Annotated in this window: 50 protein-coding genes, 1 tRNA gene, 5 pseudogenes and 2 other annotated features (2 of these 58 only partly in view); of the genes and pseudogenes, 33 read left to right on the top strand and 23 right to left on the bottom strand. The window is 67.8% G+C overall.

Annotated features, from left to right (window positions below; genetic code table 11):
• Positions 1-2,448: the 3' portion of a multidrug efflux RND transporter permease subunit gene (locus DA075_RS29215; RefSeq protein WP_099956174.1), read on the top strand. 696 nt of this gene lie to the left of the window's left edge; the window shows 2,448 of its 3,144 coding nt (coding positions 697-3,144); its start codon lies off the left edge, out of view; its stop codon occupies positions 2,446-2,448.
• 189 nt (positions 2,449-2,637) lie between these two features.
• Positions 2,638-3,549, top strand: coding sequence for a LysR substrate-binding domain-containing protein (locus tag DA075_RS29210; RefSeq protein ID WP_164712513.1), 912 nt, complete (start codon positions 2,638-2,640; stop codon positions 3,547-3,549).
• Positions 3,550-4,380: 831 nt separating this feature from the next.
• Here the strand turns inward: DA075_RS29210 and DA075_RS29205 are convergent.
• Positions 4,381-5,609 (bottom strand): IS3 family transposase gene (locus tag DA075_RS29205; RefSeq protein ID WP_099952597.1). Its coding sequence is split into 2 segments (ribosomal slippage): positions 4,381-5,315 and positions 5,315-5,609, totalling 1,230 coding nucleotides; the frame shifts between segments, so codons are not numbered across the junction.
• Positions 5,212-5,328, bottom strand: a sequence feature (AL1L pseudoknot). Its footprint overlaps the gene before it by 117 nt.
• A 642-nt stretch (positions 5,610-6,251) precedes the next feature.
• Between DA075_RS29205 and DA075_RS29200 the strand changes: the two genes are divergently transcribed.
• The 7 genes from DA075_RS29200 to DA075_RS29175 all read left to right on the top strand — a co-directional run bounded on the left by DA075_RS29200 (position 6,252) and on the right by DA075_RS29175 (position 13,540).
• A tRNA-Ile gene (locus tag DA075_RS29200) sits at positions 6,252-6,327 on the top strand.
• Between the two features lie 404 nt (positions 6,328-6,731).
• On the top strand, positions 6,732-7,382 hold the full coding sequence (locus DA075_RS29195; protein ID WP_123834482.1) for a DEAD/DEAH box helicase: 651 nt from the start codon (positions 6,732-6,734) through the stop codon (positions 7,380-7,382).
• A 51-nt stretch (positions 7,383-7,433) separates the two neighbouring features.
• Positions 7,434-7,583, top strand: a complete 150-nt coding sequence (locus tag DA075_RS36830) for a hypothetical protein (RefSeq protein ID WP_164712512.1) — start codon at positions 7,434-7,436, stop codon at positions 7,581-7,583.
• A gap of 47 nt (positions 7,584-7,630) precedes the next feature.
• Positions 7,631-8,859 (top strand): IS3 family transposase gene (locus tag DA075_RS29190; protein WP_099952597.1). Its coding sequence is split into 2 segments (ribosomal slippage): positions 7,631-7,925 and positions 7,925-8,859, totalling 1,230 coding nucleotides; the frame shifts between segments, so codons are not numbered across the junction.
• Positions 7,912-8,028 (top strand) — a sequence feature (AL1L pseudoknot). (Overlaps the previous gene by 117 nt.)
• A protein-coding gene (locus tag DA075_RS29185) for an IS630 family transposase (protein ID WP_099956875.1) occupies positions 8,856-9,856 on the top strand; the annotation gives its coding sequence in 2 pieces (ribosomal slippage) (positions 8,856-9,240 and positions 9,240-9,856; 1,002 coding nt in all). Before DA075_RS29190 ends, DA075_RS29185 begins: the two co-directional genes overlap by 4 nt.
• A gap of 148 nt (positions 9,857-10,004) precedes the next feature.
• Positions 10,005-11,012 (top strand): formylglycine-generating enzyme family protein, encoded by a 1,008-nt coding sequence (locus DA075_RS29180; protein WP_099956171.1) that lies wholly within the window; start codon positions 10,005-10,007, stop codon positions 11,010-11,012.
• Positions 11,013-11,128: 116 nt separating this feature from the next.
• Positions 11,129-13,540: an arylsulfatase gene (locus DA075_RS29175; protein WP_099956170.1), complete on the top strand. Its 2,412-nt coding sequence runs from the start codon at positions 11,129-11,131 to the stop codon at positions 13,538-13,540.
• A 296-nt stretch (positions 13,541-13,836) separates the two neighbouring features.
• Here DA075_RS29175 and DA075_RS29170 read toward each other — a convergent pair.
• Positions 13,837-14,340, bottom strand: a pseudogene (locus DA075_RS29170) (IS630 family transposase); the annotation flags it as partial.
• Positions 14,341-14,492: 152 nt separating this feature from the next.
• Between DA075_RS29170 and istA the strand changes: the two are divergent.
• Both istA and istB read left to right on the top strand, forming a co-directional pair.
• The gene (gene istA / locus DA075_RS29165) at positions 14,493-15,758 is read left to right on the top strand and encodes an IS21-like element ISMex13 family transposase (RefSeq protein ID WP_200602002.1); all 1,266 of its coding nucleotides are present in this window, start codon (positions 14,493-14,495) and stop codon (positions 15,756-15,758) included.
• Entirely contained in the window at positions 15,755-16,621 is an 867-nt protein-coding gene (gene istB, locus DA075_RS29160; RefSeq protein WP_099952836.1) for an IS21-like element ISMex13 family helper ATPase IstB, read from the top strand. Before istA ends, istB begins: the two co-directional genes overlap by 4 nt.
• Before the next feature lie 59 nt (positions 16,622-16,680).
• On the opposite strand, the pseudogene DA075_RS29155 reads toward istB, so the two are convergent.
• The 3 genes and pseudogenes from DA075_RS29155 to DA075_RS29145 all read right to left on the bottom strand — a co-directional run.
• A pseudogene (locus tag DA075_RS29155) lies at positions 16,681-17,262 on the bottom strand (IS630 family transposase); the annotation flags it as partial.
• Positions 17,263-17,333: 71 nt separating this feature from the next.
• A protein-coding gene (locus DA075_RS29150; RefSeq protein WP_099951479.1) for an IS630 family transposase occupies positions 17,334-18,295 on the bottom strand; the annotation gives its coding sequence in 2 pieces (ribosomal slippage) (positions 17,334-17,950 and positions 17,950-18,295; 963 coding nt in all).
• Positions 18,296-18,728: 433 nt separating this feature from the next.
• Positions 18,729-19,742 carry a SphA family protein gene (locus tag DA075_RS29145; protein WP_099956169.1) on the bottom strand — a complete coding sequence of 338 codons (1,014 nt, stop codon included), beginning with the start codon at positions 19,740-19,742 and terminating at the stop codon, positions 18,729-18,731.
• 489 nt (positions 19,743-20,231) lie between these two features.
• Between DA075_RS29145 and DA075_RS29140 the strand changes: the two genes are divergently transcribed.
• Positions 20,232-21,215, top strand: coding sequence for a formylglycine-generating enzyme family protein (locus tag DA075_RS29140; RefSeq protein ID WP_244936430.1), 984 nt, complete (start codon positions 20,232-20,234; stop codon positions 21,213-21,215).
• Positions 21,212-22,915: an arylsulfatase gene (locus tag DA075_RS29135; protein WP_099956168.1), complete on the top strand. Its 1,704-nt coding sequence runs from the start codon at positions 21,212-21,214 to the stop codon at positions 22,913-22,915. Before DA075_RS29140 ends, DA075_RS29135 begins: the two co-directional genes overlap by 4 nt.
• Positions 22,916-23,327: 412 nt before the next feature.
• Here DA075_RS29135 and DA075_RS29130 read toward each other — a convergent pair.
• Positions 23,328-23,890, bottom strand: a pseudogene (locus tag DA075_RS29130) (IS5 family transposase); the annotation flags it as partial.
• Positions 23,891-23,942: 52 nt separating this feature from the next.
• Between DA075_RS29130 and DA075_RS29125 the strand changes: the two are divergent.
• The 8 genes and pseudogenes from DA075_RS29125 to DA075_RS29105 all read left to right on the top strand — a co-directional run bounded on the left by DA075_RS29125 (position 23,943) and on the right by DA075_RS29105 (position 29,125).
• A pseudogene (locus DA075_RS29125) lies at positions 23,943-24,910 on the top strand (IS481 family transposase).
• A 64-nt stretch (positions 24,911-24,974) separates the two neighbouring features.
• Positions 24,975-25,106: a hypothetical protein gene (locus tag DA075_RS38270; RefSeq protein WP_276330920.1), complete on the top strand. Its 132-nt coding sequence runs from the start codon at positions 24,975-24,977 to the stop codon at positions 25,104-25,106.
• Between the two features lie 2 nt (positions 25,107-25,108).
• A complete protein-coding gene (locus DA075_RS29120; RefSeq protein WP_099956167.1) occupies positions 25,109-25,627 on the top strand; it encodes a hypothetical protein in 519 nt (172 codons plus the stop codon).
• 125 nt (positions 25,628-25,752) lie between these two features.
• Complete coding sequence (locus DA075_RS36825) at positions 25,753-26,034, top strand: HNH endonuclease (RefSeq protein ID WP_164712511.1); 282 nt, start codon at positions 25,753-25,755, stop codon at positions 26,032-26,034.
• Positions 26,034-26,756: a hypothetical protein gene (locus DA075_RS36145; RefSeq protein WP_123834480.1), complete on the top strand. Its 723-nt coding sequence runs from the start codon at positions 26,034-26,036 to the stop codon at positions 26,754-26,756. The genes DA075_RS36825 and DA075_RS36145 overlap by 1 nt, the downstream gene beginning before the upstream one ends.
• Before the next feature lie 803 nt (positions 26,757-27,559).
• Positions 27,560-27,844 carry a hypothetical protein gene (locus DA075_RS36820; protein ID WP_164712510.1) on the top strand — a complete coding sequence of 95 codons (285 nt, stop codon included), beginning with the start codon at positions 27,560-27,562 and terminating at the stop codon, positions 27,842-27,844.
• Between the two features lie 84 nt (positions 27,845-27,928).
• Positions 27,929-28,300 (top strand): hypothetical protein, encoded by a 372-nt coding sequence (locus DA075_RS36815; RefSeq protein WP_164712509.1) that lies wholly within the window; start codon positions 27,929-27,931, stop codon positions 28,298-28,300.
• 105 nt (positions 28,301-28,405) lie between these two features.
• Positions 28,406-29,125: a site-specific integrase gene (locus tag DA075_RS29105; protein ID WP_174800131.1), complete on the top strand. Its 720-nt coding sequence runs from the start codon at positions 28,406-28,408 to the stop codon at positions 29,123-29,125.
• Between the two features lie 296 nt (positions 29,126-29,421).
• On the opposite strand, the gene DA075_RS29100 is transcribed toward DA075_RS29105, so the two are convergent.
• The 5 genes from DA075_RS29100 to DA075_RS29080 form a co-directional block, all read right to left on the bottom strand.
• The gene (locus DA075_RS29100; protein ID WP_099956165.1) at positions 29,422-29,706 is read right to left on the bottom strand and encodes a hypothetical protein; all 285 of its coding nucleotides are present in this window, start codon (positions 29,704-29,706) and stop codon (positions 29,422-29,424) included.
• A 351-nt stretch (positions 29,707-30,057) separates the two neighbouring features.
• Entirely contained in the window at positions 30,058-30,813 is a 756-nt protein-coding gene (locus DA075_RS29095) for an ABC transporter ATP-binding protein (protein ID WP_099956164.1), read from the bottom strand.
• Complete coding sequence (locus DA075_RS29090; RefSeq protein ID WP_099956163.1) at positions 30,810-32,573, bottom strand: branched-chain amino acid ABC transporter ATP-binding protein/permease; 1,764 nt, start codon at positions 32,571-32,573, stop codon at positions 30,810-30,812. The genes DA075_RS29095 and DA075_RS29090 overlap by 4 nt, the downstream gene beginning before the upstream one ends.
• A 1-nt stretch (position 32,574) precedes the next feature.
• The gene (locus DA075_RS29085; RefSeq protein WP_099956162.1) at positions 32,575-33,612 is read right to left on the bottom strand and encodes a branched-chain amino acid ABC transporter permease; all 1,038 of its coding nucleotides are present in this window, start codon (positions 33,610-33,612) and stop codon (positions 32,575-32,577) included.
• A 241-nt stretch (positions 33,613-33,853) separates the two neighbouring features.
• Complete coding sequence (locus DA075_RS29080; protein ID WP_099956161.1) at positions 33,854-35,011, bottom strand: ABC transporter substrate-binding protein; 1,158 nt, start codon at positions 35,009-35,011, stop codon at positions 33,854-33,856.
• A 235-nt stretch (positions 35,012-35,246) separates the two neighbouring features.
• Between DA075_RS29080 and paaG the strand changes: the two genes are divergently transcribed.
• The 4 genes from paaG to DA075_RS29060 all read left to right on the top strand — a co-directional run bounded on the left by paaG (position 35,247) and on the right by DA075_RS29060 (position 38,617).
• Complete coding sequence (gene paaG, locus DA075_RS29075; protein WP_099956160.1) at positions 35,247-36,062, top strand: 2-(1,2-epoxy-1,2-dihydrophenyl)acetyl-CoA isomerase PaaG; 816 nt, start codon at positions 35,247-35,249, stop codon at positions 36,060-36,062.
• Positions 36,059-36,520, top strand: a complete 462-nt coding sequence (gene paaI, locus DA075_RS29070) for a hydroxyphenylacetyl-CoA thioesterase PaaI (protein WP_099956159.1) — start codon at positions 36,059-36,061, stop codon at positions 36,518-36,520. Before paaG ends, paaI begins: the two co-directional genes overlap by 4 nt.
• Positions 36,521-36,631: 111 nt before the next feature.
• Entirely contained in the window at positions 36,632-37,966 is a 1,335-nt protein-coding gene (paaK, locus tag DA075_RS29065) for a phenylacetate--CoA ligase PaaK (RefSeq protein ID WP_099956158.1), read from the top strand.
• A 21-nt stretch (positions 37,967-37,987) separates the two neighbouring features.
• Positions 37,988-38,617, top strand: coding sequence for a TetR/AcrR family transcriptional regulator (locus DA075_RS29060; RefSeq protein ID WP_099956157.1), 630 nt, complete (start codon positions 37,988-37,990; stop codon positions 38,615-38,617).
• 185 nt (positions 38,618-38,802) lie between these two features.
• Here DA075_RS29060 and DA075_RS29055 read toward each other — a convergent pair whose 3' ends face one another.
• A complete protein-coding gene (locus DA075_RS29055; protein WP_099956156.1) occupies positions 38,803-39,339 on the bottom strand; it encodes a GNAT family N-acetyltransferase in 537 nt (178 codons plus the stop codon).
• Between the two features lie 179 nt (positions 39,340-39,518).
• Positions 39,519-40,685, bottom strand: coding sequence for a type III PLP-dependent enzyme (locus DA075_RS29050; protein WP_099956873.1), 1,167 nt, complete (start codon positions 40,683-40,685; stop codon positions 39,519-39,521).
• Between the two features lie 679 nt (positions 40,686-41,364).
• On the opposite strand from DA075_RS29050, the gene DA075_RS29045 reads away from it, so the two are divergent.
• The 6 genes from DA075_RS29045 to DA075_RS29020 all read left to right on the top strand — a co-directional run bounded on the left by DA075_RS29045 (position 41,365) and on the right by DA075_RS29020 (position 48,499).
• Positions 41,365-42,999, top strand: a complete 1,635-nt coding sequence (locus tag DA075_RS29045; protein WP_420813090.1) for an OpgD/OpgG family glucan biosynthesis protein — start codon at positions 41,365-41,367, stop codon at positions 42,997-42,999.
• Entirely contained in the window at positions 42,996-43,484 is a 489-nt protein-coding gene (locus DA075_RS29040) for a GNAT family N-acetyltransferase (protein ID WP_244936428.1), read from the top strand. Before DA075_RS29045 ends, DA075_RS29040 begins: the two co-directional genes overlap by 4 nt.
• Before the next feature lie 200 nt (positions 43,485-43,684).
• Positions 43,685-44,104 (top strand): hypothetical protein, encoded by a 420-nt coding sequence (locus DA075_RS29035; RefSeq protein ID WP_099956155.1) that lies wholly within the window; start codon positions 43,685-43,687, stop codon positions 44,102-44,104.
• Positions 44,105-44,594: 490 nt separating this feature from the next.
• Complete coding sequence (locus DA075_RS29030; RefSeq protein WP_099956154.1) at positions 44,595-45,272, top strand: 2Fe-2S iron-sulfur cluster-binding protein; 678 nt, start codon at positions 44,595-44,597, stop codon at positions 45,270-45,272.
• A gap of 10 nt (positions 45,273-45,282) precedes the next feature.
• A complete protein-coding gene (locus DA075_RS29025) occupies positions 45,283-46,251 on the top strand; it encodes an FAD binding domain-containing protein (RefSeq protein WP_099956153.1) in 969 nt (322 codons plus the stop codon).
• A gap of 22 nt (positions 46,252-46,273) precedes the next feature.
• Complete coding sequence (locus DA075_RS29020; RefSeq protein WP_099956152.1) at positions 46,274-48,499, top strand: xanthine dehydrogenase family protein molybdopterin-binding subunit; 2,226 nt, start codon at positions 46,274-46,276, stop codon at positions 48,497-48,499.
• A gap of 549 nt (positions 48,500-49,048) precedes the next feature.
• Here DA075_RS29020 and DA075_RS29015 read toward each other — a convergent pair.
• From DA075_RS29015 to DA075_RS28980, 9 genes and pseudogenes are all read right to left on the bottom strand, one after another.
• The gene (locus DA075_RS29015; protein WP_244936426.1) at positions 49,049-49,777 is read right to left on the bottom strand and encodes an urease accessory protein UreF; all 729 of its coding nucleotides are present in this window, start codon (positions 49,775-49,777) and stop codon (positions 49,049-49,051) included.
• Positions 49,728-50,243, bottom strand: coding sequence for an urease accessory protein UreE (locus tag DA075_RS29010; RefSeq protein ID WP_099956150.1), 516 nt, complete (start codon positions 50,241-50,243; stop codon positions 49,728-49,730). The genes DA075_RS29015 and DA075_RS29010 overlap by 50 nt, the downstream gene beginning before the upstream one ends.
• Positions 50,244-50,272: 29 nt before the next feature.
• Positions 50,273-50,482 carry a DUF29 family protein gene (locus DA075_RS38265; protein ID WP_276330919.1) on the bottom strand — a complete coding sequence of 70 codons (210 nt, stop codon included), beginning with the start codon at positions 50,480-50,482 and terminating at the stop codon, positions 50,273-50,275.
• A gap of 103 nt (positions 50,483-50,585) precedes the next feature.
• A pseudogene (locus DA075_RS38665) lies at positions 50,586-50,756 on the bottom strand (DUF29 family protein); the annotation flags it as partial.
• A gap of 43 nt (positions 50,757-50,799) precedes the next feature.
• Complete coding sequence (gene ureC / locus DA075_RS29000) at positions 50,800-52,542, bottom strand: urease subunit alpha (protein ID WP_099956149.1); 1,743 nt, start codon at positions 52,540-52,542, stop codon at positions 50,800-50,802.
• Positions 52,543-52,559: 17 nt separating this feature from the next.
• On the bottom strand, positions 52,560-52,961 hold the full coding sequence (locus tag DA075_RS28995; RefSeq protein WP_099956148.1) for a PIN domain-containing protein: 402 nt from the start codon (positions 52,959-52,961) through the stop codon (positions 52,560-52,562).
• On the bottom strand, positions 52,958-53,314 hold the full coding sequence (locus DA075_RS28990) for an AbrB/MazE/SpoVT family DNA-binding domain-containing protein (RefSeq protein ID WP_099956147.1): 357 nt from the start codon (positions 53,312-53,314) through the stop codon (positions 52,958-52,960). Before DA075_RS28990 ends, DA075_RS28995 begins: the two co-directional genes overlap by 4 nt.
• Positions 53,311-53,931 carry an urease subunit gamma gene (locus tag DA075_RS28985; protein ID WP_099956146.1) on the bottom strand — a complete coding sequence of 207 codons (621 nt, stop codon included), beginning with the start codon at positions 53,929-53,931 and terminating at the stop codon, positions 53,311-53,313. The genes DA075_RS28990 and DA075_RS28985 overlap by 4 nt, the downstream gene beginning before the upstream one ends.
• 90 nt (positions 53,932-54,021) lie before the next feature.
• Positions 54,022-54,870 carry an urease accessory protein UreD gene (locus DA075_RS28980; RefSeq protein WP_099956145.1) on the bottom strand — a complete coding sequence of 283 codons (849 nt, stop codon included), beginning with the start codon at positions 54,868-54,870 and terminating at the stop codon, positions 54,022-54,024.
• A 201-nt stretch (positions 54,871-55,071) separates the two neighbouring features.
• Between DA075_RS28980 and DA075_RS28975 the strand changes: the two genes are divergently transcribed.
• Positions 55,072-56,400 carry an NAD(P)/FAD-dependent oxidoreductase gene (locus tag DA075_RS28975; protein WP_099956144.1) on the top strand — a complete coding sequence of 443 codons (1,329 nt, stop codon included), beginning with the start codon at positions 55,072-55,074 and terminating at the stop codon, positions 56,398-56,400.
• 49 nt (positions 56,401-56,449) lie between these two features.
• The gene (locus DA075_RS28970) at positions 56,450-56,887 is read left to right on the top strand and encodes a cupin domain-containing protein (RefSeq protein WP_099956143.1); all 438 of its coding nucleotides are present in this window, start codon (positions 56,450-56,452) and stop codon (positions 56,885-56,887) included.
• 160 nt (positions 56,888-57,047) lie between these two features.
• Here the strand turns inward: DA075_RS28970 and DA075_RS28965 are convergent, their stop codons facing one another.
• Positions 57,048-57,158, bottom strand: the final stretch of a protein-coding gene (locus DA075_RS28965) for a YgiQ family radical SAM protein (protein ID WP_099956142.1). 1,932 nt of this gene lie beyond the right edge of the window; only the last 111 of its 2,043 coding nucleotides appear in the window; its start codon lies beyond the right edge, outside the window; the stop codon is at positions 57,048-57,050.

Here is a 57,158-nt window from a genome sequence, read left to right as displayed (position 1 = left end):
ATGGTTCTGGTCAAGGGCCAGCTCGAAGCACCGGAGGAGTTCGGCGCCATCGTGCTGCGCGCCAATCCGGACGGCTCGACGGTGCGCCTCGACGACGTGGCGCGCATCGAGGTCGGAGGATTGTCCTACGCCTTCTCGACGCGGCTGAATGGAAAGCCCGCCGCGGCCGTGGCGGTGCAGCTCGCACCGCGCGGCAACGCGCTCGCGACGGCCGAAGCCGTAAGGACCAGGATGGGCCAGCTCGCGGCCTTCTTCCCGCCCGGCGTCGCCTACGAGGTGTCCTACGATGTCACGCCGGTGATCCGGGCCTCGGTCAAGAAGGTGCTGCTGACGCTCGCCGAGGCGGTGGTGCTCGTCTTTCTCGTGATGTTCCTGTTCCTACAGAACATCCGCTACACGCTGATCCCGACGATCGTGGTGCCGATCGCGCTACTGGGCACCTGCGTGGCGCTGCTCTGGCTCGGTTTCTCGATCAACGTGCTGACGATGTTCGGGATGGTGCTGGCGATCGGCATCCTCGTCGACGACGCCATCGTGGTTGTCGAGAACGTCGAGCGGATCATGGCCGAGGAGGGCCTATCCCCGAGGGAGGCGACCGAGAAGGCGATGGGTCAGATCACCGGGGCGGTGATCGGCATCACGCTGGTGCTGATGGCGGTGTTCGTGCCGATGGCGTTCTTCCCCGGCTCGGTCGGCATCATGTACCAGCAGTTCTCCGCCTCCATGGTGGTGTCGATCGGCTTCTCGGCCTTCTTGGCGCTGTCGCTCACCCCCGCGCTGTGCGCGACGCTGCTCAAGCCGGTCGAGAAAGGACACGGCCACGCCAAACGCGGGTTCTTCGGCTGGTTCAACCACCGGCTGGACCGGCTCACGCGGGGCTACGGCCGTGCCACGGGCTGGATGGTGGCGCGGGCCGGACGCTTCATGCTGCTCTACCTTGCCCTGCTCGCCGGCCTCGGCACCGCGATGTGGCGGCTTCCCTCCGGCTTCGTGCCGGTCGACGACCAGGGCTTCGTCATGGCCGACCTCCTCGCTCCTTCGGATGCGAGCGCGAGCCGCACGCTCGACGTCGTCAGGGCGGTGGAGGACCGGATGGCCCGCACTCCGGGCGTCGACAAGGTGACGTTCATCACAGGCTTCAGCTTCTACGGCCAGGGCGCGATGACGGGGCAGGCCTTCGTCACCCTCAAGGACTGGTCGGAGCGCGGCGCCGACCAGAGCGCCGAGGCGATCATCGCGGACAGCAACGCCGCCTTCGCCCGGCTGCGCGACGCCGAGGTCTCGGCTCTGGCGCCGCCGCCAATCGCCAATCTCGGCACGACGAGCGGCTTCAGCTTCCGCCTCCAGGACCGCTCGCAGCGCGGCTACGACGCGTTGATGGTGGCCAAGGACCAGCTGCTGGCCGCGGCCGCCCGCTCGCCGGTACTCCGGAAGGTGGTGGTCGAGGGCCTGCCGCCCGCGCCGCAGATCCGGCTCGACATCGACCGCGAGAAGGCGGCGGCCCTCGGCGTCACCTTCGCGGACATCAACGCCACCTTGTCCGCCCAGCTCGGCTCGACCTACGTCAACGACTTCCTCAACCGCGGGCGCATGCAACGCGTCATCGTCCAGGCCGAGGAAGCAAAGCGGGTGCGCCCGGAGGACCTGCTGACCTACAGCGCGCGCAACAGCGCGGGCGCGATGGTGCCGTTCTCCTCGTTCGCGCGCGTGGCCTGGGTGACGGGACCGACGCAGGTGGTCGGTTTCAACGGCTATCCGGCCGTGCGGCTCACCGGCGAGCCTGCCCCCTGCTACACCTCGGGCGACGCGCTCGCCGAGATGGAGCGCCTCATGGGCACGCTGCCGGCCGGATTCGGCTACGAGTGGGCCGGCCAGTCGCTTCAGGAGAAGCTCGCGGGCTCGCAGGCGGCCTTCCTGCTCGGGTTGTCGATCCTGTTCGTGTTCCTGTGCCTCGCGGCCCTCTACGAGAGCTGGACGATTCCCCTCGCGGTGATGCTGGTGGTGCCGCTCGGCATTGTCGGCTCGGTGGCAGCGGCCTACCTGCGGGGCCTGCCCAACGACGTCTACTTCACGGTCGGGCTTATCACGATCATCGGCCTGTCGGCCAAGAACGCGATCCTGATCATCGAGTTCGCCAAGGACCTGCGGGCGCAGGGCAAGCCCCTGGTGGAGGCGACGCTCGAAGCGGCCGAGCTGCGGTTCCGACCGATCCTGATGACCTCGCTCGCCTTCATCCTGGGCGTGGTGCCGCTGGTGATCGCCTCGGGCGCGAGCGCGATGAGCCAGCAGGCGCTCGGCACCGGCGTGCTCGGCGGCATGATCACCGCGACGGTGCTCGCCGTGTTCTGGGTGCCGATTTTCTTCGTGGTGGTGATGCGCACGCTCGGGCGGGACCGCGCGGCAGCGAAGCCGGCGCTCGCCGAGGCGGGCCGAGCGGAGGTCGCCTGAGCGGAGACCGGGCGCCGGCGATCGGTTTCGCCAATGACCGTCATTGCCGGCGCCGGGCTTGAAGCGAAGGTGCAGCCCCTCGACATCGGGCGGGCACCCTGGTCCGGGCCCCTCTGGCGAGTATCCTCCGGCATGCTCGCGATGTCGGACCGCGTTCGATATCCCGACGCCGGCCCGACCGAGTATCGCATGCCCGACTCGCCCCTCGACTTCGATCTGCTGCGCGCCTTCCTCCGCATCGTTGAGAGCGGGAGTTTCACCCGTGCGGCCGAGCGCATCGGGCGCACCCAGTCGACAGTCTCCCTGCAGATCAAGCGGCTGGAGGACGGCCTCGGCCGGCGCGTCTTCGACCGTGACGGTCACGACCTCCAGCTCACGCCGGAGGGCGAGATCCTGCTCGGCTACGCGCGGCAGATCCTGAGTCTTGGCGACGAGGCCTGCGCCCGCATCATGGAACCGGAGGTTGAGGGCGTCGTGCGCCTCGGCACCCCGGAGGATTTCGCGACGGCGCACCTGCCGGACGTGCTGGCGCGCTTCGCCCGCGCCCATCCGCGCGTATCGCTGGAAGTCCATTGCGACTTCACGGTGCATCTGCTCGACGGCTTCTCCCGTGGCCTCTACGACCTCGTGCTCCTCAAGCGCGAGCCGCAGGGGCCTGGTGGCGGCGTCGGCATCTGGTGCGAGGTGCTGGAATGGGTCGCGTCACCCGGCCTCGCGCTCGGTCCGGGACCGATCCCGCTGGTGCTCGCGCCGGTCCCCGACGTCTACCGGAAGAGGGCGCTGCAAGCGCTCGAGGCGGCGCGCCTGCCCTGGCGCATCGTCTATACCAGCCAGAGCCTGCTGGGCCTGCAAGCCGCCGTTCGCGCCGGGTTGGGCGTGACGGTGCTGCCCAAGGGCATGATCCAGTCCGGCTTGATCCGCGTGTCGGGCACGCACGGCCTTCCTGCACTGCCGGCGACGGAGGTGGTGCTGTATCGCGCACCGGGCTCCCTGCCGCGGGCCGCCGATCTCCTGGCCGAGCACATCGTGCACGCGCTCGAAGCGGAAGCGGGCTACCCCGCTGAAACGGGGGCTTGCGCTGAATTTCACATGGTCCCCTAACTCACGGCATGCAGCCGAGCTGAACCGCCGCTATCCACCGAGGCTGTGTGAAAACGCAGAGGTCGTAGAAGGATCTTCCCCTCGTCCACCCTGGGCAGCGGCTGCATAGGCATCCCGACGGCACTCGGCCACCACCTCGGTTCCTCCGATGGCGGCAGCGCAGAAGATCGTTCTACAAATTCGGGGCGCGCCTGAGTTTTCACACACCGTCCACCCCTTGCGGTCCTTCGGCGGGCGCCGCTCGAAGGTCTGCTTGGGGTCGGCAGCATGGATTGCGCGAGCGTCGCTGGAATGCCCGAGTGGGATCGCAAGCAGCCCCTCGCATGGTCAAGCTGATTGGGTTCTGCCCCTCAACCCGGAACCCACCCGTTGTCCGTTCGTTAGCCGGCGGATCTTCAAGACCCGAGACCCCGCCTTCAGTCCCGCCGGCAACCGCCGAGCGGGGCTTTTTCATGCGGGCGTCACTTCAACATTTGCGGAATTGACTCTCTGCTTGAGCCCTGTTCCAATCCAGAAGCAACCGGCATGGACGTAGTACCGCAGCACGTCCTCGTGCACGGTCTTCAGACCGGCGATCCTGTCCAGTTCCGCGGTTGGTATGTCCGCTGCGCGCTCGACGCCGTATGAAGCCCGTGTCCGTTCGCCTCCGGATATAATCCAGGCCGTGGCCCGACGGGGATTGTGCACGGCCTGCAGCAGAGCCGACTCTCGGTTGCCCATGAGACAGGTGATCGCACAGGGGGCCTCCTCCTCAATTGCCGGACGATGGCAACGATGCGGGCGCTCTCAAAGTGAACCGCTCCGGGTTTTTCGGAGGCTTGTTGGCTTGGGTCAGGCGGCCGAGGCCTGGTCGCCGACGTGAGCATAGTAGCGCGCTTCGGCCTCGGCGGGAGGGACGTTGCCGATTGGCGCGAGGAGGCGACGGTGGTTGTACCAGTCGACCCACTCCAGGGTGGCGTACTCGACGGCCTCGAAGGAGCGCCAGGGTCCGCGTCGGTGGATGACCTCTGCCTTGAACAGGCCGTTGATCGTCTCCGCCAAGGCATTGTCGTAGCTGTCGCCGACGCTGCCGACCGACGGCTCGATGCCTGCTCCAGCCAGGCGCTCGGTATAGCGTAGAGCCAAGTATTGCGAGCCGCGGTCCGAGTGATGCACCAGCCCGCTGCCCTGACCAGGGCGACGCTCGTGCAGCGCCTGTTCCAGAGCATCCAGGACGAAGCACGCGTGAGCGCTGCGTGAGGCCCGCCAACCGACGATGCGCCGGGCGAACACATCGATGACGAAGGCCACATAGACGAAGCCCGACCACGTCGGCACGTAGGTGAAGTCGCTGACCCACAAGGCATTCGGCCGGGGAGCCTTGAAGTGGCGGTTGACGCGGTCGAGAGCGCAGGCAGCGGCCGGGTCGGGGATCGTGGTGCGTACGGTCCTGCCACGCACCACCCCCGCCAAGCCCAATCGGCGCATCAGCCGCGCCACCGTGCATCGCGCGGTCACGATCCCCTCCCGGGCCAGTTGCCGCCAGACCTTCCTCACGCCGTAGACGCAGAAGTTGGCCTCGAACACGCGCTGGATCTCGATCATCAACGCGGCGTCGCTGCGCGCACGAACCGGCTGCTTCTCGGGATCGGCACGTCGGGCCGCATGCAGGTAGTAGGTCGACGGGGCGATCGGCAGCACCCTGCAGATCGGCTCGACCCCGTAGACCTCCCGGTGATCGTCGATGAAGCTGATCATGGCCGTGACCGGCGGTCGAGCTCCGCCATGGCGAAATACGCCGACGCTTTGCGCAGGATCTCGTTGGCCTGGCGCAGCTCGCGGTTCTCTCGCTCCAGCGCCTTGATCCGCTCGCGCTCGTCCGTCGTCTGCCCGGGTCGCACGCCCTGATCCCGCTCGGACTGGCGCACCCAGTTCCTCAGCGTCTCGCCCGAGCAGCCGATCTTGGCGGCAATCGACTGGATTGCCGACCACTGCGAGCCGTGCTCGCCCTCGTGCTCGCGCACCATCCGCACGGCACGTTCACGCACCTCAGGGGAAAACGGGGCTGTTCGTTTCGTCATGGCTCCATCCTCTCAGAAGTTGGAGCCTCCGAAAAACCCGGAGCGGTTCAAAGCCCTTGTCGATATAGTCGCCGAGGAAGACCAAGTGTCGGGGCCGGCCGGCGCCATGCGCTGCGATCCGCTCACGCGAGCGCTCAAGTGCGTCCGAGCATCCGTGGATGGCACCAATGGCGTATGTCAGTTCGTCCATACGCGGGCAGGTCTTCGGACCGGAGGGCAGGAACTCGAGGCAAGCGGTCGACACCGCCGTTGTCTATTGTGCAGGGCAGCTATGGAACGCCATGCATAGAAAAGGGGATTCTTTGGGATGCCAAGCAAAGACATAGATGAGAAACATCTTCGGCTGGACACTCACCGCGCCACACACGAATGCCCGGCTGTTGGAGCTCCGATGGAACTGCTGACGCCGAGCAGCACGCCCAGCGACAAGCTGGCGAGGCTGCGGGACCATTCTAAAACGGTGGGTGGGATGGCGGATGCCATGCTCCTGCCTTACCCGCCACTGGCCTCAAGGCGATGTCTCGGATCGCGCAAGGGGCTTGCCGGAAACGCCGCTCCCGGGTACCTACGGACAGGGTTTCTGTCGCCGAAGCTGTCGCCCAGCCGCAGACCAAGCGCCAAGAGATTGAAGACGAAGACCAAGGGCCTGTAGCTCAATGGTTAGAGCCGACCGCTCATAACGGTCTGGTTGTAGGTTCGAGTCCTACCGGGCCCACCACGATTTTCCCTCTGTAGAGCCCTCGATTTATCCCTCCTCGCGGGGGCTTGGCGGGGCTACTGGAACCGCAAACGTGCGAAAGCCCCGCTCGGAGACCCTCCGGCGGGGTTTTTGGCGACGCGGGGACCGGCGCGCGCCCGGCCCTTGGGGTGTCACCGGTTCAGCCTGCCCCCTCCCACGTGTCCTGATCCAGGCCACGCCTCGGCCCCCGTCGAAGTGGCTCCATCACAAGTGGTGGGCAGTCAGATCCCGGTAGTTTCCAAGCGACGAGGCGTCTGTGTCCTAAACAGCCGTCCCCGTTGATTCGGTGCGCCCTTGCCCAGTCCGTTCGCCGACCGTCAGCCATCTATCGCCGACAATTTGCGCATCCGTTCCAGGCGAACGGCGTCGACGTCATCGTCCAGGTGCGGAAGCTCGGCGAGGGCTTCGACCATCCACTGCTCGCCGTGGCGGCGGTCTTCCGCCTGTTCGCCAACCTGTCGCCGTTCGTGCAGTTCGTTGGGCGCATCATGCGGGTTGTGGAGCAGGGTGCGCCCGAGGCCCTCGTGAACCGCGGCGTCGTCGTGTTCCACGCCGGCGCGAACACCGCATCGCGCTGGGCCGACTTCCAGGCCTACACCGAGGCCAATCGGGACTACTTCGACCAGTTGCTGCCGGTTGAGGGCCTCGACTTCGGACGGGGCGATGAGATCAAGATCGAGCCCGCGGCACGGGACTTCCTCGACCAAGTCGACGTCCGGGCACAGGGCGGTATCGACCTGCAGGAGATACCCCTGATTCGGGACAACCCAGAAGCGCTTGACCTGCTGCGCCCGTTGCACGCCCAAGGGTATAGCACCGAGCAGATCTCTGTGACGTCGGCGGAATTGGAGGCCGTGCCGACGACCCGGGCGCGGGAACGGCAGGCGATGCGCCAATCCCTGGACATGCGTATCCGGACCGAGATGGGCCGTATCCTCTCCGCGCGCGGCCTGCGCCATGACGGCCGGGACCTCGACCGTCGACGCCTCGGGAGAACCAACTTCGTGATACTGAAGGGTGCTCTCGACCGCTAAGTACGTCCTCATAATTTTTGTGGTATGCTGGTGTGTTATCAGGGGGCCGCGATGCGCGCCTTGCATCTGGACAAGCTGAACGTCGATCAGCTGCGCGGGCTTGACGATCTCTATCGCATGACGCGTGACGTCCGGGTCCGCACGCGTGCGCAGATGATCCTGCTGCTGGCCGAGCAGGGCCTCACCATCTCCGAGGTCTGAACTGCTCCGGGTTTTTCGGAGGCTCCAACTTCTGAGAGGATGGAGCCATGACGAAACGAACAGCCCCGTTTTCCCCTGAGGTGCGTGAACGTGCCGTGCGGATGGTGCGCGAGCACGAGGGCGAGCACGGCTCGCAGTGGTCGGCAATCCAGTCGATTGCCGCCAAGATCGGCTGCTCGGGCGAGACGCTGAGGAACTGGGTGCGCCAGTCCGAGCGGGATCAGGGCGTGCGACCCGGGCAGACGACGGACGAGCGCGAGCGGATCAAGGCGCTGGAGCGAGAGAACCGCGAGCTGCGCCAGGCCAACGAGATCCTGCGCAAAGCGTCGGCGTATTTCGCCATGGCGGAGCTCGACCGCCGGTCACGGCCATGATCAGCTTCATCGACGATCACCGGGAGGTCTACGGGGTCGAGCCGATCTGCAGGGTGCTGCCGATCGCCCCGTCGACCTACTACCTGCATGCGGCCCGACGTGCCGATCCCGAGAAGCAGCCGGTTCGTGCGCGCAGCGACGCCGCGTTGATGATCGAGATCCAGCGCGTGTTCGAGGCCAACTTCTGCGTCTACGGCGTGAGGAAGGTCTGGCGGCAACTGGCCCGGGAGGGGATCGTGACCGCGCGATGCACGGTGGCGCGGCTGATGCGCCGATTGGGCTTGGCGGGGGTGGTGCGTGGCAGGACCGTACGCACCACGATCCCCGACCCGGCCGCTGCCTGCGCTCTCGACCGCGTCAACCGCCACTTCAAGGCTCCCCGGCCGAATGCCTTGTGGGTCAGCGACTTCACCTACGTGCCGACGTGGTCGGGCTTCGTCTATGTGGCCTTCGTCATCGATGTGTTCGCCCGGCGCATCGTCGGTTGGCGGGCCTCACGCAGCGCTCACGCGTGCTTCGTCCTGGATGCTCTGGAACAGGCGCTGCACGAGCGTCGCCCTGGTCAGGGCAGCGGGCTGGTGCATCACTCGGACCGCGGCTCGCAATACTTGGCTCTACGCTATACCGAGCGCCTGGCTGGAGCAGGCATCGAGCCGTCGGTCGGCAGCGTCGGCGACAGCTACGACAATGCCTTGGCGGAGACGATCAACGGCCTGTTCAAGGCAGAGGTCATCCACCGACGCGGACCCTGGCGCTCCTTCGAGGCCGTCGAGTACGCCACCCTGGAGTGGGTCGACTGGTACAACCACCGTCGCCTCCTCGCGCCAATCGGCAACGTCCCTCCCGCCGAGGCCGAAGCGCGCTACTATGCTCACGTCGGCGACCAGGCCTCGGCCGCCTGACCCAAGCCAACAAGCCTCCGAAAAACCCGGAGCGGTTCACCTCACCCTTGTCCGTCGATCTGCGTGAGCGTGTGGTGTCCGCTGTCATAGCGGGTGCGTCCTGCCGCCAAGCTGGCGAGCGGTTCGGTGTCAGCGCCGCCAGCGTCAGTCGCTGGCATGCCCGCCATTTCCGGGACGGCCACGTCCGGCCCAAGCCGATGGGCGGCGACCAGCGCTCGCACGTCATCGAGGCTCACGCCTCGCGGATCCTAAGGCTGTGCGAGAAGCGCGGCAACATCGTGCTGTCGGAACTGCGCGACGCCTTGGCCGAGCAGGGCGTCACCTCCAGCACCAGCAGCCTGTCGCGCTTCCTGGCCCGCCATCGCATCACCCGTAAAAAGGGGCGCTCCACGCCGCCGAGCAGGACCGTCCGGACGTAGCGGAGGCCCGCCAGGCGTGGTTCGAGGGCCAACTCGATCTCGATCCGGACCATCTGGTGTTCATCGACGAGACGGCGGCCTCAACCCGGATGGCGCGCCGCTATGGCTGGGCCCCGCGCGGCCAGCGCTGCCGCCTGCCGATGCCGTGCGGGCACTACACGACCACCACTATCACGGCGGCTCTGCGCACGAGCGGCCTGACGGCGACGGCGATCTTCGAGGGGGCCACCAACAGCCGGCGCTTCCTGGACTACGTCACCGACACTCTGGTCCCGGCGCTCCGGCCAGGCGACATGGTGATCCTCGACAACCTCCAGGCCCATAAGGTGGCGGGCGTGCGCGAGGCCATCGCGGCGGCCGGCGCGCGGGTGGTGTACCTGCCGCCCTACAGCCCGGAGTTCAATCCGATCGAGCAGGCCTTCGCCAAGCTCAAGACGTTGCTGCGCACCGCGGCCGCGCGCACGGTAAAAGCGCTGCAGGACGCGATCCAGCAAGCCTTCGCCGCCTTCACCCCGCAGGAGTGCCGCAACTACATCAATGCAGCCGGATACCAGAATGACTGCTACGTTTCAGACTGATCGGGCGACGCTCTAGCCCGATTGGATCAGTGCGCTTCGAGCCAAAATCGGGCCATGTCCCATTCGATCAAGCTGCCTCGCACAGACTTGATACGCTGCTGCAAGCCTTTAGCAGGCATTCTCGCTGGCCCGCATTGAGGAGCGCGCGATGCCGAGCGCTCCTATCCCCCAGTGGTTCGCCATGTCGTCAGATCCGTCGCTGGACATGGTCTTTGTGCCTGGAGGAACGTTCCGGATGGGCTCGGACCGGCACTATCCGGAGGAGGCCCCGGTCCACCAAGTCTGCATAGACGGTTTCTGGATCGACCGCACGCCAGTCACCAATGCCGATTTCCGGACCTTCGTGCGCACCACCGGCTACGTGACGATGGCCGAGCGCCGGCCCGACCCAAAGGACTACCCTGGTGCGTTGCCGCACATGCTGAAGCCCGGCTCGCTCGTGTTCAAGCCGCCCAGGGGCGCGGTCGAACTGCGCGACTGGGGCACGTGGTGGCGCTTCAAATTCGGCGTGCACTGGCGGCGGCCCTACGGGCCGGGCTCCTCGATCGCCGGCCTTGACGATCACCCGGTGGTGCACGTCGCCTACGCCGACGCTGATGCCTACGCAGCCTGGGCCGGCAAGGATCTCCCGACCGAGGCTGAGTGGGAGTACGCCGCGCGCGGCGGTCTCGACGGGGCCGAGTTCGCCTGGGGCGACAAGCTCACGCCGGGTGGCCGGCACATGGCCAATACCTGGCAAGGCGCCTTCCCGTACGAGAACCTCGTCCTGGATGGCTACGAGCGCACCTCGCCGGTGACCGCGTTCCCGCCGAACGGCTACGGCCTGCACGACATGATCGGCAATGTTTGGGAGTGGACCACTGACTGGTACTCGCCAAGGCATCAGGCCGATGCACCGAAGGCTTGTTGCATGCCGATCAATCCGCGCGGCGGATGCGTAGAAGGCAGCTACGACCCTGGTCAGCCAGACATCAAAATTCCTCGGAAGGTGATCAAGGGCGGCTCGCACTTGTGCTCGCCGAACTACTGCCAACGCTACCGTCCTGCGGCGCGGCATGCTGAGGCGGTCGACACTTCGACGAGCCATCTCGGCTTTCGTTGTGTCGTCAGGAAAGGGCATCGAACTCAACCGGCCCCAGCAGGAGGACTGCGATGATCGATAAAGATGAGCCCTCTGAGCCAGCGACGAATATTGATCCGCCGAGGCCTCAGAAAGGCGCACCGTTCCGTCCAACTCGACGCGGCCTGCTCGCCGGAACGTCAGCTCTGGCTATGACAGGAACCGCTGCGCACGCTCAGCTCCGTGGAAGCCCAGGCGCGCCGAATGCCGTCGAATTCCCGAACAGCCGTGTGTTGCCGACGCCGACGCCGCCGTTCAGTGGCGCGATCATGCCGACGGCAAAGGATAGCGTTGCCGCTTGGCCGCCCGCGGTTGCTGCGCCAGAAGGCGCGCCGAACGTACTTTTGATCTTGACTGACGACGTCGGTTTCGGCGCGCCGTCGACTTTCGGCGGCATCATCCCCACTCCCGCGCTCGACAAGATCGCTGCGGCTGGCCTTCGATACACGGCCTTCCACACCACTGCACTTTGCTCGCCCACGCGTGCCGCTATGCTCACAGGGCGCAACCATCACTCGGCAGGGACCGGGAATATCTCGGAAATGTCTTCGGGCTTTCCCGGGTACAACTCGATTATACCGCCAGAGAAAGCCACGGTGGCGAAGACATTACGTCTCAATGGTTATTCCACTGCCTGGTTCGGAAAAAACCACAACATCCCTGCATGGGAAGCAAATCCCGTTGGCCCGTTCGACAACTGGCCTGTTGGCATGGGCTTCGACTACTTCTTTGGTTTCGTCGGCGGCGATACGAGCCAATGGCAGCCGGGCAACCTCTTCCGCAACACCACACCGATTCATCCTTACGTCGGACAGAAGGATTGGAATCTCGGAACCGCGATGGCTGACGATGCCATCAGTCACATCAGGACGCTTGCAGCGGTCACGCCCAACCGTCCTTGGTTCATCCACTACGCGCCAGGCGGCACGCACGCGCCGCACCAGCCGCCGAAAGATTGGATCGAGAAGTTCACGGGAAAATTCGACGCCGGTTGGGAATCGCTTGCCCATCAGATTTTCGGAAATCAAAAGAAGCTAGGCGTCATTCCGGCGAACGCGCAATTGCCTCCGTGGCCAGACTTTCTGAAGCGGTGGGATAGCTTGTCGACCGACGAGAAGAGGCTCTTCACGCGACAGGTGGAAGTCTATGCGGCCTACCTCGCCTACACCGACCACGAGATTGGCCGCGTCATCCAGGCGGTCGAAGATCTCGGGCAGTTCGACAATACGCTGATCATCTATATCAGCGGCGATAACGGCAGCAGCGCCGAAGGCTCCATGAACGGTACGCCGAACGAGGTCGCCTATTTCAACCTGCAGTCGTTCACGGTCGAGCAGCAGTTGCCGTTGATCGAAGCCTGGGGCAGCGACCGCACCTATAATCACATGGCCGTGCCATGGACGTTCGCATTCAATACGCCTTATCGCTGGACCAAACAGGTGGCGTCGCACTTCGGCGGCACGCGCAATGGCATGGCGATGTCCTGGCCAAAGCGTATCACCGACAGCGGCGGAATACGAATGCAGTTTCATCACGTGATCGATATTGTGCCAACACTGCTCGAATCGATCGGCATCCCTCATCCCACCATGGTGAACGGGATTGCACAAACGCCGGTGGAAGGCACCAGTGTGGTGTACACGTGGGACAAGCCCAACGCGGATGCGCCGTCCCACCGCAAAACCCAGTACTTCGAAATCTTTGGCAACCGCGCCATCTACCATGACGGATGGGTCGCGTGCACGACGCCCATAGCCACGCCGTGGAATCCGGACGCCCCAGTTCCCGACGATGCGATCAACGGTTACAATTGGGAGCTATACAATCTCGCGCAGGATCCTACGGAGTTGAACGATCTTGCGAAAGAGGAGCCTGAGCGTCTGCGTGTGATGCAGGAGCTCTGGCTTGTGGAAGCGACCCGCTATCAGGTGCTGCCCGTAAACAATTCAGTGATTACGGGTATGATCACACCACGACCGGGCCCGGCCGCCGGCCGCAAGCAATTCATCTATACGGCGCCGGTCTCTGGTATTCAGGCAAATTCAGCGCCTAATATCCTTAATCGCTCATATCTAATTGCAGCAGACATAGAGGTGCCACAGGACGGGGCCAATGGAATGCTGATCACCCAGGGTGGCCGCTTCGCTGGCTGGGGCCTTTACCTGCGCGAGGGCAAGCCTGTTTTTACAATGAACCTACTGGGCATAGAGCGACCGAAATGGGAAGCTGCGGACGCATTGCCGCCCGGTCGGCACAATATTGTCTTCGAATGGCAGATGGACGCGAGCGGCGGGCCTTTCTCGCGAGGCGGGTCGGGCACGCTTTCCGTCGACGGCAAGGAGGTGGCACGGCGCTCCCTGCCGCGTACTCTGCCCTTCACCTTTGCCTGGGATGAAACCCTGGATGTGGGTCTCGATACTGGTACGCCTGTCGATGACTCTGACTATCAGGTTCCTTTCCACTTTACCGGCAAGCTGAATCGGATCACCGTGGACTTAGGGACGTCGAGCGTCACGCCTGAAGCGCTCCGCGATTTTCAATCGCAAGCGCAAAAGCGCGGATAAACCAACTGCAAGCTCTGCCTCCGACGTCATCAAACTCGCTGTAGGCCTGCTCCCGCTTTGCAGGCCATTGAAGAAGTGCATGGCATGGCCGAGCAGGGCATAATTTTCTCCTCCCCGGGAGCGCCTGGGGCAGGTGAATGCATGGCTCGGATCGGTGGTCGGGGACGTTGTTGTCCCGCGCAGAGGTCAGCAATGCACGTTGCTCCCGTGCGGGAAGTCCAACGGCAGTTGCCACCACGTGCAGTGGTGCGAAGGACGTACCGCATGGCATCAAGGATCGTGCCTAGTGCACTGACTCAGACGGAAGGTGCAGCCTGGCTGTTGAGGATGGCGGCGGCCGGCTTGGTCCAGATGAAGGGCCTGGGCCGCTCGTTGTGTTCGGCGATGGTGCGCTTGATCGCCGCCTGCAGGTCGACGATCCCGGTGAACGTGCCGCGTCGCAGTCGCCGACGCGACAGCGCCGAGAAGAAGCCCTTGACGGCGTTAAGCCAAGAGGCGGAGGTCGGGGTGAAGTGGAACACCCAGCGCGGATGACGCGACAGCCAAGCCCGGACCTTCGCGTGGGTGTGGGTGCGGTAGTTGTCGAGCACCACGTGGATGATCTTGCCGGCCGGCACTGCCGCCTCGACGGCGTTGAGGAAGCGCAGGAACTCCTCGTGGCGGTGGCGCTGCATGCAGCGGCCGATCACCGTGCCCTCCAGCACGTTGAGCGCTGCAAACAGCGTCGTGGTGCCGTGGCGGATGTAGTCGTGAGTGCGGGTCGCCGGGCGTCCTGACGCGAGCGGACGGTCGGGCCGGGTGTCAGCGGGCGTTGAATACTCCCTGATTGTGGGCATCGAAAATTCCCTGGTCGGTGCCCTGGCCCGTAGGGTCGCGACGCCCCGCGCCCTCTCGGGCTTTTCCATCCTCAGCCACCATGCCTGCCGATACCGATCGGCTGGGAGCGACGAGGATGGTTCTGCTGGGAGAACTCGTCATGATCTTGGACCTGCACCGACAGGGCCTGTCCGTCTCCGCCATCGCCCGCCGGACCGGCCGCGATCCGAAGACGATCCGCAAGTACATCGAGCGCGGCCTCGAGCCGCCGGCCTACGGCCCGCGTCAGCCCGGCCGCCCGAGCAAGCTCGCGCCCTATCTCGATTATCTGCGCGAGCGGATCACCGCCTTCCCCGACCTGAGTGCCGTGCGCCTGACCCGCGAGTTGCGCGAGCGCGGCTACACCGGTGCCTACACCGCGGTGAAGCGGTTCGCCGCCGCGATCCGGCCGCCCGAGGCCAAGCCCTACGAGGTCCGCTTCGAGACCCCGGCCGGCCAGCAGGCGCAGGTCGACTTCGCCCGCTTCCTCGTCACCTTCACGGATGCGCCGGACACGACCTGCATCGTCTGGCTGTTCTCGCTGGTGCTCGGCCATTCCCGGCACATCGAGGCGCGCTTCGTCCTGCATCAGGACCTGCAAACGCTGCTGCGCTGTCACATGCAGGCCTTCACCGCGATCGGCGGCGTGCCGATCGAGATCCTCTACGATCGCATGAAGACGGCGGTCACCGGCGAGGATGCGGACGGCCACATCGTCTACAACCGATCCCTGCTGGCACTCGCCCAGCACTACGGATTCCTGCCGCGCGCCTGCCGCCCGTACCGGGCCAAGACCAAGGGGAAGGTCGAGCGACCGTTCTCCTACATCCGCCAGGACTTCTTCCTCGCACGTTCCTTCCGCGACCTCGACGACCTCAACCGCCAGCTTCGGAGCTGGCTCGATACCGTCGCCAACGTCCGCTTGCACGGCACCACGCAGCGGATCGTCTCGGAAGCCTTCGCCGCCGAGCGGCCCGAGTTGCAGCCCTTGCCGGCTCTGCCCTTCGACGCTCTGCTCACGCTGGAGCGGCGCGTCAGCCACGATGGCCTCGTCTCGATCGGTGGCAACTATTACAGCGTACCGGATCGGACCCGGCGCGTCGTCGAGGTGCATCAGTTGCCCGACACGATCCGCATCCTCGATGGTGGCCGGCTCGTCGCGAGCCATCCGATCCTGGAGGGACGACGGCAGTACCGCATCGACCCCGACCATCGGCAAGGCACGGCCGCTCGGGCCATGCGCCACGGCCATCCCGACAGTCTGCCGATCGGCCGCCATGGCGATCACGTCGCCCGGCGCTCGCTGGCTGTCTACCAGGCAGTCGGCGAACGGCTCGCCGGCGGGATCGGAGGCCAGCGATGAGCCGCACCGCATCCTGTGCCATCACGACCCTCGACAGCATCAAGCGCAGCTTGGTCGGCCTGCGCATGCCGCGCGCCCTGGAGGTGCTCGACGCGACGGTCCGGCGCATCGAGCAGGGCGAGATCGACGGCTTGGCCGCCCTCGACGTGATCCTGACCGAGGAACTGACGCTGCGCGAGAACCGCCGCGTGAAGACCGCCCTGCTGGTCGCGCGCCTGACCACGATCAAGACGCTGTCCGGGTTCGACTTTGCCTTCCAGCCCTCGCTCGACCGCGAGCGCGTCCTGGCGCTGGCGGAACTGACCTTCATCGACCGGGCCGAGGTCGTCCATCTGCTCGGACCACCCGGCACCGGCAAGAGCCATCTGGCGATCGCGCTCGCCGTCGAGGCGGTCAAGGCCGGGCGCAGCGTCGTGTTCTCGACGCTGGCCGACCTCGTGACCTCGCTGGCCAAGGCCGAGCGCGACGGCTCCCTGCGCGAGCGCATCCGCTATCTCTGCCGGGCCTCGCTGCTGGTCGTGGACGAGATCGGCTACCTCCCCGTCGTCCCCGGTGGCGGCAACCTGTTCTTCCAACTCGTCAACGCGCGCTACGAGCGCGGGGCGATGATCCTGACTTCGAACCGCGGCTTCGCCGAGTGGGGCGAGGTGTTCGGTGATCCGGTCGTGGCGACAGCCCTGCTCGACCGACTCCTCCACCATGCCGTGGTGATCCAGATCGAGGGGGCGAGCTACCGCCTGCGCCAGCACGCCGACCTCGTCCCCGAGCACGTCCGCTCCAAGGCCCTGATCGTTCCGCCGCCCGCACCCAGGCGTCGCGGTCGTCCACCCGGAAAGGCTGCCTCCGATCACACGGCCGGCTGATCACCGATCCGCACCGAACCCGCCGGCCAGGGAATTTTGAAAGCCCACAATTGCGGAGACTTCGGTGCCCGTTGACACCGGGTGCGTTCGAGGGCCTGGATCTGGCTCTTCTCGTCGACGGACAGCACCACCGCGTGACGAGGCGGGTCCATGGAGAGGCCGACGATGTCTTCCACCTTCTCGGCGAAGGCCGGGTCAGTGGAGCGCTTGAAGGTGCGCACGCGGTGCGGCTGCAGGCGGTGTTCCTGCCAGATGCGCTGGACCGAGCGCAGCGAGATGCCGGTCGCGGCAGCAACCGCGCGACCGGTCCAATGGGTGACCTCACCCGGCGGCTCGGAGCAGGTCAGCGCCAGCACCTCGGCGACGGTGCTGGTGGAGTGGGGCGGCTTGCCGGGCGGGCGGGTCTTGTCGCGTAGCAGGCCGTCGACCCCCTCTTCCGCGAAGCGCTGTTGCCAGCGCCAGACGGCGGTTCGGCTGACGCCGGCCTGGTGGGCAACTTCGAGGACGGGAAGGCGCTCGGCGGAGAGCAGGACGATGCGGGCGCGCTGGACGTGCTTGAGCGGGCGAGCACGATCCTGGCTGATCGCGCGCAGCCGTGCCTTCTCGTCCTCAGTGAGGATCACGCAGACGGTCTGAGCCATGCCGCAGACTCGCACGGCTCACGCCTGATGTGAACCCTTCGAATGCGTCAGTGCACTAGAGCGTCGCCCGATCAGTCTGAAACGTAGCAGTCATTCTGGTATCCGGCTGCATTGATGTAGTTGCGGCACTCCTGCGGCGCGAAGGCGGCGAAGGCTTGCTGGATCGCGTCCTGCAGCGCTTTTACCGTGCGCGCGGCCTCGGTGCGCAGCAACGTCTTGAGCTTGGCGAAGGCCTGCTCGATCGGATTGAACTCCGGGCTGTAGGGCGGCAGGTACACCACCCGCGCGCCGGCCGCCGCGATGGCCTCGCGCACGCCCGCCACCTTGTGGGCCTGGAGGTTGTCGAGGATCACCGTGTCGCCTGGCCGGAGCGCCGGGACCAGAGTGTCGGTGACGTAGTCCAGGAAGCGCCGGCCGTTGGTGGCCCCCTCGAAGATCGCCGTTGCCGTCAGGCCGCTCGTGCGCAGAGCCGCCGTGATAGTGGTGGTCTTGTAGTGCCCGCACGGCATCGGCAGGCGACAGCGCTGGCCGCGCGGGGCCCAGCCATAGCGGCGCGCCATCCGGGTTGAGGCCGCCGTCTCGTCGATGAACACCAGACGGTCCGGATCGAGATCGAGTTGGCCCTCGAACCACGCCTGGCGGGCCTCCGCTACGTCCGGACGGTCCTGCTCGGCGGCGTGGAGCGCCCCTTTTTACGGGTGATGCGATGGCGGGCCAGGAAGCGCGACAGGCTGCTGGTGCTGGAGGTGACGCCCTGCTCGGCCAAGGCGTCGCGCAGTTCCGACAGCACGATGTTGCCGCGCTTCTCGCACAGCCTCAGGATCCGCGAGGCGTGAGCCTCGATGACGTGCGAGCGCTGGTCGCCGCCCATCGGCTTGGGCCGGACGTGGCCGTCCCGGAGATGACGGGCATGCCAGCGACTGACGCTGGCGGCGCTGACACCGAACCGCTCGCCAGCTTGGCGGCAGGACGCACCCGCTATGACAGCGGACACCACACGCTCACGCAGATCGACGGACAAGGGTGAGGTCATCGCTGGCTCCTTCACCCAGCCAACGCCCTAACCAACTTGGCCGTTGCAGGCCGATCGCACAGCGCTCTAGCGACCCGCGCAGGGCCGCGCATGCGGCCAGCTGTCAGCAGCAATGAAGCAACTGACGCCCATTCGGTGCCGGTCTGGCAGATTGTAAAGGGTAGATTCTCACGCGCAAGTTCGGAGCAGGCTGCAGGTGTCCACGCAGCTTTGGTCTTTCACCTGTCGGGTACTGGCGCGGTCCGGGGATGAGCCAAGCAGGCTGTGCTTGGAGAACAAGCCGATCTGCATCGAGCCTACGGGTCCTACCTACCGGCCGATGACGATGTCCAGCGTTGAAACCCGTACCGCCACCACGTAGCTCGGTCCGCCTCGGGCGTGAGACTAACCCGCGTGGCGGCGTTCTGAGGCACGAGCTATCCCGTATCCGATGTCAGAACTTCGTCACGAGCGACTTATGTTCCGCCGCCAGCTTTGCCGGAGCGACCCAGAGCGGCGCAGAGATCGTTAGGTACGTTGCTGTTCCGGTGGATCTGTTCTTGACATCGAACTCGCGGAAGAAGCGCACATTCGTCGAGATCGGGATGTCGCCCAGCTTGAAGGTATAGCCAATCTGGGCACCGAGCGACGTGACTCGACCTTTGAACGGTCCGATCCTATTTCCCGAACCGCTGTCGCCAGTGAGCTGGTTGTAATAGTAGCCGACGAGACCGACCGACAATTCCTTGCTCAGGTACTTCGAGGCCGACCATTCCAGGTGGAACTCGGTGCCGGTGAGGTACTGGGTCGCCGGATTGATCCAGTTGAAAGTGATGCCCGGCACGACCGAGAGCTCGTAGCCGAGAACGGGATCGAGGTAGGTGAGCGCGCCACTGAGATCGATCGCCGGGCGATTGAGCGCGATATTGGACAACTGGCCGCTCTCGAAGCTGCCGGACGGCACGACGCCGAGGAGCGTGCCGCTCCAATGGAAGTTGCCGGAGTGCCAGCCCACGAACGAGGCAAGATAGATGTCGCCGACGTTGAAGTTGGCGTCCCGCTCGCGCCCGGCGATGATGCGGTCGATGCGCGGCGAGGCGAGGACCGCCCCGGCACTGATGTTGGGCGTACCGAATGGGATGGTGATGGAGAAGCCGAGATTGCCGCCTAGGATCTCCACGGGCGTGACCCAGATCGGCGTCGCGAATACGGCGCTCGTATCATTCTTAATGTTTGCGGCAACGACCCCGCCGCCTTCGAAAAGTCGGTTGCCGCCGAGGTTGCCCGAATAGTAGTACGTCTCGCTCTCGAAGTAGAAGCCCGGAGGTGGCGTCACGCCCGCGAGAGGACCGCGGTTGCCGAGAACGTAGATGCCCTGAGCATACTCGGCCGCCCGTGTACCCGGCGCGCCAAGTAGGCCCGTGGCGCAGGAGATCGCCAAAGCCAATTTCCGCCAAGCTCCGGACATGGCCGCGCCTCCGAAATCTCTGACGTTGCAGCGGGCTTCCACCGGCTGAACCGAATCGCAAAGGCCAAGCTTGCGCGAGCACATGCCATCCGCATTATCATTCTTTAATATTACGCGATGAACCGGCTATGAATTCGGTCATCGGCTCGGGTATCGGCGGAGAACATTCGTTTGGTGTGTCCCATACGATCAAGGCTGCTCTATCCACAATGATACAGTGACGCTGCCGGATCCATAGGATAGCCGGGTGACATCGCCAGTCAGGCCTGAAGCTGGCTTGGCTCCTCATTGCCGGGCTTTGCGCTGGCCTACGTCAGTCTCTGCGGACGGGCCAGGATCGTCCTCACTCGCAGGGTCTATCGAACCGGCTGCTCCGTCTCGCGTGGCGCCGTGGGCGGGCGATGCAGGATTTGTCGTCTTCACCCGGTGAACGTGCGGCACAGGCGAATTGCGCCAGACCGAAGTTCAGGATCGAGAAGGGTTCAAGCGATGACATCCGGGCTCGTCGAGGATGCCATTCACGCAACGAAGCCCGCTGATCGCCTCGGCATGTGGTGGATCCCCGGCGGGACCTTCCGAATGGGGTCGGACCGGCACTATCCCGAGGAAGCGCCGGTTCACCGGGTGGCGGTGGACGGCTTCTGGATGGACGAGAGCCCAGTCACGAACAGGCAATTCAGGCGGTTCGTTCAAGCCACCGGCTACCGTACCCTCGCCGAGATCCCACCGGATTCTAAGACCTATCCCGGCGCGCTGCCGCATATGCTCTTCGCTGGGTCGGTAGTTTTCGTGCCCCTGCGAGGGCCGGTCGATCTGCGTCACCATGGCCAGTGGTGGACGTTCCTGAAGGGAGCGAACTGGCGTCATCCCTACGGGCCGGGCAGCTCGCTCAAAGGGCTCGACGATCATCCGGTCGTGCACGTCGCGTTCCAGGACGCGGAGGCCTACGCCAACTGGGCCGGGCGCGCGCTGCCGACTGAGGCCGAGTGGGAGTTCGCTGCCCGCGGCGGACTCGACGGAGCGGAGTTTGCCTGGGGTGACGCGTTCGCGCCGGGCGGCCGTTTGATGGCGAACACCTGGCAAGGCGAGTTCCCGTACCTGAATACTGCCGACAGCTCGTTCCGGCGGACAACGCCGGTGGGCACCTTCCCACCGAATGGCTACGGCCTCGTCGATATGATCGGCAATGTCTGGGAGTTGACAGCCGACTGGTTCGCGCCGCGGCAAGCGGCCAACGCACCGAAGGCATGCTGCATTCCCGAGAACCCGCGCGGCGGGCGCGAGGTGGATAGCCTCGATCCTCGCACCCCGCAGTCACCGATCCCCCGCAAGGTGCTGAAGGGCGGCTCGCATCTCTGCGCGCCGAACTACTGCCGGCGCTATCGGCCCGCCGCTCGCCACCCCCAGCCGGTCGACACCTCCATGAGCCATGTCGGCTTCCGAACCATCATCAGGGAGAGGACTGAGCCATGAGCGTCGAGACGCACGAGGTGACTCAGGGAGGCCGAGAAGAAGGCAACGCTCTCAGCCGCCGCAACATTCTTCTCGCCGGGACGTCGGCCTTCGCGGCCGCCGCGCTGGTATCGCCCGCCTCGACCAGTTCCGTACAGGCCCAGCCACAGCCCCGGCAGCAATCGGCGGACGGGCAGAAGCCAAACATCCTCGTCATCATGGGCGACGACATCGGCATCTGGAACATCGGCGCCTATCACCGCGGCATGATGGCCGGACGCACGCCCCATCTCGACCGGATCGCCGCCGAGGGCATGCTGTTCACCGACTACTATGCCGAGGCGAGCTGCACGGCGGGCCGCGCGGCCTTCATCACCGGTGAGCTGCCGATCCGTACTGGCATGACCACGGTCGGTCAGGCGGGAGCGCCCATCGGCATTCCTGCGGAGGCCGTGACCATCGCCACCGCGCTGAAGGGGATGGGCTACGCCACAGGCCAGTTCGGCAAGAACCATCTGGGTGACAAGAACGAGTTCCTGCCGACGGTGCACGGCTTCGACGAGTTCTTCGGTTATCTCTACCACCTCGACGCGATGGAGGACCCGGCTCATCCCGCCTATCCGCAAGAGCTGCTGAACAGGGTCGGCCCGCGCAATATGGTTCATTCGTGGGCGACGAACGTCGACGACCCTACCGAGGACCCGCGCTGGGGCAGGGTCGGCAAGCAGCGCATTGAGGATGCTGGCACACTCTACCCGAAGCGGATGGAGACTGTGGACGAGGAGATCCGCGACCTCGCGGTCGGGTTTATCGACAAGGCAAAGGCCGAGGCCAAGCCGTTCTTCGTCTGGCTCAACCCGACCCGCATGCACGTCACCACGCACCTGTCGCCGAAATATCAGGGCATGCGCAACTCTCAGAACGACTGGAGCATTCAGGAAGCCGGCATGGCGCAGCTCGACGATGTCGTCGGCGCGATGATGAAGAAGCTGACGGACCTGGGGATCGACAATAATACCATCGTGGTGTTCACGACAGACAACGGGACGGAAGTTTTCACCTGGCCAGATGGCGGCCAGACGCCGTTTGCGCAGTCCAAAGGCACAGTCATGGAAGGCGGCTTCCGCGCGCCGGCAATGATCCGCTGGCCGGGCAAGGTACCAGCCGGGAAAGTCGAGAACGGCGTCATTTCCGGTCTCGATTGGTTCGCGACGCTTGTGGCAGCGGCGGGAAATCCGGACATCTCCGAGGAGCTGAAGAAGGGCAAGCAGATCGGCGATCAAACATACAAGGTGCATCTGGACGGCTATAACCAGATGGACCTAATCACCGGCAGGGGCCCGTCGAAGCGCAACGAAGTATGGTATTTCGGTGAGAGCGAGCTGGGAGCTGTCCGGATCGGCGACTATAAATACCGCTTCATTGATCAGCCCAGCGGGTGGCTCGGCGACAAGACGAAGCCCGACGTACCCTACATCACCAACCTCAGGCTCGACCCCTTCGAGCGGACTGGCTGGCCGGACGAGGGGACCAAGGCCGGCGCTCAGAACTACATGAGCTGGTTCCTGTACGAGTTCTGGCGATTCGTCTTTGTTCAGCAGGAGGTTGAGAAGCTCGCCATGACTGCCGTCGAGTTCCCGCCGATGCAGAAGGGCGCGAGCTTCAACCTCGAGGCGGTCAAGGCAAAGATCCAGGCCGCCAGGACCGCGATGGCGAAGTGAGGCTCGGACGCGGCGGCAGAGGGCGAGTGACTGGAAGTCGACGTCCATCAATGCCGCCGTCGGCCTTTAAATCTGAATTCGTCGTAATCCTAGCATATAAACCGCAATATGTCACATATTGATTTTTTGACCCAGGCGTACCCAGCCAACATAGTCGTTAATAATTGTGTTTTTATTGTTGTAAGTCAGATGTGCTGAAATTGTGCTTGGGTAGAATATTATTCGTACATAATATTCATGCGCGTACTCCCATCGCGCTAGAGGCCGAGCCAACTCCTTAGTCGAGGCTAGGCAATCATCGTCCAGCGACTGGTGATCATTCCAGACCACATGAGGCGGACATGAGGTGAACTCGGAGCCAAGACGGCATCACTCGCCGGACATAGCTGTCGGCCCTAGGGTCGAGACTCGATCAGCACCAGAACGCGATGGCGGCGGCCAGGGCGATGGCCGAAGCGAAGTTTCGTGCGAGATTGTCGTAGCGGGTGGCGATGCGGCGGAAGTCCTTGAGGCGGCAGAACACCGCCTCGACCCGCCAGCGGTCCCGATACCGCCGCTTGTCGAGGCGGATCTTGCGCTTGCGGGCGCGGGTGCCGGGAATGATCACGCTGTTGCCCTGCTGGCGCAGGTCCTTGCGCAGCCAGTCGGCGTCGTAGCCCTTGTCGGCGATGAGCCGGCGCACGCGCCCAGGCGCCTTGGCCAGGACGGCGGGTGCGGTCTTCACGTCGCTGGCGTTGCCGGGGGTGAGGTGGATGACGCTGGGGCGGCCGATCACATCGGCGAGGACGTGGATCTTGGTGGTCGGGCCCGCCCGCGAAGGGCCGATCGCCTGTTGGCGGGCCCCCCTTTTCCGCCGTGGGCGGCGCGCTGAGCTTTGATGTAGGTCGCGTCGAGGGCGGCCGCTTCGCCGGACCACCCAGCCTTGGCGAGAGCTTCCAGCATGCTGATCCAGAAGCGGCGGCGCGACCACCTGTTTGATCCCGCGATGTGGTGGTACATTTGACCACCATGCAGCGAGGGATGCGCTATGGGCCAAGTTCTCCACGGCAGCGCCCGCACGACGGAGGCGATCCGTCGGGCAATCCAAGCTCGTCAAGAGAGCGTGAGAGCCGCCGCCAAGCGCTACGGCGTCAGCCCGACGACGGTGCAGAAGTGGCGAGTTCGGCAGACGACAGCCGATGCCGCCATGGGGCCGAAGGAGCCCCGCTCGACGGTTCTGACACCGGAGGAGGCGGCGGTCATCGTCGCCTTCCGGCGGCATACCCTGCTGCCGCTGGACGACTGCCTCTACGGCCTGCAGCCCACCATCCCGCACCTGACCCGCTCCAGCCTGCACCGCTGCTTGGAGCGACACGGCATCAGCCGCCTGCCGGCGATGGAGGGCGACAAGCCCCAGAAGAAGCGCTTTGCCGAGTACGCCATCGGCTACATGCACATCGACATATTGCCGAGGTCAGGACAGAAGAAGGCAAGCTCTACCTCTTCGTCGCCATCGACCGAAACTCAAAACTGGCCTTTGCAAATCTGGAGGCGGAAGCCAATCGCTACACCGCATCGGACTTCTTACGTGCGCTGGTCGCGTTCGTGCCCTACCAGATCCATACGGTTCTCACCGACAACGGCGTCCAGTTCTGCCATGCCCCGCGCAACCGCTCAGGCCCGACAGCCCTCTACAGCCGGCACATGTTCGATCGTGTCTGCCACGAGCACGGCATCGAGCACCGCCTGACCAAGCCCAACCATCCGTGGACCAATGGGCAGGTCGAGCGGATGAACCGCACCATCAAGGACACCACCGTCAAGCGCTATCACTACGAGACCCACGAACAGCTCCGGGCGCACCTGCAGCTGTTCGTCGACGCCTATAACCATGCCCGTCGGCTGAAGACCTTGCGGGGCCTCACGCCCTACGAGCATGTCCTGCAGGCCTGGACGAAAGAGCCCGAACGCTTCAGGCTCGATCCGTCACACCACATCCCGGGACCATACACCTAGCCCTGCTACCGGCCCTGCCAGGAACCCTTGTCCCAGCTGCCGCACAAACAGGATCACCGACCCGATGCTCGCGCCGGAGACGCCGCGACAGCTCGAATACCTCGCCCCGGGCGAGCGCGACCTTGTCCGCGAGCACGCCAAGGAACGGCTCGTGGCGCTCGGCAGGCCGGTCCGCTCGAACCGGAAGGGGGCATAAGCATGAGCGCCCTGCTGCCGGTCGAGTTCATCTGGACGGGCGATGCGATGCAGCCGCTCGGCCGCTTCAGCGGCCTGTGCGACCGGCAGTTCGTCATCGGCGAGCGCTACATCCTCGTCGAGCAGGAAGAGCGCAGCAGCAAGTCGCACGCGCACTACTTCGCCTGCGTCCGGGATGGATGGTCGAGCCTGCCGGAGCACCTGGCTTACCGGTTCCCGACCCCGGACCATCTCCGGAAGTGGGCGCTGATCCGGGCCGGCTTTCGCGATGAGCAGACGTTCGTGGCGTCCTCAAAGGCGGAAGCGATCCGGATTGCTGCCTTCCCCCGCCCAGTCGACGACACCGCAGTGGTCCGCGTGAAGGATTCCGTCGTCGTGCGCTGGACGGCCAAGAGCCAGTCCAAGCGCGCCATGGGCCATGAGGATTTCCAGCGGTCGAAGGATGCGGTACTCGCCGTCATCGACGGGCTGATCGGCATCGCGCCCGGCACGCTATCCCGCGAGGCGGGGAGGGCCGCCTGAGATGGCCCGCACCAATTTCCCGAAGAAGGTGCAGCGCGCGGCCATCAAGCGCGCCGCCGGCCAGTGCGAGGGCTGCTATCGACCGGCGAGCGCTGCCCCTGCCGCATGCAGGTCGGCCGGTTCGAGTGGATCACGTCGTACCCGACGCCCTGGGCGGTCCGTCGATCCTCTCGAATGCCCAGGTGCTCTGCACCGACTGCCATGATCGCAAGACGCAGAACGACCGCATGCGGATCGATAAGGCCCTGCGCCTATCCGACGCCCACCACGGCATCAGGGATCCGCACGCGCGCCCGATCGCTGTCGGTCAGCCGCTGCCGCCGGGCAAGCCCGCGCGACGCGCCACGGCGCCGCTGACCAAGCCGCTCCCGCCGCGCCGATCCCTCTGTGTGTCGGAGCCCCGCTGATGCTGCGCGAAGTCATCGTCGACAGCTTCGCGGGCGGCGGCGCGTCCGAATACACCTCAGTACGCCATCGGTCCAAACTCGACCTTCTCACGCCGGGAGAGGAAGACCACGGCGATCTCATTGCGCCCGCGCCATACGACCCGACAGAGAAGGTAGTCTTTGGCGTCTTGCAACCGAAGAACGATCCTATCGTAAGGGCAAACGCCTGGATCAACGACAACGAGAGCACCAGAGCTTCTGACATCGCGCACATCGCACGAAATCGCCTTGCCTTTGCCCTCCACCCACAAGGCACAACGCCTCATCAGCGAATTCGATTTCAAACGCCCCAATTTACCTGCTCCCAACTCGATCCAACATCCAGTGATCGCTTGGTTTTTCTGAGATTTGTTCCAGACCCCTGGAATTTATTAGAGCGGATTGTTCAACAATCAAAATCCCCGCGCCGCGGCCTGATCGGCCGGAGTCGCAGCCGACACCGCGCACCTGACCTACCGCTCTTCGCCGCGGCAGCGATCGCCTTGTCCGTCTGGTCCGCTGATGTCATACAATCAGGATGCTCGCATATTTCAAATAGGTTTCAGCGGAAATATTCTGTAAATCTCTTCGAGGCTTTCTATAAAATTTCTGATGTACTCCGTAAAAAATATGCGTCTGCTCGTCTGAGACTACAGTCTCCAGATCAAAAATGTACCGATCCTCATCTTCAGATTCAAATATAATTTTAAAATATACAATTATTTAGCCAATATGACACTGGCGAACATGTTCTATGACTACGGCTTCAATTTCTGGCCACGTTTTACATTCTCGTTCCATCGGTGTAGCTCCAATACGTTAAGCCAATCAACATCAAACAACATGCAGAAATCAAATCAATTAAAAAATCAACAAGTAAACTTGGGCTCCGGAAAATGTGTTCAGGCCTAAGGTTAGATGTAGGTTACATTCTCACTCATGGGAATACGGCAAATAAATCAACTGCAATCGTTTGATCACCAACCCAATGCTGTCCCGCTCGGAGCCGTCCTACCTCGCAACGAGGCACAGCAATGCCCACCATCACCGTCCCCTGCGCCTCCTGCTCCGGTACCGGCTGGACCACCCACGAGGACCGGCACACCGAGACGAACCGGGACGTCCACATCACCTGCGGCGGGACCGGCCAGGTGCCGGCCCGTCCGGGCGAGAGCCGTGAGACCTCGTGGCCGTGGGCTGTGCCGGGCGCGCAGCAGGCCGGCGCAATTTCCATCCTCGAAGAGCGGATCAAGGCCAGCATCCGATATTTCGGCGATGGCGCCGCGATGCGGGCTGTCGTCCCTGCCGACAAGGCGGAGCACATCGCCGCCGCTCTCGCGGATCTTCTATCGGCAAGCACGGCGGAAGTGCCCGAGCACGCGATCGTGCAGGCCCGCCGCCTCGACGCCGGCGAAGCCGAGGAGCGGTTTCGGGGCGACCTTGCGGCGCTGTTCCTGAGCGGCCAAGGCGACGATGACCCGTGGGTGGGTCGGCGCTTCGAGGTCTCTTGGCTGCGAAGGGCACCAGCTACCAGGATCGCAGCGCGGGTTGGATGGATATCCCCTTCGACGATCCGACCGATGGCCCCGAGCGGCGTGACCGCGCGGCCGAGGATGTGTGTGAGGGCTATCAGGCAGACGGCGGCACCCTCGACGACTGGATCGCGATCGGCCGCTACACGTTCGGCCGCCCGGCCGGATTGCTCCCAAAGGTCCACTCCGCTCCGGCTGGCCGACGCCGCGCGACTCGCATTTCCTGGTGGCGGGATGTCGGCGGCCGGCCTGCGCCGTGAGGCGTCTCGAGGTCGGCTTGCCATCGAGAGGATCGCCGGGAAGGATTTCGCCACGCTCGCCGCGATCGAGCGGATGAGGATGCTATGCCACGTCCCGCCAAAAACCCTCGTCTCTACCTCGTCCCCGCTCGCCGCGACGCCACCGGTCGCGTCACCCGCGCCGCCCGTTGGGTCATCCGGGACGGTGCCAAGATGTACCCCACAGGATGCGGCGAAGGCGACGTTGCAGGCGCTCATCAAGCCCTCGCCGACGACCTCCGCGCGGCGCACCGGCCGGCGCGCAGTCAACGTGGTCTCGATGAGATCTCCCTTGCCGACGTCATAAGCATCGACGCGACCGACCACGTCGCTCGTCACCCCGACAAGAAGCGCGTCGCCAAGCGCCTCGAGCGGGTGCCGGCTTGGTGGGGGAGCAAGACGCTGGCCCAGGTCACGGGCGCGACCTGCCGGGCCTAGGTTGCATCCCGTCCATCGCCCGGCGGCGCTCGGCGGGATCTGCAAGACCTCTCGGCAGCGATCGGACACCACCACCGGGAGGGCTATCACCGCGAGCTCGCGAAGGTGGCGCTGCCGAAGAAGGGCGAAGCGTGCGGGCGCTGGCTGTCGCGCTCGGAGGTCGCCCGGCTGGTCTGGACCGCCTGGCGGGTTCGGGAGGGAGATCGGCCGGGCGGCAGCGACGGCAAGCCGGCGAAGATCGGCAACACGACCACGGGTCGGTACACGATGCGCCATCTCGCCCGGTTCATCCTGCTCGCCTGCTCGACCGCGAGCCGCCCCGGCGCGGTGCTGACGGCGAGCTGGGAGGCGGCGGCCGGCCGATCCTCTCTCGATCTCGTCCGAGGCGTGTACTACCGGCTCCGCGAGGGGGCCCAGCAGACGAACAAGCGGCAGCCGCCGGTGCGCCTGCCGCCGTCGATCCTGGCGCATCTGCGCCGGTGGCGCCGGATGGCCAGCGGGGTGCGGGCCGAGGCCGAGCGCCCCGGGCTGCCGGGGGAGGGTGGACACTATGTCGTCGAGTGGCGCGGGGAGCCGGTCGCGCGCGTGAAGGTCGGGTTCGCGAACGCCGTCGCGCTCGCGGGGCTGGGGATCTCGCCGCACACGCTCCGGCACTCGGTCGTGACGCACCTCATGCACCAGGGGGTTCCGGCGTCGGAGGTCGCAGGGTTCGCCGGCATGGGTGAAGCAGTGCTCCTGCGGCACGACGCTCACCACCACCCCGACCATATGGGCGAAGCTGTCGCCGCTATGAGCGGGCGACAGAAACGCTACAGATTGACGTGAACCGATCGCGAACGTTCCGCGACTATCGCGGGCGCTCTGCATTGATTTCGTTGAGAGAAATAGGTGAGCCGGACGTTATGAGCGGTCGGCACTAACCATCGAGCTACAGGCCCTTGGCCTTCGTCTGAGATCCCTGACGGTCGCCGGCAATCGCTCCGACGGCAGGGACCGGGACGCAAACTCTGCCGGTAGGTACCTGGGGAGCGAGGCCGCGGCAAACCCCTCGCGCAGGTTCGGGAGCCGGCGGCACGACGTCGGCCGGGCTCGCGGATTGCGGTCCTCCCCGGTCGAGAGGATCATCGCGCGGCCTGCTCCGTACCCGGCGACGATGCAAATCCCATCGTGTCCTTCTCCGCGTCGCCCATTGGCGCGCCCACGCGCACCAGCGGGCGGCGGTCGGTTTGGGGAGCCGCCGGCAGGGCAGCCTCGGGCTGCGCGCAGAACAGCCCGATCGTATCCTTCTCCGGGTTTCCCGTGGTCGGACCGACGCGCATCGGCAGATAGAGCGGGCAGCGGGCTGATGCAGCGACCACACAGCCAACCGTCAGCAACGCCGCGAGCGGCGCAGCGAGCAGGCGCATTGATCCCTCCCGGAATCTTGATGAATGTCTACATGGCGAGCGACTGCCTGATTCCAGCGGTCGACTGCATGTCATCTATCGGCTATTTCGGATCCGGCCGCGTCATCAGAGTGAAGGACGCTGGCGGATTGTCCGGGATGACGAAAATGGAAGGATCGGTGTGAGCGGCACCGCTTCCGGCGTCGTGATCGGTCACGAGCGGCGCCGGCCCGACGGGCGGCTCCGTCGCCGCTGCCCCGCCTCCGAGTTGCACGGCCGTGCCGTGCCCTCCTCGCCATGCGGGTCGGTGCGCTCAGCGCGACGCCCTCTCGCGGGGGGGCGGTGCCAGCGTACCTCGACCGGGGATCCGCCTCAGCGCCCGGAGGCGGCTCGGCTCGGCGGGGCATCGTCGACCGCGAGGGTGCCGAGATAGGTCTCGACCACCCGGGCGTCGCCCTGCAGCGTGCGGCTGTCGCCCTGGAGCACCACGCTGCCGCCGTCGAGGACGTAGCCCTGATCGGCGATCTGGAGCGCCGCGCGGGCATTCTGTTCGACGAGGAGGATCGCAACCCCCTCGTCGCGCAGGCGCGCGACGGTGCGCATCACCTCGGCGACGATGAGCGGGGCCAGGCCGAGGCTCGGCTCGTCGAGCATCAGGAGGCGCGGGCGGCCCATCAGGGCGCGGGCCATGGCCAGCATCTGGCGCTCGCCGCCCGACAGCGTGCCGGCCTGCTGGCGCCGGCGCTCGGCAAGGCGGGGGAAGAGCCGGTACATCTCCTCCAGGTCGCCGCCGCCGCCGGTGTTGCGGAACCGGAACGCGCCGAGCTTCAGGTTGTCCTCGACACTCATGGTCGAGAACAGCTCGCGGCGCTCCGGGATCAGGCTCAGTCCTTGCGCGACCCGCGCCTCGACGGGCAGCCGCGTCAGGTCGCGCCCCTCGAAGCGGATGCGGCCGCGGGCCGGCAGCACCCCCATCAGGGCGTTCAGCAGCGTCGTCTTGCCGGCGCCGTTGGCGCCCAGCACCGTGACGAGCCGCCCGGGCTCGACCGTCAGCGACACGCCCCGCACCGCCTCGACCTTGCCGTAGGCGACGCTGAGGTTCTCCGCTTCGAGCATCGCTTGCGTCATGCGGCGCTCCCCAGATAGGCCTCGACCACGGCGGGATCGCGGCGCACCGCCGCCGGCGCGCCCTCGCACAGCTTGGCGCCGAAATTCATCACCACCAGCCGGTCGGCGAGCCCCATCACGAAATCCATGTCGTGCTCGACGAGCAGGATGCCCAATCCCTCCTGGCGCAGGCGGCGCAAGAGGTCGCTCAAGCCCTGCTTCTCCTGGTGGCGTAACCCTGCGGCCGGCTCGTCGAGGAGGAGCAGCCGGGGGCCGAGACAGAGCGCCCGGGCGATCTCGACGATGCGCTGCTGGCCCAGCGCCAGGCTGCCGGCCGGCAGGTCGCGGCAGGCGGACAACCCCACCCGGTCGAGCTGGCGGTCGGCCTCGGCGAAGAGCGCCGCCTCCTCCGCCGCGTCGAGGCCGAGCGCCCCGCGGAACGGGCCCGCGGAGCCGCGCAGATGGGCGCCGAGCGCCACGTTCTCGATCACCGACATGCCGGCGACGAGCTTGACGTGCTGGAAGGTGCGGGCGCAGCCGAGCCGGGCGATGCGCCGGGCCGGCAGGCCGGCGACGTCGCGGCCGCTCAAGCGCACCGCCCCGGCGGTGAGGCGCGCAACCCCGGTGACGAGGTTGAAGGTGGTGCTCTTGCCCGCGCCGTTGGGCCCGATCAGCGCCACCACCTCGCCGGCCTCGACTTGGAAGCCGATATCGTTGACGGCGACGAGGCCGCCGAAGGTCTTTCTGAGGTTCGCGGCCTCCAGCAGCACCGTGCCGGGCGTGGCGGCCGGGCGGGGGGGCAGGGGTTCGGGTGCCTGCCCGCGGTCGGGCGGCGCGGCGGTCGTGCGGCGGACGATCAGCGGCCACAGGCCGTCAGGGGCGCGCTGGAGCATCAGCACCAGCAGGATCCCGAACACGATCGCCTCGAAGTTGCCTTGCGCGCCGAAGACGAGCGGCAGCACGTTCTGGAGCTGGTCCTTCAGCACCGTCACCAGCACCGCACCGAAGACGCCGCCGCCGATCGAGCCGGCGCCGCCGATCACCGCCATCAGCAGGTACTCGATGCCCGCATTGATGCCGAACGGCGTCGGGTTGATGGCGCGCTGGATGTGGGCGTAGAGCCAGCCCGACAGGGCCGCCAGCATCGCCGCGTAGACGAAGGCGACGATCTTCACCCGCGCGGTGTCGACCCCGAACGATTCCGCCGCCACGACCCCGCCCTTGAGGGCCCGGATCGCCCGGCCGGTGCGCGAGCGCAGCAGGCGGTGCGTCAGCCACAGGCTCAGGGCCAGGAAGCCCCAGGTGAGCAGCAGGGCCTCGCCGCCGCCGAGGACGGGATGGCCGAGCACGCTGATCGGCGGCAGGCCGGTCAGGCCGTCGTAGCGGCCGAGCGCGTCGGTGTTGCCCAGCACGTAGAAGAACGAGATGTTCCAGGCGATCGTGCCGAGCGGCAGGTAATGGCCCGAGAGCCGCAGCGTGATCGCGCCGATGATCCAGGCGGCGGCGGCCGAGAGCAGCAGGGCCGCCGGCAGGGACAGCCAGGGCGAGAGCCCGCCCTGCGTGGTCAGAAGCGCCGTCGCGTAGGCGCTGATGCCGACGAACATCGCCTGCCCGAAGGAGGTGATGCCCGCGACGCCCGTCAGCACCACGAGGCCGGTGACCACGATGGCCGAGAGCCCCGCATAGGTCAGCAGCGTGAGCCAGAACGGCGGCACGCCGGGCAGGACGGGGAGGGCGACGATCAGGAGGGCGGTCAGGCCGGCCAGCAGACGGGTGGGCATCTTACTCCTCGTCCTCGATCGGGGCCGAGCGCAGGGAGCGCCAGAGCAGGACCGGGATGATCGCCATGAACACGATCACCTCCTTGAAGGCGCTGGCTTCGAAGGAGGCGACGGATTCGATGATGCCGACGAGGATCGCGGCGGCGGCCGCCGCCGGATAGCTCGCCAGGCCCCCGATGATCGCGGCGACGAAGCCCTTGAGGCCGATGAGGAAGCCGGTGTCGTAGTAGACGGTGGTGAGCGGCGCGATCAGCACGCCCGACAGCGCGCCGATGAAGGCCGCGACCGAGAAGCTGAGCCGGCCGGCGAGCGAGGGCGCGATGCCCATCAGCCGGGCGCCGAGCCGGTTCACGGCGGTGGCGATCAGCGCCTTGCCGAGCAGCGTGCGCGAGAAGAACAGCCAGAGCGCCACGATGATCGCGAGCGTCAGACCGATCATCCACAGCGACTGCCCGCTCACCAGCAGGGGGCCGGCGGGGAACGAGGCGTCCGAGAGGGGCGGGGTGCGCGAGCCTTCCGCGCCGAAGAAGACGAGGCCGAGGCCGGTCAGGGCCAGATGCACGCCGACCGACGCGATCAGCAGCACCAGCACCGAGGCGTGGGCGAGCGGCCGGAACGCCACCGCATGCAGGAAGCCGCCCATCGGCGTCACGATGGCGAGGGTCAGCAGGATCTCGACCACGAGGCCGGGCTTCATCGGCGCGAGGAGCCAGGCGGCGAGCGCAACCACCGCCGGCAGGGCGAGGTCGCGCGCCCCGAGGCGCAGCAGGGTCCGCCCGTCGAGGGTGTGGCGCGCCTCGGCGCAATCCGCCAGGAAGGCGAGGCCCCCCAGCCCCAGGAGCAGCGGCACGGTGCCGGGCAGGGTGCCGGCCTCCAGGCTCGCCAGGGTCAGTGCCCCGTAGGCGACGAACTCGCCCTGCGGGATCAGGATCACCCGCGTGACGGTGAAGACCAGGACCAGCGACAGGGCGATGAGCGCGTAGATCGCGCCGTTCACGACGCCGTCCTGAAGGAGGAGAAGGAGGATCGTGGCGTCCACGGGGGATGGCTCTGGGCGTCTTCAGGAATGTCTTGATTGAGATTGATCCCGCGCGCAGCCTCAGTTGCGAGGTGCGGACGAGAGAAGATCGCGAAGCCTCGAAGAACGGGCGCGGCGACCTCACGTGGCTTCCGCTTGATCCATCCGAAGACATCCGGGGGGCGTCCCCCTCTCCCGTGTGGGAGAGGGGATCCCGCGCTTCACCGAATTCCTGAACAGACGAAGGCGGCGGCCCCAGCCGTCAGTTCGTCGCCGACAGCAGCTTCCACTTCCCGTTCTCGATCGTCACCATCACGCGGGCGCGGTCGTCCTGGCCGACATGATCGGTCGGGGTCATGGTGACGACGCCGTTGGTGTAGACGACCTCCTTCAGCCCCTCGATCGCGTCGCGGAGCGCGGCGCGGAATTCGGGGGTGCCGGGCTTGGCGGTCTTGAGCGCGACGGGGATCGCGTTCGCCAGCATCACCTCGGCGTCGTAGGCGTGGCCGCCGAAGGTTGCGAGCGAGCCTGCACCGAACTTCGCCTCGTAGGCCTTGGTGTAGTCGAGGGCGACCTTGCGCACCGGGTTCGACTCCGGCAGCTGCTCGGCCACCAGCAGGGGGCCGGCGGGCAGCACCGTGCCTTCCAGGTCCTTGCCGCCGACGCGCAGGAAGTCGGCATTGGCGACGCCGTGGGTCTGATAGTACTTGCCGGCGTAGCCGCGCTCCTTGAGCGTCTTCTGCGGCAGCGCCGCGGGGGTGCCGGAGCCGGCGATCAGCACCGCGTCGGGACGCGCCGCCATCACCTTCAGCACCTGGCCGGTGACGCTGGTATCGGTGCGGGCGTAGCGCTCGGTGGCGGCGAGCTTGATGCCCTTGGCCTCGAGCCGGGGCGTGACCTCGGACAGCCAGCCGTCGCCGTAGGCGTCGTTGAAGCCGATGAAGCCGACGGATTTCACCCCTGCCTTGGCCATGTGGGCGGCAATCGCCTCGGCCATCAGGGCGTCGTTCTGCGGCGCCTTGAAGACCCAGCGGCGCTTGTCGTCCATCGGGGCGACGATCTTGGAGGAGGCGGCGAGGCTGATCAGCGGCACCTTGGCCTCGGCCGCGACCTCGATCAGCGCCAGCGAGACCGGCGTCACCGAGGAGCCGACGATGGCGTCGACCTTGTCGTCGCTGGCGAGCTTGCGCGCGTTGGCGACGCCCTTGGTGGTGTCGGTCGCGTCGTCGAGGACGATCCACTCGACCTTCTGGCCGCCGATCTCCGTCGGCAGCAGCGTCACGGTGTTGGCCTGCGGGATGCCCAGCGAGGCCGCCGGTCCGGTCTTGGCGATGGTGACGCCGATCTTGATCGGCTGCGCCAGCACGGGGCCGGCCAGCACGGTGCCGGCGAGGGCGAGCGCCCGGACGATGCGCTTCATGTCGATCTCCTCCCTTCGGGGCCGCGCCGGTTGGGACCCGGTCGCTGGCGTCACGGGCCTCTGTGAGCCCGCCCGGTCGTGCTTTGCAATCCCGCGCTGCGTTCGTCCACCCTGGCGTTCGGCTAACGGCGCGCGCGTTTGACTTCGCCCGCACAGCTTTATAATTTACCGTCCGGTTGGTCAATAGATCGCGCCGGCGGGGAGACCCGACATGGCGCGACGGGGAGGGCACACCATGAGTGAGGCAAAAGGCGAGACGAGCGACGCTCTCGTGCTGACGGAGCGCCATGCGGGCTACAGGGTTCTGGTTCTCAACCGGCCCGACCGGCTCAATGCCTTCAACGAGCCGCTCCACCTCGCCCTGCGCGCGGCCTTGAGCGACGCCGCCGCCGATCCGAACTGCCGGGCGCTGATCCTCACCGGGGCCGGCCGCGGGTTCTGTGCCGGCCAGGACCTCGCCGCCCGCAACTTCGCGCCGGACGTCGAGCCCGACCTCTCGCGCACCCTCGACGAATTCTACAACCCGCTGGTCAAGCAGATCCGCGATTTGCCGATGCCGCTGATCTGCGCCGTCAACGGCGTGGCGGCCGGGGCCGGCGCCAGCCTCGCCTTCCACGGCGACCTCGTGCTCGCGGCACGCTCCGCCAAGTTCCTGCAGGCCTTCGCCAAGCTCGGGTTGATCCCGGATGCCGGCGGCACCTGGCTGCTGCCGCGCCTCGCCGGCCGGGCCCGGGCCCGCGGCATGGCGCTGCTCGCCGAGCCGATCACCGCCGAGCAGGCGGAATCCTGGGGGATGATCTGGCGGGTGATCGACGAGGCCGCGCTGATGGCGGAGGCGCATCGCCTCGCCGCGCAGCTGGCGCAGGCGCCGACCTACGGCCTCGCCCTGATCCGCCGCGCCCTCGACGCCTCGGAGACGAACGACCTCAAAGCCCAGCTCGACGTCGAGCGCGACCTTCAGGGCGAGGCCGGGCGCTCGCCCGATTACCGCGAGGGCGTGGCGGCCTTCCTGGAGAAGCGCCCGGCGCGCTTCACCGGCCGCTCGCGATGACACCGCAGGAGACGGCCCGCGCCTGTGCGGCGGCGATGTGGGCGGAGGACCGGGCGAGCCAGGGGCTCGGGATGCGCCTCGACCATGCCGGTCCAGGCGAGGCGGTTCTGTCGATGCGGGTGCGCGACGACATGGTGAACGGCCACGGCTCCTGCCACGGCGGCTTCATCTTCGCGCTCGCCGATTCGGCCTTCGCCTTCGCGTGCAATGCCTACGACCAGCGGGCGGTGGCGCAACATTGCGCGGTGACCTTCCTGCGCCCGGGGAAGCGCGGCGAGGTGCTGACCGCTCGCGCCGTCGAGCGGGTGCGCGGGGGCCGCTCCGGACTCTACGACGTGACGGTGACGGACCCGGAAGGGCAGGTGGTGGCGGAGTTCCGCGGGCATTCGCGCACCGTGCCGGGAACGGTGCTGGCGGGGGAGGGTGGGTCGGCTCCCGGTCGAACGGAGCCGGCGTGAATGCGTCACCCGCTCATCCCACCCGCGACCTCATCCTGAGGTGGCTGGTTGGGATGAACCGATAGGTTCGTGCAAGCAGCAATCAAAAAAACATCACAGGGAGAAGACGCCATGCTCCAGATCGCCCCCCGCAAGCTCGCCCGCATGGTGCCGGAGGCCTCCGAGCTCGACCGGTTCGAGACCGCCTCGCGGGCCGAGCTCGCCGCCTGGCAGCGCGAGAGGCTGCGCGAGACGTTGCATCACGCCTACGCCAACGTGCCCCATTACCGCGCCGCCTTCGACGCCGCCGGGGTGCACCCGCGCGACTTCTCCGACCTGCCCGACCTCGCCCGCTTCCCCTTCACCGCCAAGGCCGACCTGCGGGCGAACTATCCCTTCGGCATGTTCGCGGTGCCGCGCGAGCAGGTGGCGCGCATCCACGCCTCGTCGGGCACCACCGGCAAGCCGACTGTGGTCGGCTACACCAAGGCCGACATCGACATCTGGGCCGACGTGGTCGCGCGCTCGATCCGGGCGGCGGGCGGGCGGCCCGGGATGCTGATCCACGTCGCCTACGGCTACGGGCTGTTCACCGGGGGGCTCGGGGCCCATTACGGCGCCGAGCGCCTCGGCTGCACGGTGATCCCGATGTCGGGCGGGATGACCGAGCGCCAGGTCCAGCTGATCCAGGACTTCAAGCCCGACATCATCATGGTGACGCCGTCCTACATGCTGGCGATCCTCGACGAGTTCCGCCGCCAGGGGCTCGACCCGCGCGCCTCCTCGCTCAAGGTCGGCATCTTCGGGGCCGAGCCCTGGACCAACGCGATGCGCCAGGAAATCGAGGAGGCGTTCGACCTGCACGCCGTCGACATCTACGGGTTGTCGGAGGTGATGGGGCCGGGCGTGGCGAGCGAGTGCGTCGAGACGAAGGACGGGCTGCACATCTGGGAGGATCACTTCTACCCGGAGATCGTCGACCCGCGGACAGGCGAGGTCCTGCCGGACGGGGCGGAGGGCGAGCTGGTCTTCACCTCGCTCACCAAGCAGGCGATGCCGGTGATCCGCTATCGCACCCGCGACCTGACCCGGCTCCTCCCCGGCACCGCCCGGGCGATGCGGCGGATGGAAAAAATCACCGGGCGCTCCGACGACATGATGATCGTGCGCGGGGTCAACGTCTTCCCGAGCCAGATCGAGGAGAAGATCCTCACCATCCCGGCCCTTTCGGCCCATTACCAGGTGGTGCTCTCCCGCGAGGGCCGGCTCGACACCATGACGATCCGCGTCGAGGCGCGACCGGAGGCCGACATCGCCGATTTGCGCGAGGCCGCCGCCGACCGGCTCTGCCACGCGGTCAAGGACACGATCGGCATCACCGCCACGGTCGAGGTGCTGCCGTCGGGAGGCATCGAGCGCTCCCTCGGCAAGGCCCGCCGCGTCATCGACCAGCGCCCCCGGGACTAGCGTTACGAGCGACGAGACCCCATGGCCCGCACCCGCGCCAACGACTACGACGACAAGCGCCGGGCGATCCTCGATCGCTCGGCCGAGCTCTTCGCCGCCCACGGCTACGACCGCGCCTCGATGAGCCGGATCGCCGAGGCCTGCGGCGTCTCGAAGGCGAACCTGTATCACTATTATCGCGACAAGGACGAGATCCTGTTCGACGTGATCCGGCTGCACCTCGAGGAGCTGCTGGAGGCCGTCGAGGCCGCCGACCGTCCGGGCCTCGCCCCGGAGCCGCGCCTGCGCAGCCTCGCGGGCGCGCTGCTCGAGGCGTATCGGGACGCCGACGCCCAGCACAAGGTGCAGATCAACCATCTGGGCCTGCTCTCGCCCGAGCGGCAGGCGGAGGTGAAGGCGAGCGAGCGCGAACTCGTGCGCCTGTTCTCCGAGGCGATCGCCGGGGTGGCGCCGCATCTGGCCGGCACGGCGTTGCTCAAGCCCGTGACCATGTCGTTCTTCGGCATGGTCAACTGGCACTATCTCTGGTTCCGGCCCGGAGCGGGGCTGACCCGGGCGGATTATGCGGACCTCGTCACGCGGCTGATCGCCGAGGGCGCGCGGGGGATCGCCGGGGAGCGGGCGCCGGAGATCAGGGTCGTGGGGGGGTGAGTTTCCCACCTGCCGTCGCGCGCATCCTCCTCTCCCCGCGGGCCACAGACTTGTCCCGGGAAATCCATCTCAAAGTCAGGCGCGGGATCCCCTCTCCCACACAGGAGAGGGGGGAGACCCCCGACACCTCTTTTTCCGGACAGCCCTGCTCCTGCGGGCAGAAGAGACGTTCGTGCCTCGTCACGTCACGCCGCGACGCGGAACTCCTCCGCCGGGAGGGCGCTCGTCACCTGCTGCCCGGTCGCCCGCACCATTCCGCTCGCGCCGTCGAGCGCGCCCGGCACGAGGTCGAGGGCCAGGAACCGCTCCGGCGCGTAAGGGCCGGGCAGGCCCAGGGTCCCGACCCGCTCATGGGTGAAGCCGAAGCGGGCGTAGTAGGGCGCGTCGCCCACCAGGATCACGGCCCGGTGGCCGAGCGCGGTGGCGCGGGACAGGGCCTCGCGCATCAGCCTGTTGCCGATGCCGAGCCCGTGGAGCGCCGGATCGACGGCGATCGGGCCGAGCATCAGGGCGGGTGTTCCACCTGCCTCGACGTCCCACAGGCGCACGGTGGCGACCAGGCGGCCGTCCATCTCGACCACCAGGGCGAGGCCGTCCGACGGAAGGCGCCCCTCGCGCAGGCGCTCGCAGGTCTTGGTGAAGCGGGCCTCGCCAAAGCAGACGTCGAGCAGGTGCTCGCGGGCGACACAATCGGCGGCGCGCTCGTCGCGGATCTGGATCACGGCCGTACCCTCCCGATACTGACAGAAAACGGGCAAAGGACAGCCCTCGCACCCGCCGCGACGCGGCGGGCCGTCCGGGACTTGGGATGATGTGGAGGCGCGAACGCGCCGGGGCCCGATAGAACGGGAGACCCGGCGCATCGTTCCGGTATTCGGCGCCCTCGGAGGGCGCCGAATGATCAGATCACGTAGGACTGGAGCGGCGGGAAGCCGTTGAACGCCACCGCCGCGTAGGTGGTGGTGTAGGCGCCCGCGCCCTCGATCAGCACCTTGTCGCCGATCGCCAGCGAGACCGGCAGCGGGTACGGGGTCTTCTCGTAGAGCACGTCGGCCGAGTCGCAGGTCGGACCGGCCAGCACGCACGGCACCGTGCGGTCCTCGTCGTGGTCGGTGAGGATGCGGTAGCGGATCGACTCGTCCATCGTCTCGGCGAGGCCGCCGAACTTGCCGATGTCGAGATAGACCCACCGCACCTCGTCCGCGGCGTCGGACTTCTGCGAGACGAGGACGACCTCGGCCTCGATCATGCCGGCATTGCCGACCATGCCGCGGCCCGGCTCGATGATCGTCTCGGGCAGCTGGTTGCCGAAATGCTTGGTCAGCGCCCGGAAGATCGCGTCGCCGTAGGACTCCACGCCCGGCACCGCCTTGAGGTATCGGGTTGGGAAGCCGCCGCCCAGGTTCACCATCGAGAGATGGATGCCGCGGATGGCGCATTCGCGGAAGATCATCGAGGCCGAGGCGAGCGCCCCGTCCCAGGCTTCCGTGTTGCCCTGCTGCGAGCCGACGTGGAACGACACGCCATAGGCGTTGAGCCCCGCCCGGTAGGCGTGCTCGAGCACGTCCACCGCCATTTCCGGCACGCAGCCGAACTTGCGCGAGAGCGGCCACTCGGCGCCAGCGCCGTCGCACAGGATGCGGCAGAACACCTGCACGTCCTCGCGGGCGACCTTGACCGCATCGGCGGCGCGGGCGATCTTGTCGACCTCGGCCTGGCAGTCGACGGCGAAGAGCCGCACGCCGAGCTGGAGGGCGCGGGCGATGCAGCGCTCCTTCTTGATGGTGTTGCCGAACGACACGCGGTCGGCGGTGGCACCGGCCGACAGGGCCATCTGGATCTCAACCACCGAGGCGGTGTCGAAGCAGGAGCCCATCTCGGCGAGCGTGCGCAGCACCTCGGGAGCCGGGTTCGCCTTGACGGCGTAGAACACGCGGGTGTCCGGCAGGGCACGGGCGAAGGCGGTGTAGTTGTCGCGCACGACGTCGAGGTCGAGGACCATCACGGGACCCTCGTCCCGGCCGAGCTCGCGGCGCACGCGCAGGAAATCGCGGATGCGATCGGTCATGATCAGCCCCACCAAAGGTTCGAGAGGGCTCCCGCGGGAACCCGAAGTCGAGATCAAGACGGCGCGCGTCGGCCGTCCGGCGTCAGGGGGCGATGCGGCGCGGCGCGGACGTGCTGTGGAGACACGCCGTGCGACGCGGGCACAGAGCACCCGGAAGCTGCCTTTGCTTGGAACGGGGTAACCCGATCCGCACTCGGGGCAAGGAGAAACAAGCCTCTTCGGTGTCGGCCTTTGGAGGGCAGACGAGACCAAAAAAGCCCGTTCGTCGTTGCTTTAAGCTGCGTCCCCCGTGGAGAGCGGGGTTCGCCGGTTTTGCCTCCGGCTGCCGGTTGTTGTCGGGGTCCGGTGTCGCCACCTGGATGCCGGCCGGAGGGATCCACCCTTCCCGACCATCGATCCTTTAAGACCCCTGGCGGCTGTCCGGCCTCTTGTCCGGATGCCCACCAACCGGCACGCGGCCACAGGCACGTGCGAAATTGGGCAAGGCGGTAGATACGGACCATGGCCCTCCGCCGCAAGCCCTCATGTGCCGATTTCCGCCGGATTTCCCCATGGTGGCGCGGGAGACACGGTGGGCTCGTCGCCCCCCGGAGCCTTCGCAGGGCGGGGCCCTTCTCAATCGGCGCCGGACGGGCCATTCAGCGCGGCGACGCGCACGCGCGTTCAGGACGCGCACCTTATGTTCCGGACCACCATGACCCTCGCACCCTCGCGCCGCGCGCTCCTCGCCGGCCTGCTCTCCTCCGCCGCCCTCAGCCGGGTAGCCTCCGCCCAGGTCGGGCCGACCCAGCCCGGCCCGAGCGCCCTGCCGCCGCCGGACCCGGGACCGGCCCCGTCCGGCCCGTCGCGCTTCCGCTTCGACGAGGTGGTGCGCCGGGCGCGCGCCCTCGCGGGTGTGCCGTTCGAGGCCACGATCGCGCCGCTGCCGGCGCCGCTCGCCTCGCTCGACTACGACGCCTGGCGCGACATCCGCTTCCGGCCCGACAAGGCGCTGCTCGGTGACCAGGACGGGCCGTTCCGGCTCCAGCTGTTCCATCTCGGCTTCCTCTACACCCGCCCGGTCACCGTGAACGTGGTGCGGGACGGAGTGCCGACGCCGATCCCCTACCAGCCCGGCCTGTTCGATTACGGCCGCACCACCATCGACAAGCCGCTGCCGGTCAATCTCGGCTTCGCGGGCTTCCGGCTGCATTACCCGCTCAACAAGCCCGGCGTGCTCGACGAGCTGATCTCGTTCCTGGGCGCCAGCTACTACCGCTTCCTCGGCCGCGACCAGCTCTACGGGCTCTCGGCCCGGGGCCTCGCGGTGAACGTCGAGAGCGTCGGCGGGCCGGAGGAATTCCCGGTCTTCCGCGAGTTCTGGATCGAGATGCCGCCGAAAGGCGCCGACCGGGCGGTGATCTACGCCCTGCTCGACGGGCCGTCCTGCACCGGGGCGTTCCAGTTCCTGGTCTATCCGGGCGACGAGACGGTCGTCGACGTGCGCTGCTCGCTGCATCCGCGCCGGGAACTGGCGACGGTCGGCATCGCGCCTCTGACCTCGATGTTCTTCATCGGCGAGAACGACCGCCACCACTCGGACGATTACCGTCCCGAGCTGCACGATTCCGACGGGCTCCTGATGCAGTCCGGCGGCGGCGAGTGGATCTGGCGCCCCTTGCGCAACCCGAAGGAGCGCTGGATCTCCGCCTTCGAGGACCGCAACCCGAAGGGTTTCGGGCTGATGCAGCGCGACCGGGTGTTCGAGGATTACCAGGACCTCGAGGCGTTCTACCACCGCCGCCCGGGCTACTGGGTCGAGCCGCAGGGCGAGTGGGGCGAGGGCACGGTGCGCCTCGTCGAGCTGCCGACCGAGAACGAGACCCACGACAACATCGTGGCCTCCTGGCAGCCGAAGCAGCCCTACAAGCCCGGCGAGGCGGTGGAGCTGTCCTACAAGATCCGGGCGCTCGCCGAGACCGACGACCTGCATCCCGGCGGCCGGGTGGTGAACACCTACGTGGCCCGTGCCACGGCGAGCGGCGGCACCGCCGATGCGAGCGAGCCGCGCACGCGGCGCTTCCTCGTCGACTTCTCGGGCGGCGACCTCGCCTACTGGCTCACCGACCCGAAGGCGGTCGAGATCGTGCCCTCGACCACGCAGGGCAAGATCACCGCGATCTCGCTGGTGCCCAACCTGCACGTGAAGGGCTTTCGCGCGGCGATCGACGTCCGGCTCGACCAGGCCGGGCAATCGACCGAGTTGCGCGCTTTCCTGCGTGCCCGCGGCCAGACCCTGACCGAGACCTGGACCTATCCGTGGAAGGCCGCGTGAGCGGTCATCCCACCCGGTCGCCGGCCGTCACGATCCGGCCGGCGCTCCGTGAAGACCTCGACGCCCTGATGGCCCTCGAGGTCGCGGCCTTCGCCACCGACCGGGCGGAGCGCCGGGCGATCCGCCACGCCATCGGCTCAGCCTCGATCTCGCTCCTCGTCGCCCTCGACGGCGCGGTGCTGGTCGGAGCCGCCACGATCGAGCGCCGCCGCGGCAGCCGCCACGCCCGCCTGTCCTCGATCGCCGTGGCGCCGAGCCGGGCCGGGACCGGCCTCGGCCGGGTGCTGCTCGAGGCCGCCGAGGCCGAGGCCCTGGCCCGGGGCTGTGAGACTCTGCGCCTGGAAGTCCGCGAGGATAACGGCGCCGGCATCCGCCTCTACGAGCGCAGCGGCTATCGCCGCTTCGAGACCGTAGAGGACTGTTATGCGGACGGCACCACCGCCTGGCGCTACGAGAAGAACCTCGGCGAGGGGGAGGGCGGCTGAGGCGTCCCGCCTGGTCCGTCCTGGTACAACCACCCTGCGAGCGGGACGGGTCGCAATACCACCGGATCCGTTTTCCCTAGCGACATGTGCCGTAACGGCATGGTTTCCAATCGGTTGCCGTTGGCACGCCCGTCGCAGAGTTCCCGGTGACCGAGGCACGGCGTGCCTCACTCCGGGATCTTTGGGAGAAGGTGACAGCCATGGCCCTGACCAACGCCGATTTCCGCCGGATGGTTGGCGAGAGCCGTAACCATGCCGTCCGGGCGCTCCCGCCCCTGACCCTGCCCGACCGGATGCCGCAGCGTTTCGCGCCCGAGTCGCGTCCGCTCGTCCACCTCGATTCCCGCGACGTGCGCACCATCGAGATCGTCTGGGCGCCGGAGCCGGCGCCGTCCGGTAGCCGCCTCGTCGGCGGCCTCGCCCTCGTCGCCAAGGTGCTGGCCCTGCCGGCGCTGCTCGTCGGCAGCCTCTACGCTCAGCCCGCCTACGAGTGCCAGAGGCAGAAGAGCCGCGGGATGCTGTATTACGGGACTACCATACAGATGTGCGTGAGCGAGCGCATGGCCGAGCGCGTCGGGAGCGTGCGGGACTTCGTGGGCCGGTCGCTGCGGTCGATGTGAGGCAGCAATCTGTTCGAGTGGCCGCCAGAGCGGCGCCCGATCGCGTTGCAATCGGGCGCCGCTCTAGGTCTTCGATTCCGCCGCGTTGTCTGCGACGAACCGGTGTCCACGTCGTCGGAAAACGCTTTAGGGATTTTACGTCCACCACGTCATCCCGGGTTCCGCTGCGCGGCCCCGGGATGACGCGGAGAGTATTGATACTGTCGAGCAACTCCATGGCCACGCGCACTTGGTCGTTCAGACTTGGCGCTCGCTCCGGAGAGGGTGGATGAAGCAGCCAAGGCAGCTTTCCGCTTCCGCCGCGTGATGAAACGCGAAGCTACCCGCCCGCTCACCATCCACGCCTCCCCGCGCGCGATGCCGCACCCGCCTTCCTCCCGGGACCCCGCCGCCCGCCCGAACGTTTGGTGAGCGATCGCGTCGCGGCCCAACGGCCGAGCCGGCGCAGGCGCCCTCGCGCCGTCACCTCGTTTTCCGGCCGGGAGGCACCATGGACAAGTCCGATACAGCGCCACGGCCGACGCGCCGGAGCGTTCTGGAGAGCGGCGTCGCCGCCGCGGCGGTGCTGGGCTTCGCGGGGCCGCTCCGGGCCGCGACCCCGCCGGCGCAAGGGACCACCCCGCCGGCGCTCGCCCCCGAGCCGGCGACGCCGCGCATGCCCGTGACCCTCCAGGTCAACGGCCAGGCCCGGCCCCTGGAGGTCGACCCGCGCACCACGCTTCTCGACGCCCTGCGCGAGCGCATCGGGCTCACCGGCTCGAAGAAGGGCTGTGACCACGGCCAGTGCGGCGCCTGCACGGTGCTGGTCAACGGCCGGCGGATCAATTCCTGCCTGACGCTCGCGGTGATGCACGACGGCGACGAGATCCGGACCATCGAGGGGCTGGCCGAGGGCGACCACCTGCACCCGCTCCAGGCCGCCTTCGTCAAGCATGACGGCTTCCAGTGCGGCTACTGCACCCCGGGCCAGATCTGCTCGGCGGCCGGGATGCTGAACGAGGCCAAGGCCGGCTGGCCCAGCACCGTCACGCAGGACCTGACCGCCAAGGTCGCCCTGACCGACGCGGAGATCCGCGAGCGGATGAGCGGCAACATCTGCCGCTGCTCGGCCTACCCGAACATCGTCGCGGCGATCCGCGAGGCCGGCGGCGCGGCGACGCGGCTCTGAGGGGGCGATCATGAAGGCTTTCACCTACGAGCGTCCCGCGACCGTGACCGAGGCCGCCAAGGCCGTGGCCGGCCAGCCCAATGCCCGCTTCATCGCCGGGGGCACCAACCTCCTCGACCTGATGAAGCTGCAGATCGAGACGCCGGCCCACCTCGTCGACGTCAACCGCCTGCCCCTCGACCGGATCGAGGCGACATCCGACGGGGGCCTGCGCATCGGCGCGATGGTCCGCAATTCCGATCTCGCCGCCGACGAGCGGGTGCGGCGCGATTACGGCGTGCTCTCCCGTGCCCTGCTCGCCGGCGCCTCGGGCCAGCTGCGCAACAAGGCGACCACCGCCGGCAACCTGCTGCAACGCACCCGCTGCCCGTACTTCTATGACACGGCGATGCCGTGCAACAAACGCCAGCCCGGCTCCGGCTGCTCGGCGATCGGAGGGTTCAACCGCATCCTGGCGGTGGTCGGAACCTCCGAGCACTGCATCGCCACCCACCCCTCCGACATGGCGGTCGCCATGCGGGCGCTCGACGCCACGGTCGAGACGGTGACGCCGGAAGGCGCGGAGCGGATGATCCCGATCGCCGAGCTGCACCGCTTGCCTGGCGACACGCCGCAGATCGAGACGAACCTCAAGCCCGGCGAGATCATCACCGCCGTGACCCTGCCGGCGCCGGTGAAGGGCCGCCACGTCTACCGCAAGGTGCGCGACCGCGCGTCCTATGCCTTCGCCCTCGTCTCGGTGGCGGCGGTGATCGAGGCGGAGGGCAGCAAGGTGCGCTCGGCCCGCCTCGCCTTCGGCGGCCTCGCCCACAAGCCCTGGCGGGTGGAGGAGGCGGAAGCGGCTTTGGTGCGCGAGGGCGTCGGAGCCGCCGGGGAGGCGGCGCTGAAGGGAGCCCGCGGCTACGGCGCCAACGACTTCAAGATCCCGCTCGCCAAGCGCACCCTCGCGGCCGCTGTCGCCGAGGCGATGCGCGCCTGATCGCCGGATTCGGAGAACAGCCATGGATATGAGCCAGCCGATCGGCGTCACGCCCCTCGACACCCAACCTCACGGCCCGGTCGGGCAGCCGATCGACCGCGTCGACGGCCCCCTCAAGGTCACGGGCCAGGCCACTTACGCCTACGAGAGCCGGGAGATGACCAATCCCGGCTACGGCTTCGTCGTCACGGCGACGATCGCCAAGGGCCGCATCCGCGACATCGATACCGCGACCGCCGAGCGGATGCCGGGCGTGGTGCACGTGCTGACCCACCGCAACGTGCCGCCCCAGGGCGAGAAGAAGGAGCAGGTCGGCCCGCTCCTCGCCGACACCGAGATCCGGCATTGGGGCCAGCCGGTCGCCCTGGTGGTGGCGGAGAGCTTCGAGGAAGCCCGCGCCGCCGCCGCCGCCGTGCGCGTCACCTACGACCAGGAGAAGGGGGCTTACGTCCTCGCCGACGCGCTGGCTGAGGCGCGCAAGCCCGAGAAGGCGAGGACGCCGCCGGATTCGTCCCTCGGCGACTTCGAGGCCGGCTTCGCGGCGGCACCCGTCAGGATCGACGCGCGCTACACCACCCCGGTGCAGAGCCACGCGATGATGGAGCCCCACGCCACGATCGCGGCCTGGGAGGGTGACAAGGTCACGCTGATCACCGCCAACCAGATGCCGAATCGCGGCCAGGACGCCCTCGCCTCGATCTTCCGGCTGCCGAAGGACAACGTGCGGCTGATCAGCCGCTTCATCGGCGGCGGCTTCGGCGGCAAGCTCCAGCCGCAGGCCGACGCCATCCTGGCGGCCCTGGCCTCGAAGAACCTCGATGGCCGGCCGGTGAAGATCGCGCTCACCCGCCAGCAGGTCTTCCACGTCACGACCCGCCGCTCGGACACGGTGCAGCGGGTGCGCCTCGGCGCCGACCGCGACGGCAAGCTGACCGCCATCGCGCACGAATCCTGGTCCGACACGACGCCGGGCGACAGCTTCTTCGAGACCTCGGCCAACGTCACCCGCTCGCTCTACGCGGCCCCGAACCGCCTGACGGCGCACCGGCTGGCGTCGCTGAACCTGCCGATGGCCTCCTCGATGCGCGCCCCCGGCGAGGCGGTCGGCATGCTGGCCTTCGAATGCGCCATGGACGAGCTGGCGGAAGCGCTGAACCTCGATCCGATCGAGCTGCGCATCCGCAACGAGCCGGCCCAGGACCCCGAGAAGCACGTCCCGTTCTCGACCCGACAGCTCGTGCCCTGCCTGCGCGAGGGCGCGCGCCGCTTCGGCTGGGACCAGCGCAGCCCGAAGCCCGGCGGGATCCGAGACGGGCAATGGATGGTCGGCCACGGCGTCTCGGCCGCGGCGCGGCTCAATCCGCTCCAGCCGGCCAAGGCGCGGGTGCGCCTCGATCCCGACGGGACGCTGACGGCCCGGATGGCGATGACCGATATCGGCACCGGCACCTACACCATCCTGAGCCAGATCGCCGCCGAGATGCTCGGCGTGAAGGTCGCGCAGGTGAAGATGATTCTCGGGGACACCGCCGATCCGGCCTCCTCGGGCTCCGGCGGCTCGTTCGGCGCGGCCTCTTCGGGTTCGGCGCTCTACATGGCCTGCGAGGCCCTGCGCGGGCAGCTCCTGGCAAAGGCGGACCTGAACCCCGAGAACGCCGTCTTCACCGACGGGCGGATCACCTCGGGCAACCGCTCGGCGGCCTTGGCCGACCTCATCGGCCAGGGGATGGAGGCCGAGGGCGAGATCAAGCCGGGCGAGAACGAGAAGAAGTTCTCGCAATACTCCTACGGCGCCCACTTCGCCGAGGTCGGCGTCGATGCCGACACCGGCGAGATCCGCCTGCGGCGGATGCTCGGCGTCTTCACCGGCGGACGCATCCTCAACCCGAAGACCGCCCGCTCGCAGGCGATCGGCGGCATGGTGTTCGGCGTCGGCGCGGCCTTGATGGAGGCGATCGAGGTCGATCCGCGCTACGGCACCTTCGTCAACCACGACCTCGCCGAATATCACGTCCCGGTCCATGCCGACCTGCCGGAGATCGACGCGGTGTTCCTGCCCGAGCTCGACGACAAGGCGAACCCGCTGAAGAGCAAGGGCCTGGGCGAGCTCGGCATCTGCGGCGCGGGGGCGGCCGTGGCGAACGCGGTCTACAACGCCACCGGGATCCGGATCCGGGATTACCCGCTGACGCTGGACAAGATCCTGGAGGGGCTCATGGCGCGGGAGACCGGGCAGAGGCGGGCGTGAGCGGCGGCCCCGTCATCTGGACCTGTTTGACTGTTACGAACTGCGGTGCTGCATTTTTCTCGTCCACGACCCCATCCTGAGGCGTCAGCCGATCATAGATCAATCGATGCGGTTTCCGCTTGATCCGTTCGGGTAAAGATTGAACGCGTCTCCCCTCTCCCGTGTGGGGGAGGGGCCGGGGGATCGAAGATCCCGCGTGAGGGTGGCGCGCTTTCCGTGTAAAGCGCGAAAAGTCGTGCTGGTAGTGGGACAGTCAAAGTTTGATCTTGAGCCGTCTCCACCCTCACCCCTACTCCTCGCCCACACGGGAGAGGGGATCCTGCGCTTGACTCATTTCGGAGTATAGCAAGCGTAAACCGTCCGACACCTCATACCATCGCGCTTTCGCATCGACACGTCGATGCGAAAGCGTCCGGCGCATCAGCGCCGGCGCCCATTCGGGCTTAGCCAGCGCCTTCGAACGAGCCCGTTCGAAGGCGCGGCGGTATCAGAATAAATTTGCGATTGGGATGATATTTGTGGGTCTGGCAGCCCCGCGCGGGTCGAAATTTACGACCGGAATATCCGCGTATACTGCGTCTCGTGCCGGAACGAGCCGAGGTCGAGCCGCACGGTGGCGGTTCCGGCCTCGTCGAGGGGCATTCCCTGCACGGCGTGCGCCAGGGACGCGGCCCGGGGCATCAGCGCGGCCACGACCCGCGTGCCGGCGGTCTGGCCGACGGGGGCGAGGCGCAACGACGCCGAGACGAGGTTCTGCAGGAAGGCCGCCAGATAGGCCGCCAGCACCGTGCCGCAATCGAGCCCGTGGGCGCCCGCCGCCGCGCCGACCGCGACCGGGTAGGCTACCGGCCCGTCGAGATGGGGGGCGATGTCCGCGAGGCGCGGTACGTCCCAGGCGGCGCGGGTCGCGTCGAGGAACGAGCGGCCCTGCTGGCTGGTCTCGAGATGCAGCTCCCGCGAGGGACTGAGCGCCAGGGCGAGGTCGTTCACGGCGACGAGCGCCTCGGCGTCGCCCGCTGCGGCCGCCGCGTGGGCATGGGCGGCCAGGATCGCGTCGCTTCGGCCGGCGCCGTGCTCCAGCACGTCGGCGAGCCAGTCCCGAAGGGACACCTCGTCGCGCACGTCGCCGGCCTCGACGGCCCATTCGAGCCCGTGCGAATAGGCATAGGCTCCCACCGGATAGCCGGGAGAGAGCCAGGCGAGCAGCACCAGGGCGTACGGGATCCGCTCAGCCATGGGAATGGTCGTGCGGGTGGCCAGGATGATGTCCGTGCCCATGCGGATGGTCGTGCCCGTGGTCGTGGGCGTGCCCGCCCGCATAGGCGCCGCCCTCGGGCCGGAACGGACGCTCCACCGGGGTCGCGGTGCCGCCCAGTCCCTCGACCATCGCGGCGAGCACATGGTCGTCGGCGATCCAGAGCGCGTCCGTGCCGATCTCGGCCGGGATGTGCCGGTTGCCGATGTGCCAGATCAGCCGCTTGAGGGCGTGGTCGCTCGGCGCACGGATCTCGAGCAGCCGCTCGGGCGCCGCCTCGACCCAGACCAGGCGGCCGTCCTCGAGCCGGAGCGCGTCGCCGTCGTCGAGCACCGCCGGCTCGGGCAGATCGAGCAGGAAGGCGAGGCCGCCGACGCCCCGCATCGCCATGCGGCGGCGGTGCCTGTCGCCGGAATCGAGCACGATGCGGTCGACGATCTCGCCGGAGCCGAGGGCGTCGCGGCGGATGACGCGGGTCGCGCGGATCATGGGGTGATGTGCTTCCATTCTAACGATGATTAGACGACATCAGGCTCCTCCGGACCCGGATGGAACCGCTCGTCCAGGATCTGCGCCAGCGTGTATGGACAACCCGGCGGGAAGGTGCGCTCCGGCAGCCCGGTCTCGTCCGCCGCCCGCACCCGGGCGAGACGATAAACCTTGCCGAGGACCTCGGTCGGCCAGGCGCGCAGGCTCGGGCTCATCGTCACGAGATCGTCCAGGCTCACGCGCTGCTCGACGATCGTCGCCCGCCAGCCGTATTTTTCGCTGCCGCGGCTGATGCTCCCAGTCCAGCCGGTGATGCAGCAGGACGGTGACGCTGCTGCGGATCCCGGATTTCTGCGAGCCGTTCAAATCGGCGATCGCCTCGGCCAAGGCCTCGCGATCGAGCGCAGACCAGCGGCCGGCCCGGATCAGGGCGGCCTGCGCCTGCGTCCAGAGGAAGTGGTCGGTCTTGGGCGAGACGCCGGGATCCGGCGCCCGTTCGGCGAGCTTGGGCATGACGCGCACTCCTGCCCCGCCAGGATACCCCAACGGGGGCGGCTCAGAACAGGAAGTAGCGCTGCGCCATCGGAAGCACCTCGGCGGGCTCGCAGACCAGCAATTCGCCGTCGGCGCGCACGTCGTAGGTCTCGGGATCGACCTCGATCACCGGGGTGGCGTCGTTGTGGATCATGCTCTTCTTCGAGATGCCGCCGCGCACGTTCTCGACCGCGACCAGTTCCTTCATCACCCCGAGCTTGTCGCGAAGCCCCGCCTCGATCGCGGCTTTGGAGACGAAGGTGAGCGCCGTCGTCGCCGGCACCCGCCCGAAGGCGCCGAACATCGGGCGGTAATGCACCGGCTGCGGCGTCGGGATCGAGGCGTTGGGGTCGCCCATCGGGGCGGCCGCGATGGCCCCTCCCTTGATGATGAGGTCGGGCTTCACCCCGAAGAAGGCCGGCGACCACAGCACCAGGTCGGCGAGCTTGCCGGGCTCGACCGAGCCGATATGGCGCGAGATCCCGTGGGCGATGGCCGGGTTGATCGTGTACTTGGCGACGTACCGCTTGGCCCGGGCGTTGTCGTTGCCGGACGCATCGCCCGGCAGGGCGCCGCGCTGGCGCTTCATCTTGTCGGCGGTCTGCCAGGTGCGGATGATGACCTCGCCGACCCGGCCCATCGCCTGGCTGTCCGACGACATCATCGAGAGCGCGCCGATGTCGTGCAGGATGTCCTCTGCGGCGATCGTCTCCTTGCGGATCCGGCTCTCGGCGAAGGCGAGGTCTTCCGGGATCGACGGGTCGAGGTGGTGGCACACCATCAGCATGTCGAGATGCTCGTCGATGGTGTTGCGGGTGAAGGGCCGCGTCGGGTTGGTGGAGGAGGGGAGCACGTTCGGCAGCCCCGCCACCTTGATGATGTCCGGCGCGTGGCCGCCGCCCGCTCCTTCCGTGTGGAAGGCGTGAATGGTGCGGCCCTTGAAGGCCGCGATCGTGTCCTCGACGAAGCCCGACTCGTTGAGCGTGTCGGTGTGGATCATCACCTGGATGTCGTGGGCGTCGGCCACCGACAGGCAGCAATCGATCGCCGCGGGCGTCGTGCCCCAATCCTCGTGCAGCTTCAGTGCGCAGGCGCCGGCGCGGATCATCTCCTCCAGGCTGTCGGGCTTCGAGGCGTTGCCCTTCCCGGCGAAGGCGAGGTTCATCGGGAAGGCGTCGGCGGCCTCGATCATCCGGGCGATGTGCCAGGGGCCGGGCGTGCAGGTGGTGGCGAAGGTGCCGTGGGCCGGGCCCGTCCCACCGCCGAGCATCGTGGTGACGCCGGAATTCAGCGCCTCGTCGATCTGCTGCGGGCAGATGAAGTGGATGTGGCTGTCGAACCCGCCGGCGGTGAGGATCTTGCCCTCGCCCGCGATCACCTCCGTGCCCGGCCCGACCACGATGGTGACGCCGTCCTGGATATCCGGGTTGCCGGCCTTGCCGAGCGCCGCGATGCGCCCCCCTTTCAGGCCGACATCGCACTTCACGATGCCCCAGTGATCGAGCACCACCGCGTTGGTGATGACGGTGTCGACGGCGCCGCCGGCATTGCTGGCCTGGCTCTGCCCCATCCCGTCACGGATCACCTTGCCGCCGCCGAACTTCACCTCCTCGCCGTAGCGGGTGTGGTCCTGCTCGACCTCGATGACGAGGGACGTGTCGGCGAGGCGGATGCGGTCGCCCTTGGTCGGGCCGAACATCGCCGCATAGGCGGCGCGGGGGAGGCTGGCGGGTTTGGGGGTGTTGGACTTGGGAGGATTGGACATGGGCGGCGAGGTCCGGGTCAGGCGGGCATGGGCGAGAAGGTCGGGTGCTTCGCCGCGGCGGCGTCGAAGGTGAAGGTCGTGCGCAGGCCGCGCTCCTGGTTGAGGTGGCCAATCAGGTGATCCCGGAAGCCCGCCTTGCCGGTGCGCCACGTCTCCACCGCCGCGGCGACGGCGGACCGATCGGCAAAGATGATCCGGCGTGACGCGAGCAGCTTGTCGAGCATTGCGATGACGTCGTCTTTTTCAAAGCCGTCTTGGCACAAGATCGTCCAAACGAATTCGAGCAGGACGACGAGATTGTCGAAAGCCGGCTCGCTCAACCGATCGTCGCTCTCCAAGAGGGCTGCCGCGCGCGGCGACTGCCTGGCATCGTCGTCGAGCGCGTAACGAAGCAGGACGTTCGTATCGATTCCGATCATTGGCCGGACTTCGTGCGCTCGTCCTCGGTCAGGAGGTAATCGCCGATCGGATCGTCGCTGGGAGCGGGTGGACGGGCGCGGGCGCGGCGAGCGATGCCCCTCAGGCTGAACAAGGCATCGGGCTTCTCAAGGGTCGCGTGCCCGGCATCGTCCACGACGAGTGTCAGCCGTTCGCCTGGCGCGACGCCGAGCGCGTCGCGGACCTCTGCCGAGAGGGCGACATGCCTTCCCGGCGTGAGCGTGAGCGCGAAGTGCCGCATGATGCCTCCCGCTTGGTCTGCCGCGCGTTCAGTGAGCGCCTTGTACGAAACGTGGTCTGTGCCAAAGCCGATCGCCAGCACGAAATGGCTCACAGCGCCCCCATCACGTCACCCCGGAACCCGTATACCGCCCGTCCGCCGCCCATCGGGATCAGCACCACCTCCCGGGTCGAACCTGGCTCGAAACGCACGGCAGTGCCCGGCGCGATGTCGAGGCGCTGGCCGCGGGCCTTGTCGCGGTCGAAGCGGAGCGCCGGGTTGACCTCGAAGAAGTGGTAGTGCGAGCCGACCTGGATCGGACGGTCGCCGGTATTGGCGACCTCGATCACCGTGCGGGGTGATCCCTCGTTGAACACGATCTCGCCGTCCGGGGTCGTCACCGCGCCCGGCACGTCGGTGGCGGGCGTGCCGCGGATCGGGTGGTGGACGGTGACGAGCTTGGTGCCGTCCGGGAAGGTCGCCTCGACCTGGATGTCGTGGATCATCTCCGGCACCCCCTCCATCACCTGGTCGGCGGTGAGGACCTGGGCGCCGAGGCGCATCAGCTCGGCCACGGTGCGTCCGTCGCGGGCACCCTCGACCACGAAGTCGGTGATCAGCGCCACCGCCTCCGGGTGGTTGAGCTTCACGCCCCGGGACAGGCGGTTGCGGGCCACCATCGCCGCCATGGCGACGAGGAGCTTGTCCTTCTCGCGGGGTGTCAGCAGCACGGGAGAATCCTCTGGGTCACGGGTGCCCCCATCCTTCACCGAGGCTCGGCCGTGAGGCAAGTTTTGGCAGGCAAGAACCGAGCCGCACACTCACGTCTGCCACACCCGCGGCAAAGGACGGCCGCGAAACCCCTCGAGGATCCGCGCGGCGGCGAGGCGCAAGGGCCCGATCTCCGCCCCGAGCAGGCGTAAGATCAGCATGCCGTTCCAGGCGCTGGCCCCGGCCTCGACCGAGAGGGCGTCGCATCCGGCCGTGGCGATCAGGTCGCGGGCCTGGTCGAGACGGCTCTCGGCGTCGGGAGCCAGATGCAGCAAGGTGGCCATCGCGCGGGCGCCGCCGGCCACCGCCCTGCGGGCGAGCGTGTCCGCGATGTCGCCGTCGAGCCGGAGCGTGTCGGCGTAAGCGAGCCGCCCGGCGCGGCGCAGGCGCCAGGAATCGGTGAGCCGGCCGTCCCGCATCACCTCGCCCTTGGCGGCGCGGCCGAAGACCAGGGCCTCGAACAGGGTGAGCCGCGCATCCGCCGCCATCTCGGCCGAGAAGCTGCGGGCGAGCCGCGCGCCATTGAACAGGATCGTCTCCTGCGGCAGCCAGGCCAGGGCGGAGTCGGGCTCCAGGGTCAGCGCCACGTCGAGCCGCGTCACCGGCCCGTCAGAGCGATAGATCTTCTCCGCCGCCGTGGTGGTGAGAACGAGGTCGGCGCTCGCCTCCAGCCGGGCCTCGACGGCGAAGCGGTCGCCGCAGGCGATGCCGCCGGCGCTGTTGAGCAGCACCGCCTCCATGGAACCCGGCTCCGGCCGGGGGAGGCGCAGGCGCAAGGGGCCGGATTCGGAAAGGTCGGTGATCCGGGTCGCGCCGCCCGGCATCCGGGCGACCGACAGCGCGACGTGCCCGACCGAGCGCTGGCGGCGGAGGGCGTCGGAAACGGGGGAAGCTTGCATCGTGAGCCCGTAAGGCGGGCGCGGACGGCCCTCACGGTCCCGCTTAGACCGCGCGGGCGGCCCCTCAGGCAAGCCCCCCGTACCATCCGATGATGCCGGGCAGAGACCGGGCGCCCAGCAGAATCTGCCGCGAAGGCCGGGCACTCCGGCGTCCGCGCGCGGGCGCCCCTGCTAGTGTCGCCCGATCAACCGGAGCCCATCATGCCTGCACCTCTCCTCCACATCGACACCACGCCGGACCTGCCGGCCGAGGCCGAGGTCGTGGTGATCGGCGGCGGCGTGGTCGGCACTTTCGCGGCCTATTACCTCGCGCGCCGGGGCGTCAGCGTGGCCCTCGTCGAGAAGGGCCGCATCGGGGCCGAGCAATCGAGCCGCAACTGGGGCTGGTGCCGGCAGCAGAACCGCGACGCCCGCGAATTGCCGATGGCGACGAAGAGCCTCGACCTATGGGATCGCCTCCAGGCCGAGATCGGCGAGGATCCGGGCTTCCGCCGCTGCGGCCTGCTCTACCTCAGCAACGACGAGGCCGAGATCGCCCGCTGGGCGAAATGGCGCGACTTCGCGGCGGGTGAGGGCGTCGTCACCCACATGCTGAGCGAGAGCGAGGCGCGGGCGCGGGGCAGCGCCACCGGGCGCAGCTGGAAGGGCGGGGTGTTCTCGCCCACCGACGGCATCGCCGACACATCCCGGGCGGTGCCGGTGGCGGCACGCGGCGTGATGAAGGCGGGCGGCAGCGTGCATCAGTTCTGCGCCGCCCGCGGCCTCGAGCTTCAGGGCGGCCGGGTGAGCGGCGTGGTGACCGAGAAGGGCACGATCCGCACCCGCATGGCGGTGATGGCCGGCGGCGCCTGGGCCTCGTCGTTCTGCCGCCAGCTCGGCATCCGCTTCCCGCAATCGGCGGTGCGCTCGTCGATCCTGGCGGTCGGCCCCCATGTCGAGGGCCTGCCGGACGCGCTCCACACCGCCGAGATCTCGGTGACCCGCCGCGGCGAGACCGGCGGCCACACGCTGGCGATCAGCGGCCGGGCCAATGTCGATCCGACGCCGCAGCAGATCCTGTTCGCGCGGGAATTCGTGCCGATGTTCGCCAAGCGCTGGCGCGCCCTGCGCCCCGGCGGCACCGAGGGCTGGCGCAGCGGACACGAAACCGCGGCGCGCTGGCGCCTCGACGAGCAGACGCCGATGGAGCGCATGCGCATCCTCGATCCCCGGCCCGATGCCCGCCTGGTGGCCGAGACGCATCGCCGGGCCCTCGAGCTGCTGCCGGCCCTGCGCGGCACTGCGATCACCGCTTCCTGGGCCGGCTACATCGACGCGACCCCCGACGGCGTACCGGCGATCGGCGAGGTCACGGGCGTGCCGGGCCTGATCCTGGCGGCGGGCTTTTCCGGCCATGGCTTCGGCATCGGCCCCGGCGCCGGCCACCTCGTCGCCGACCTCGCCTCCGGCGCCGCGCCGATCGTCGATCCGCGTCCCTACCATCCGGACCGGTTCGCGGCGTCGTCCTGGGGGAAGGTGGCGGATTTCTGAAGGCGGTGCCTTCGCCTAAACTCCCTTCCGCTCCAGCGGAGGATGCACCATGGACCTGTCGTCACCTGATCCCACCTGCCGGGTCGTGCGCCCGGGCCCCGATTACGTCGGCAAGCAGGCCCTCACTTACGCGCCGGCGGTCTCGGCCGAGTCGGTGGGATCGAAGGGGCTTCACATGCAGCTCGTCACCCTGCCGCCGGGGGCCCGCGCCAAGGCGCATCGGCACGAGGCGCACGAGACGGCGCTCCACGTGCTCTCCGGCGTCGCCGGCATGTGGTACGGCGCGCAGCTGGAGCACCACCTGTGGAGCCGGGCCGGCGACTTCGTCTACATCCCGGCCGGGATTCCGCACCTGCCCTACAATGCCAGCCGGACCGAGACCTGCACGGCGGTGATCGCCCGCACCGACCCGAACGAGCAGGAGAGCGTGGTCCTGCTGCCGGAGCTCGACGCCTTGCGGCCGGCGGAAGCCGACGTGATGGCATAGGAGGACGTGACGCCCGTTCCGGGGCCGGAACGGGCCTCCGCTCCGCGCTGACGGTTCGCGGACCGCCTGCTCCCGAGCGACCATCGACGCCGCGCCTGCGATGACCGGCCCGGGGCGGAGACGGCCATCGAGGCTTCCGTCGATCCGTCGCGCGAAACCGTCACTTTCGCAGCGGCACGCCCTTCGTGGTGAAACGCTGCCCGCCGCCCGTGGGTCGCACGGGCCGCTGCGGGCCCCGCCCCTTGCCCGCGCCCAGACCCGTTCCCGGCGG

The sequence above is a fragment of the Methylobacterium currus genome (genome assembly GCF_003058325.1).
Taxonomy (GTDB): domain Bacteria; phylum Pseudomonadota; class Alphaproteobacteria; order Rhizobiales; family Beijerinckiaceae; genus Methylobacterium; species Methylobacterium currus.
This window is presented reverse-complemented; position numbering and strand designations above follow the sequence as displayed.

Bases quoted from the DNA above. Each gene is read 5' to 3' on its own strand.
- DA075_RS29045 (WP_420813090.1), top strand. From the start codon at position 41,365: ATGTTCCGGACCACCATGACCCTCGCACCCTCGCGCCGCGCGCTCCTC.
- DA075_RS29100 (WP_099956165.1), bottom strand. From the start codon at position 29,706: ATGCGCCTGCTCGCTGCGCCGCTCGCGGCGTTGCTGACGGTTGGCTGT.
- DA075_RS29120 (WP_099956167.1), top strand. From the start codon at position 25,109: ATGAGCGCCCTGCTGCCGGTCGAGTTCATCTGGACGGGCGATGCGATG.
- DA075_RS29145 (WP_099956169.1), bottom strand. From the start codon at position 19,742: ATGTCCGGAGCTTGGCGGAAATTGGCTTTGGCGATCTCCTGCGCCACG.
- DA075_RS29050 (WP_099956873.1), bottom strand. From the start codon at position 40,685: ATGACCGATCGCATCCGCGATTTCCTGCGCGTGCGCCGCGAGCTCGGC.
- DA075_RS29210 (WP_164712513.1), top strand. From the start codon at position 2,638: ATGCCCGACTCGCCCCTCGACTTCGATCTGCTGCGCGCCTTCCTCCGC.
- paaI (WP_099956159.1), top strand. From the start codon at position 36,059: ATGACACCGCAGGAGACGGCCCGCGCCTGTGCGGCGGCGATGTGGGCG.
- DA075_RS29140 (WP_244936430.1), top strand. From the start codon at position 20,232: ATGACATCCGGGCTCGTCGAGGATGCCATTCACGCAACGAAGCCCGCT.
- istA (WP_200602002.1), top strand. From the start codon at position 14,493: ATGGTTCTGCTGGGAGAACTCGTCATGATCTTGGACCTGCACCGACAG.
- paaK (WP_099956158.1), top strand. From the start codon at position 36,632: ATGCTCCAGATCGCCCCCCGCAAGCTCGCCCGCATGGTGCCGGAGGCC.
- DA075_RS29060 (WP_099956157.1), top strand. From the start codon at position 37,988: ATGGCCCGCACCCGCGCCAACGACTACGACGACAAGCGCCGGGCGATC.
- DA075_RS29010 (WP_099956150.1), bottom strand. From the start codon at position 50,243: ATGATCCGCGCGACCCGCGTCATCCGCCGCGACGCCCTCGGCTCCGGC.
- DA075_RS28995 (WP_099956148.1), bottom strand. From the start codon at position 52,961: ATGATCGGAATCGATACGAACGTCCTGCTTCGTTACGCGCTCGACGAC.
- DA075_RS29015 (WP_244936426.1), bottom strand. From the start codon at position 49,777: ATGGGCACGGACATCATCCTGGCCACCCGCACGACCATTCCCATGGCT.
- DA075_RS29025 (WP_099956153.1), top strand. From the start codon at position 45,283: ATGAAGGCTTTCACCTACGAGCGTCCCGCGACCGTGACCGAGGCCGCC.
- DA075_RS38270 (WP_276330920.1), top strand. From the start codon at position 24,975: ATGCTCGCGCCGGAGACGCCGCGACAGCTCGAATACCTCGCCCCGGGC.
- istB (WP_099952836.1), top strand. From the start codon at position 15,755: ATGAGCCGCACCGCATCCTGTGCCATCACGACCCTCGACAGCATCAAG.
- DA075_RS29180 (WP_099956171.1), top strand. From the start codon at position 10,005: ATGCCGAGCGCTCCTATCCCCCAGTGGTTCGCCATGTCGTCAGATCCG.
- DA075_RS29030 (WP_099956154.1), top strand. From the start codon at position 44,595: ATGGACAAGTCCGATACAGCGCCACGGCCGACGCGCCGGAGCGTTCTG.
- DA075_RS36830 (WP_164712512.1), top strand. From the start codon at position 7,434: ATGCGCGCCTTGCATCTGGACAAGCTGAACGTCGATCAGCTGCGCGGG.
- DA075_RS28975 (WP_099956144.1), top strand. From the start codon at position 55,072: ATGCCTGCACCTCTCCTCCACATCGACACCACGCCGGACCTGCCGGCC.
- DA075_RS29175 (WP_099956170.1), top strand. From the start codon at position 11,129: ATGACAGGAACCGCTGCGCACGCTCAGCTCCGTGGAAGCCCAGGCGCG.
- DA075_RS28980 (WP_099956145.1), bottom strand. From the start codon at position 54,870: ATGCAAGCTTCCCCCGTTTCCGACGCCCTCCGCCGCCAGCGCTCGGTC.
- DA075_RS29095 (WP_099956164.1), bottom strand. From the start codon at position 30,813: ATGACGCAAGCGATGCTCGAAGCGGAGAACCTCAGCGTCGCCTACGGC.
- DA075_RS29135 (WP_099956168.1), top strand. From the start codon at position 21,212: ATGAGCGTCGAGACGCACGAGGTGACTCAGGGAGGCCGAGAAGAAGGC.
- DA075_RS36145 (WP_123834480.1), top strand. From the start codon at position 26,034: ATGCTGCGCGAAGTCATCGTCGACAGCTTCGCGGGCGGCGGCGCGTCC.
- ureC (WP_099956149.1), bottom strand. From the start codon at position 52,542: ATGTCCAATCCTCCCAAGTCCAACACCCCCAAACCCGCCAGCCTCCCC.
- DA075_RS28970 (WP_099956143.1), top strand. From the start codon at position 56,450: ATGGACCTGTCGTCACCTGATCCCACCTGCCGGGTCGTGCGCCCGGGC.
- DA075_RS29035 (WP_099956155.1), top strand. From the start codon at position 43,685: ATGGCCCTGACCAACGCCGATTTCCGCCGGATGGTTGGCGAGAGCCGT.
- DA075_RS29090 (WP_099956163.1), bottom strand. From the start codon at position 32,573: ATGCCCACCCGTCTGCTGGCCGGCCTGACCGCCCTCCTGATCGTCGCC.
- DA075_RS29080 (WP_099956161.1), bottom strand. From the start codon at position 35,011: ATGAAGCGCATCGTCCGGGCGCTCGCCCTCGCCGGCACCGTGCTGGCC.
- paaG (WP_099956160.1), top strand. From the start codon at position 35,247: ATGAGTGAGGCAAAAGGCGAGACGAGCGACGCTCTCGTGCTGACGGAG.
- DA075_RS36815 (WP_164712509.1), top strand. From the start codon at position 27,929: ATGCCACGTCCCGCCAAAAACCCTCGTCTCTACCTCGTCCCCGCTCGC.
- DA075_RS29020 (WP_099956152.1), top strand. From the start codon at position 46,274: ATGGATATGAGCCAGCCGATCGGCGTCACGCCCCTCGACACCCAACCT.